Origin of the sequence: Candidatus Pantoea communis, assembly GCF_011752685.1 — a bacterium.
Classification (GTDB): domain Bacteria; phylum Pseudomonadota; class Gammaproteobacteria; order Enterobacterales; family Enterobacteriaceae; genus Pantoea; species Pantoea communis.
The window spans coordinates 115,343-173,013 of the sequence record NZ_VWXC01000001.1; the positions used below are offsets into that span (position 1 = coordinate 115,343).

At 54.8% G+C, this 57,671-nt stretch carries 47 protein-coding genes and 2 pseudogenes (2 of these 49 running past the window's edge); 31 read left to right on the forward strand and 18 right to left on the reverse strand.

Annotation, left to right across the window (positions count from 1 at the left end):
* The 14 genes from tssM to F3J37_RS00565 all read left to right on the forward strand — a co-directional run.
* A protein-coding gene (gene tssM, locus F3J37_RS00500; RefSeq protein ID WP_166931162.1) for a type VI secretion system membrane subunit TssM crosses the window boundary here: on the forward strand, positions 1–1,795 show its 3' end. It extends 1,799 nt beyond the left edge of the window; only the last 1,795 of its 3,594 coding nucleotides appear in the window; its start codon lies beyond the left edge, outside the window; it ends in the stop codon at positions 1,793–1,795.
* Positions 1,792–2,469, forward strand: a complete 678-nt coding sequence (gene tagF / locus F3J37_RS00505) for a type VI secretion system-associated protein TagF (protein WP_166931165.1) — start codon at positions 1,792–1,794, stop codon at positions 2,467–2,469. Before tssM ends, tagF begins: the two co-directional genes overlap by 4 nt.
* Before the next feature lie 11 nt (positions 2,470–2,480).
* The gene (gene tssA, locus F3J37_RS00510) at positions 2,481–3,500 is read left to right on the forward strand and encodes a type VI secretion system protein TssA (protein WP_166931168.1); all 1,020 of its coding nucleotides are present in this window, start codon (positions 2,481–2,483) and stop codon (positions 3,498–3,500) included.
* A gap of 26 nt (positions 3,501–3,526) precedes the next feature.
* Entirely contained in the window at positions 3,527–4,099 is a 573-nt protein-coding gene (tssB, locus tag F3J37_RS00515; protein WP_370662120.1) for a type VI secretion system contractile sheath small subunit, read from the forward strand.
* The gene (tssC, locus tag F3J37_RS00520) at positions 4,092–5,591 is read left to right on the forward strand and encodes a type VI secretion system contractile sheath large subunit (protein WP_034823616.1); all 1,500 of its coding nucleotides are present in this window, start codon (positions 4,092–4,094) and stop codon (positions 5,589–5,591) included. Before tssB ends, tssC begins: the two co-directional genes overlap by 8 nt.
* 64 nt (positions 5,592–5,655) lie before the next feature.
* Positions 5,656–6,138 (forward strand): Hcp family type VI secretion system effector, encoded by a 483-nt coding sequence (locus F3J37_RS00525; RefSeq protein ID WP_034823617.1) that lies wholly within the window; start codon positions 5,656–5,658, stop codon positions 6,136–6,138.
* Between the two features lie 69 nt (positions 6,139–6,207).
* Positions 6,208–7,947 carry a type VI secretion system-associated FHA domain protein TagH gene (gene tagH, locus F3J37_RS00530; RefSeq protein WP_166931171.1) on the forward strand — a complete coding sequence of 580 codons (1,740 nt, stop codon included), beginning with the start codon at positions 6,208–6,210 and terminating at the stop codon, positions 7,945–7,947.
* On the forward strand, positions 7,947–8,723 hold the full coding sequence (locus tag F3J37_RS00535) for a PP2C family protein-serine/threonine phosphatase (protein WP_034823631.1): 777 nt from the start codon (positions 7,947–7,949) through the stop codon (positions 8,721–8,723). Before tagH ends, F3J37_RS00535 begins: the two co-directional genes overlap by 1 nt.
* 10 nt (positions 8,724–8,733) lie before the next feature.
* Entirely contained in the window at positions 8,734–9,618 is an 885-nt protein-coding gene (locus F3J37_RS00540) for a hypothetical protein (RefSeq protein WP_166931174.1), read from the forward strand.
* Between the two features lie 64 nt (positions 9,619–9,682).
* Entirely contained in the window at positions 9,683–10,234 is a 552-nt protein-coding gene (gene tssE, locus F3J37_RS00545) for a type VI secretion system baseplate subunit TssE (protein ID WP_166931177.1), read from the forward strand.
* Positions 10,231–12,102, forward strand: coding sequence for a type VI secretion system baseplate subunit TssF (tssF, locus tag F3J37_RS00550; RefSeq protein ID WP_166931180.1), 1,872 nt, complete (start codon positions 10,231–10,233; stop codon positions 12,100–12,102). Before tssE ends, tssF begins: the two co-directional genes overlap by 4 nt.
* Positions 12,099–13,142: a type VI secretion system baseplate subunit TssG gene (gene tssG, locus F3J37_RS00555; protein ID WP_166931183.1), complete on the forward strand. Its 1,044-nt coding sequence runs from the start codon at positions 12,099–12,101 to the stop codon at positions 13,140–13,142. Before tssF ends, tssG begins: the two co-directional genes overlap by 4 nt.
* Positions 13,143–13,246: 104 nt before the next feature.
* Positions 13,247–15,871 carry a type VI secretion system ATPase TssH gene (gene tssH, locus F3J37_RS00560; RefSeq protein WP_166931186.1) on the forward strand — a complete coding sequence of 875 codons (2,625 nt, stop codon included), beginning with the start codon at positions 13,247–13,249 and terminating at the stop codon, positions 15,869–15,871.
* Positions 15,864–17,297 (forward strand): serine/threonine protein kinase, encoded by a 1,434-nt coding sequence (locus tag F3J37_RS00565; protein WP_166931189.1) that lies wholly within the window; start codon positions 15,864–15,866, stop codon positions 17,295–17,297. Before tssH ends, F3J37_RS00565 begins: the two co-directional genes overlap by 8 nt.
* A gap of 1 nt (position 17,298) precedes the next feature.
* On the opposite strand, the gene F3J37_RS00570 is transcribed toward F3J37_RS00565, so the two are convergent.
* The 4 genes and pseudogenes from F3J37_RS00570 to F3J37_RS00585 all read right to left on the reverse strand — a co-directional run.
* The gene (locus tag F3J37_RS00570) at positions 17,299–17,697 is read right to left on the reverse strand and encodes a hypothetical protein (protein ID WP_052127453.1); all 399 of its coding nucleotides are present in this window, start codon (positions 17,695–17,697) and stop codon (positions 17,299–17,301) included.
* A complete protein-coding gene (locus tag F3J37_RS00575; protein WP_166931192.1) occupies positions 17,694–18,497 on the reverse strand; it encodes a glycoside hydrolase family protein in 804 nt (267 codons plus the stop codon). Before F3J37_RS00575 ends, F3J37_RS00570 begins: the two co-directional genes overlap by 4 nt.
* Before the next feature lie 314 nt (positions 18,498–18,811).
* A pseudogene (locus tag F3J37_RS00580) lies at positions 18,812–19,438 on the reverse strand (YncE family protein); the annotation flags it as partial.
* Positions 19,434–20,036 (reverse strand): annotated as a pseudogene (locus tag F3J37_RS00585) (TonB-dependent receptor plug domain-containing protein); the annotation flags it as partial. The pseudogenes F3J37_RS00580 and F3J37_RS00585, both read right to left, overlap by 5 nt.
* A gap of 386 nt (positions 20,037–20,422) precedes the next feature.
* Here F3J37_RS00585 and F3J37_RS28075 point away from each other — a divergent pair.
* Entirely contained in the window at positions 20,423–20,938 is a 516-nt protein-coding gene (locus F3J37_RS28075; RefSeq protein ID WP_240154040.1) for a DUF6622 family protein, read from the forward strand.
* Positions 20,939–20,985: 47 nt separating this feature from the next.
* On the opposite strand, the gene F3J37_RS00595 is transcribed toward F3J37_RS28075, so the two are convergent.
* Entirely contained in the window at positions 20,986–21,627 is a 642-nt protein-coding gene (locus F3J37_RS00595; RefSeq protein WP_240154041.1) for a glutamate racemase, read from the reverse strand.
* 126 nt (positions 21,628–21,753) lie between these two features.
* On the opposite strand from F3J37_RS00595, the gene F3J37_RS00600 reads away from it, so the two are divergent.
* Together F3J37_RS00600 and F3J37_RS00605 are read left to right on the forward strand one after the other, a co-directional pair.
* Complete coding sequence (locus tag F3J37_RS00600; protein WP_058959944.1) at positions 21,754–22,386, forward strand: LysE family translocator; 633 nt, start codon at positions 21,754–21,756, stop codon at positions 22,384–22,386.
* Complete coding sequence (locus F3J37_RS00605; RefSeq protein ID WP_237448743.1) at positions 22,383–22,928, forward strand: P-loop NTPase family protein; 546 nt, start codon at positions 22,383–22,385, stop codon at positions 22,926–22,928. Before F3J37_RS00600 ends, F3J37_RS00605 begins: the two co-directional genes overlap by 4 nt.
* Positions 22,929–23,211: 283 nt before the next feature.
* Here the strand turns inward: F3J37_RS00605 and F3J37_RS00610 are convergent, their stop codons facing one another.
* Entirely contained in the window at positions 23,212–23,445 is a 234-nt protein-coding gene (locus F3J37_RS00610) for a hypothetical protein (protein ID WP_058959945.1), read from the reverse strand.
* Between the two features lie 60 nt (positions 23,446–23,505).
* A complete protein-coding gene (locus F3J37_RS00615) occupies positions 23,506–23,706 on the reverse strand; it encodes a hypothetical protein (RefSeq protein ID WP_058959946.1) in 201 nt (66 codons plus the stop codon).
* 286 nt (positions 23,707–23,992) lie between these two features.
* Between F3J37_RS00615 and katE the strand changes: the two genes are divergently transcribed.
* Complete coding sequence (gene katE / locus F3J37_RS00620; RefSeq protein ID WP_166931198.1) at positions 23,993–26,257, forward strand: catalase HPII; 2,265 nt, start codon at positions 23,993–23,995, stop codon at positions 26,255–26,257.
* Between the two features lie 55 nt (positions 26,258–26,312).
* On the opposite strand, the gene F3J37_RS00625 is transcribed toward katE, so the two are convergent.
* Together F3J37_RS00625 and F3J37_RS00630 are read right to left on the reverse strand one after the other, a co-directional pair.
* Positions 26,313–28,673: a membrane-bound PQQ-dependent dehydrogenase, glucose/quinate/shikimate family gene (locus F3J37_RS00625; protein WP_166931201.1), complete on the reverse strand. Its 2,361-nt coding sequence runs from the start codon at positions 28,671–28,673 to the stop codon at positions 26,313–26,315.
* Between the two features lie 408 nt (positions 28,674–29,081).
* Positions 29,082–30,311, reverse strand: coding sequence for a Fic family protein (locus F3J37_RS00630; RefSeq protein WP_240154042.1), 1,230 nt, complete (start codon positions 30,309–30,311; stop codon positions 29,082–29,084).
* A gap of 435 nt (positions 30,312–30,746) precedes the next feature.
* Between F3J37_RS00630 and F3J37_RS00635 the strand changes: the two genes are divergently transcribed.
* From F3J37_RS00635 to F3J37_RS00645, 3 genes are all read left to right on the forward strand, one after another.
* Positions 30,747–31,886 (forward strand): metallo-dependent hydrolase, encoded by a 1,140-nt coding sequence (locus F3J37_RS00635; RefSeq protein WP_166931207.1) that lies wholly within the window; start codon positions 30,747–30,749, stop codon positions 31,884–31,886.
* A 10-nt stretch (positions 31,887–31,896) separates the two neighbouring features.
* Complete coding sequence (locus tag F3J37_RS00640) at positions 31,897–33,132, forward strand: MFS transporter (RefSeq protein WP_166931210.1); 1,236 nt, start codon at positions 31,897–31,899, stop codon at positions 33,130–33,132.
* A gap of 173 nt (positions 33,133–33,305) precedes the next feature.
* Positions 33,306–34,625 carry an MFS transporter gene (locus tag F3J37_RS00645; protein WP_166931213.1) on the forward strand — a complete coding sequence of 440 codons (1,320 nt, stop codon included), beginning with the start codon at positions 33,306–33,308 and terminating at the stop codon, positions 34,623–34,625.
* Between the two features lie 2 nt (positions 34,626–34,627).
* Here the strand turns inward: F3J37_RS00645 and F3J37_RS00650 are convergent, their stop codons facing one another.
* A complete protein-coding gene (locus F3J37_RS00650) occupies positions 34,628–35,260 on the reverse strand; it encodes a DapH/DapD/GlmU-related protein (RefSeq protein WP_034827214.1) in 633 nt (210 codons plus the stop codon).
* A 132-nt stretch (positions 35,261–35,392) separates the two neighbouring features.
* Between F3J37_RS00650 and F3J37_RS00655 the strand changes: the two genes are divergently transcribed.
* On the forward strand, positions 35,393–36,295 hold the full coding sequence (locus F3J37_RS00655; RefSeq protein WP_160867268.1) for a ParB/Srx family N-terminal domain-containing protein: 903 nt from the start codon (positions 35,393–35,395) through the stop codon (positions 36,293–36,295).
* On the opposite strand, the gene F3J37_RS00660 is transcribed toward F3J37_RS00655, so the two are convergent.
* Positions 36,285–37,181 (reverse strand): LysR family transcriptional regulator, encoded by an 897-nt coding sequence (locus tag F3J37_RS00660; protein WP_034827218.1) that lies wholly within the window; start codon positions 37,179–37,181, stop codon positions 36,285–36,287. The genes F3J37_RS00655 and F3J37_RS00660 overlap by 11 nt on opposite strands.
* Positions 37,182–37,274: 93 nt before the next feature.
* Here F3J37_RS00660 and F3J37_RS00665 point away from each other — a divergent pair, with 93 nt between their 5' ends.
* Positions 37,275–38,498 carry an MFS transporter gene (locus tag F3J37_RS00665; RefSeq protein ID WP_160867267.1) on the forward strand — a complete coding sequence of 408 codons (1,224 nt, stop codon included), beginning with the start codon at positions 37,275–37,277 and terminating at the stop codon, positions 38,496–38,498.
* A 51-nt stretch (positions 38,499–38,549) separates the two neighbouring features.
* Here the strand turns inward: F3J37_RS00665 and F3J37_RS00670 are convergent, their stop codons facing one another.
* Positions 38,550–39,644 carry an oxidoreductase gene (locus F3J37_RS00670; RefSeq protein ID WP_166931216.1) on the reverse strand — a complete coding sequence of 365 codons (1,095 nt, stop codon included), beginning with the start codon at positions 39,642–39,644 and terminating at the stop codon, positions 38,550–38,552.
* Between the two features lie 105 nt (positions 39,645–39,749).
* Here F3J37_RS00670 and F3J37_RS00675 point away from each other — a divergent pair, with 105 nt between their 5' ends.
* Both F3J37_RS00675 and F3J37_RS00680 read left to right on the forward strand, forming a co-directional pair.
* Positions 39,750–40,658 (forward strand): LysR family transcriptional regulator, encoded by a 909-nt coding sequence (locus F3J37_RS00675; RefSeq protein WP_034827224.1) that lies wholly within the window; start codon positions 39,750–39,752, stop codon positions 40,656–40,658.
* Between the two features lie 43 nt (positions 40,659–40,701).
* Entirely contained in the window at positions 40,702–41,247 is a 546-nt protein-coding gene (locus F3J37_RS00680) for an NUDIX domain-containing protein (protein ID WP_166931219.1), read from the forward strand.
* 89 nt (positions 41,248–41,336) lie between these two features.
* Here F3J37_RS00680 and F3J37_RS00685 read toward each other — a convergent pair whose 3' ends face one another.
* A complete protein-coding gene (locus F3J37_RS00685) occupies positions 41,337–43,730 on the reverse strand; it encodes a glycoside hydrolase family 31 protein (protein ID WP_166931222.1) in 2,394 nt (797 codons plus the stop codon).
* A gap of 15 nt (positions 43,731–43,745) precedes the next feature.
* Positions 43,746–45,047 carry an MFS transporter gene (locus F3J37_RS00690; RefSeq protein ID WP_034827231.1) on the reverse strand — a complete coding sequence of 434 codons (1,302 nt, stop codon included), beginning with the start codon at positions 45,045–45,047 and terminating at the stop codon, positions 43,746–43,748.
* A gap of 375 nt (positions 45,048–45,422) precedes the next feature.
* Between F3J37_RS00690 and uxuA the strand changes: the two genes are divergently transcribed.
* The 4 genes from uxuA (at position 45,423) to uxuR (ending at position 50,406) form a co-directional block, all read left to right on the forward strand.
* Positions 45,423–46,601 carry a mannonate dehydratase gene (gene uxuA / locus F3J37_RS00695; protein ID WP_166931225.1) on the forward strand — a complete coding sequence of 393 codons (1,179 nt, stop codon included), beginning with the start codon at positions 45,423–45,425 and terminating at the stop codon, positions 46,599–46,601.
* 56 nt (positions 46,602–46,657) lie between these two features.
* Positions 46,658–48,139, forward strand: a complete 1,482-nt coding sequence (locus F3J37_RS00700) for a fructuronate reductase (protein WP_166931228.1) — start codon at positions 46,658–46,660, stop codon at positions 48,137–48,139.
* The gene (gene uxaC, locus F3J37_RS00705; protein WP_166931231.1) at positions 48,136–49,554 is read left to right on the forward strand and encodes a glucuronate isomerase; all 1,419 of its coding nucleotides are present in this window, start codon (positions 48,136–48,138) and stop codon (positions 49,552–49,554) included. Before F3J37_RS00700 ends, uxaC begins: the two co-directional genes overlap by 4 nt.
* A gap of 84 nt (positions 49,555–49,638) precedes the next feature.
* A complete protein-coding gene (gene uxuR, locus F3J37_RS00710) occupies positions 49,639–50,406 on the forward strand; it encodes a Uxu operon transcriptional regulator (RefSeq protein WP_166931234.1) in 768 nt (255 codons plus the stop codon).
* 33 nt (positions 50,407–50,439) lie between these two features.
* Here uxuR and F3J37_RS00715 read toward each other — a convergent pair whose 3' ends face one another.
* The 4 genes from F3J37_RS00715 to F3J37_RS00730 form a co-directional block, all read right to left on the reverse strand.
* Positions 50,440–51,627, reverse strand: coding sequence for an aminotransferase-like domain-containing protein (locus F3J37_RS00715; RefSeq protein WP_160867259.1), 1,188 nt, complete (start codon positions 51,625–51,627; stop codon positions 50,440–50,442).
* A 666-nt stretch (positions 51,628–52,293) separates the two neighbouring features.
* Positions 52,294–53,586 (reverse strand): PQQ-dependent sugar dehydrogenase, encoded by a 1,293-nt coding sequence (locus F3J37_RS00720; RefSeq protein ID WP_166931237.1) that lies wholly within the window; start codon positions 53,584–53,586, stop codon positions 52,294–52,296.
* Complete coding sequence (locus F3J37_RS00725; RefSeq protein WP_166931240.1) at positions 53,583–54,005, reverse strand: DUF2231 domain-containing protein; 423 nt, start codon at positions 54,003–54,005, stop codon at positions 53,583–53,585. Before F3J37_RS00725 ends, F3J37_RS00720 begins: the two co-directional genes overlap by 4 nt.
* 132 nt (positions 54,006–54,137) lie before the next feature.
* Positions 54,138–55,253, reverse strand: coding sequence for an ABC transporter substrate-binding protein (locus F3J37_RS00730; protein WP_166931243.1), 1,116 nt, complete (start codon positions 55,251–55,253; stop codon positions 54,138–54,140).
* A gap of 299 nt (positions 55,254–55,552) precedes the next feature.
* Between F3J37_RS00730 and F3J37_RS00735 the strand changes: the two genes are divergently transcribed.
* Together F3J37_RS00735 and F3J37_RS00740 are read left to right on the forward strand one after the other, a co-directional pair.
* Positions 55,553–56,734 (forward strand): mandelate racemase family protein, encoded by a 1,182-nt coding sequence (locus F3J37_RS00735; protein WP_205298833.1) that lies wholly within the window; start codon positions 55,553–55,555, stop codon positions 56,732–56,734.
* Between the two features lie 102 nt (positions 56,735–56,836).
* Positions 56,837–57,671: the 5' portion of an ABC transporter substrate-binding protein gene (locus F3J37_RS00740; protein ID WP_240154055.1), read on the forward strand. Its footprint extends 755 nt past the window's final position; 835 of the gene's 1,590 nt are visible here — the first part of the coding sequence; its start codon is at positions 56,837–56,839; the stop codon falls past the right edge of the window.

Genomic DNA, 57,671 nt, shown 5'->3' on the forward strand with positions numbered 1-57,671 from the left:
CTATCAGATGCTGTATCTGCCGCAGCATTACGACGGCAAGTTCCTTCATGCCTGGGTGATGCTCAACGTGCAGCGCACCCAGGGTGCCAACGCGCCCCAGGCCCAGCTGAAAGCGCTGGATTATCACCTCGGCCAACTGCTCGATGACAAGATCAACGCTTCACCGTTTGAGCGCGATGAGCCCCTGGTGGTGCGTCAGATCGAGATGATCAGCCGTTCCCCACTCTCCACGCGGGTTTACGGTCGCCTCAAACGTCTGCTGATGCCGCGTGTTAATCCGGGCGTCAGCGTGATCAACCTGAGTGGTGCGCAGACCGAGCTGGTGTTCAGCCGCAAAAGCGGACAACCGCTGACCGAAGCGATTCCCGGCTTCTTCACCCCTGCCGGTTACTGGGGACCGTTCAACAGCAACATCAAAAACGTGGCCGCCAGTTTGTTACAGGAAGATCGCTGGGTACTGACCCGCCGTGAAAGTGCTGATGAGCAAAACACCCTCGAAGAGACAGTGCGCCGACTTTATCTCGACGACTATATGCGTCAGTGGGATGCGCTGCTGCAGGATATTCAGCTACAGCCAATCAATAACCTCGGCGAACGCATCAATACCGCGCGCCTGCTGTCGGGACGGACTTCCCCCCTGCGCCAGCTGATCATTAACCTCAGCCGCAACCTGACGTTGACGCCACCGGAAGATGAAAAAGAGAAACAGGATAAGCCGTCGCTGCTGGAACGCAGCACTCACTATGTGAATAACAACGCCACCGCCACGCTGCAGGCGCTGTTCCGCGCGCGTAAAGCGGCGCAGAGCGGCAACATTGAAGCGCCGGAACAGCGGGTCATGGCGCACTACGCCAGCATTATTGAACAGGCGCAGGTGAGCGACCCGAAAGAGAGCAGTATCCCGTTTGATGCGCAGTTGAAAGATATCGACGACCTGTATAGCTATCTCACTGCGGTGCAGGATGCCAGCAACAGCGGCATGTCGCCTCCGGACAGCAGCATCATTTCACGGATGCAGGCCGATGCCGGACGTCAGCCAGAACCGTTCCGCACGCTGCTGCTGGAGCTGGCGGTCGGTGCCAGCAGCGACACGCAAAAGCGCACCATGAGCAATATGCAGAAGCGGGCGGGCGTGGAAGTCGGCAGCTTTTGCCGCAGCGCGATCGCCGGACGCTATCCGTTTAATCATAGCTCCGGCACCGATGTCACCCCCGACGATCTGGCACGGATGTTCGCGCCGGGAACCGGGCTAATGGACAGCTTCTTCCGCGACAATCTCGCCAGCAAGGTGGACACCACCCACAGCAACTGGCGCTACGCGCCCGGCGTCGATGGAAAAACGTTACCCGGTGGCACCACGCTGCTGCGCCCCTTCCAGCAGGCGCAGGCGATTCGTGAAGCCCTGTTTGCCAATGGGTCAAGCACGCCCTCCTATCGCCTGACCATTACACCCATCAGCATGGACAACAGCATTCTCAATCTGACGCTGGATGTTGACGGCCAAATCATCCGTTACAGCCACGGCCCGCAAACCCCTCAGGTGGTGAACTGGCCAGGCAACGGTAATACCCAACAAGTGCGAATGCAGATTGGTCTGACCGACGGCACCACCAATACTCTTAACACCAGCGGCCCCTGGGCGCTTAATCGCCTGTTCGACAAAGCCAGCCTGCATCCGGGCAGCAGCCAGAGTCAGCAGGCCACCTTCTCGCTCGGCGGTCATCAGATAGTGCTGGCGTATACCCCTAACAGCGTGCGCAACCCGCTGCAACTGCCAGGGTTTAGCTGCCCATGATGACCGTAAACGACGCTTCTTTTGGCTGGTACGGCAAATTACCCGGCAGCGGAGACTTTATGCGCCGCCGCCTGCCAACGCGGCTGGTTAACAGCTGGGCACAATGGTTTCAAAGCAGTCTGCCACGTCTGGCGCAGCAGCCAGCAACCGGACGCGCGCCGGTGTGGAATTTCATTGTCCCTGCCACGCTCGGTGTCCCCATGATTCAGATGGGCTGCTTGTTGCCCACCCGTGATCGCGTCGGTCGCCAGTACCCGCTTTGCGCCATGCAACTGTTTACCCCGGAACACTGGCACAACCTGCAGCTACACACGGCGGGAGCCTGGTATTACCAATTGGGTAAAACCCTGACGCTGGCAGTGCAAAATCGCTACAGCGGCGATCAGCTGGATGCCGCCCTCAATGCCCTGCCGCCGCAACTGGCGCGGCCGCCGCAGTCAGATGTGTTTGATGTGATTGGCTATCAGGACACGCCCTGCACTCTCAACTGGCCGCAGGTGGTGCACTACTTCGATCCGGCGCAATACAGCAGCTTTTGGTGGAGTAATCAGAGCGACGGCAGTGCGTTTTATAGCCATTCACACAGCGGCAATTTTACTACCCAACTTTTTCTGCGCCTGTTCAATCCACCCCACGCCAGCCGCGGTGAACCGCCGCTGTTTGGCCAGTTTTAACGGTGAATAAAATGAATGTCGATGCCCTTCTTGAACCGCTGCGTGACGATGCCCCCTGTGGCGATGACCTGGAATATGACGCGGCCTTTATGGCGCTGGAACAGGCGCGCAGCGGCAAAGCCGAGCAGCAGTTTGGCAACACTATCATCCCTGCTGAGCCGCCCGACTGGCAGCAGGTGGCACAGCAGGCAGAACAGTTACTGACCCGCACCCGCGATATCCGTTTGTTGCTGATCCTCAGTGAAGCCTGGACGCACACCAAAGGCCTGAGCGGATGTGCCGCAGGACTCACGCTGCTGAGTGAAGCGCTGACTCGCTACTGGCCGACGCTGCATCCGGCGCTGGAGTTTGATGGCGAGCCGGATCTGCTGATGCGCGTCAGTGCCCTGGCTGCGCTCGGGCCGCAGTCGGGTTTCAGCCGTGCGCTGCGCAACTGTTGGTTGATTAAAAGCAGCACCGGCGAGATCACCCTGCGTGATGCCATTGCCCTGCTGGACGGCAGCAAAGCCGAAGTCAGCGATTTTCCTGGCGGCGTGCCGCGCCTGCGTGAGTCATTACAGCAACCTGATCACGCCAGCGCTGCCGCTATTCGCTCCCTGGCGCAGCACTTCACCACATTGCGCCTCTGTCTAGAGCAGCATCTGGACACCGCCGATATGCCCGACCTGGCCGCCACAGAGAAGGCGCTGGCGCTGCTAATGCCATTATTGCCGACTCAAGCAGCATCGCCAGTGGAGGAGAACACGACGCCTGACACCGTGCAGGCAGTACCCGAGCATTCCACCCAATCGGCGCCCCTGTCCGCCGCGCTGAACTGGCAACAGGTGCCACTCAACTCCCGCGCGGATGCGGAACTGATGCTGGAAAAAGTGCGCCTCTACTTTCAGCAGCACGAACCGAGCCATCCGGCACCGATCATGCTGGAGCGCGTGCAGCGCCTGATTCAGCTCGATTTCCTCGACATTATTCGTGACCTGGCGCCCGACGCCGTCACCCAACTGCAGGGCCTGTTTGGCCGTGCGGGCGAATAAAACGCCTGATGTCAGGCACATAACTCATGGAGAACACTATGGCTAACTTCCCCACCATTAAACGCGCCCGCAGTGGACAGAAGTTCATCTCGCGCAACCGTGCGCCACGCGTGCAGATTGAGTATGACGTGGAGATCTACGGCTCAGACCGCAAGGTTCAGCTGCCTTTCGTGATGGGCGTGATGGCTGATTTAGTGGGGCAACCCGTCGAAGATCAGCCCGAGATCGCCGAGCGTAAGTTCCTTGAAGTGGATATCGATAACTTCGATGAGCGCATGAAAGCGTTGAAGCCCCATCTGGCGTATCACGTTGATAACACCCTGACCGGCGAAGGCAAAGTCGGTGTGGATCTGACCTTCAACAGCATGGACGACTTCCTGCCCGATGCCATTGTGCGCCGTGTTGAGCCGCTCAATGAGCTGCTGGAAGCGCGTACGCAACTCTCCAACCTGCTCTCTTACATGGATGGCAAAAACGGTGCTGAAGCGCTGATCGCCGAAGTGCTGCAAAACCCGACCTTAATGAAATCGTTGGCCACCGCGCCAAAGCCAGCCACCGCCTCAAATCAAGACAGCGAAACGGAGAAACACGATGAGTAATACCGCATCCCAAAGTGCACGCCTGCAAACGGAAACCGTCACGCAGAGCGACTTCAGTGCGCTGTTAAACAAAGAGTTTCGCCCGAATAACGACCAGGCGCGTGATGCCATCTCGCAGGCAGTGCAAACCCTGGCTGAACAGGCGTTAGAAAATAGCCTGCCGGTGTCCGACGACGCCTACCGCACGATTCAGGCACTGATCGCTGAGATCGACGCCAAATTGTCGCAGCAGGTCAACGCCATTATGCACCACGAGAGTTTTCAGCAGCTCGAAGGCGCCTGGCGCGGCCTGCACTATCTGGTGAACAACACCGAAACCGACGAGATGCTGAAAATCCGCGTGATGAGCATCAGCAAACGTGAGTTGAGCCGCACGCTGAAACGCTACAAAGGCGTGGGCTGGGATCAGAGCCCGCTGTTCAAGAAAATCTACGAAGAAGAGTACGGTCAGTTTGGTGGCGAGCCGTATGGCTGTCTGGTGGGCGATTACTATTTCGACCACAGTCCACCAGATGTTGAACTGCTGGGCGAACTTGCAAAAATTGGCGCCGCCGCGCACTGTCCGGTGATCACCGGTGCGGCACCGAGTGCATTGCAAATGGAGTCGTGGCAAGAGCTGGCGAACCCACGTGATATCACCAAAATCTTCTCCAACACCGAATACGCTGCCTGGCGCACGCTGCGTGAAAGTGAAGATACCCGCTATCTCGGCCTGGTGATGCCGCGCTTCCTGGCCCGTTTGCCGTACGGCGTGCGCACCAATCCAGTGGATAGCTTCGACTTTACTGAAGACACCGAAGGCGCCACCCACAAGAACTACACCTGGGCCAACGCGGCTTACGCAATGGCGGCCAATATTAACCGCTCATTCAAACAGTTTGGCTGGAGCACCTCGATTCGCGGCGTCGAGTCAGGTGGTTCGGTGGAGAACCTGCCGTGCCACGTGTTCCCGACCGATGACGGCGGCGTGGACATGAAGTGCCCGACCGAAATCGCCATCAGCGATCGTCGTGAAGCGGAACTGGCGAAGAACGGTTTCATTCCGCTGGTGCATCGCAAGAACTCCGATTTTGCCGCCTTTATCGGCGCGCAATCACTGCAAAAGCCCGAAGATTATTACGATGCCGATGCCGCCGCCAATGCGCAACTGGCGGCGCGCCTGCCGTATCTGTTCGCCTGCTGCCGCTTCGCCCATTACCTGAAGTGCATCGTGCGCGACAAGATCGGTTCCTTCCAGGAGCGTGCCGACATGGAGCGCTGGCTCAACTCGTGGATTATCCGCTACGTCGATGGCGATCCGGTTAACTCCACACAGGAAACCAAAGCCCGTAAGCCACTGGCCGATGCCCGCGTCACCGTGGAAGAGCAGGAGGACAATCCGGGCTACTACGCTGCCAAGTTCTTCCTGCGTCCGCATTACCAACTTGAAGGCCTGACGGTATCACTACGTCTGGTTTCTAAATTACCTTCGCTGAAACAACAGCAAGGGTAAAACCCTCTGGGCGCACGTTCCCGCCCATTTTTTGCTTGTTCATTACTAAAGGAGTTCGACCCGCATGACCATCGCAATGTATCTGAAGCCAGAAGGCGTTGAAGGTGAATCTAAAGATTCGGCGCACACCGGCTGGATCGACATTCTCTCTTTCAACTGGGGTGCCAACCAGCCAAACAACATGAGCGTGGGCGGCGGCGGCGGTGCAGGTAAAGTGAATTATCAGGATCTGCACGTGCATGCCCGTATCGACAAAGCCACGCCAACGCTGATGCTGTATTGCTCCAACGGTAAGCATATCCCTACCCTGGAGTTCCATGTCACCAAAGCCGGTGGCTCACAGATCATCTACAACAAAATCAACCTGACCGAAGTGCTGGTCACCAGCGTGCAGTTCACCGGTTCACGTGATGACGACACCGTGGGCATCGAGTACTCGTTCCAGGCTGCGCAGGTGGAAGAGATCTACACCCAGCAGTCCGAAGACGGTGCCGCCGGTGCCGATACCACCTTCGGCTGGAACATCAAAACCAACACCGCGTCTTAATCGTTTCAAGCTATTTGCACGGGCGTCCCGAACGGGGCGCCCACGCAGACAATTTTGCAGGTAAAGCCTATGCGATTCACCCTTGTTGAAAGTAAAAACGGCGTGCAGCCGCCGCTGACCAGCGTCGATTTCTATCCGCCAGGCGGCACCATTGGCCGCAGTGAAGACAATAACTTTATCCTGCCCGACGACAGCCGCACCATTTCACGGCTGCAACTGCTGGTGCACACCTCTGCTGAGGGTGAGTGCCGCATTACCAATCGCGGCAACGTGATCAACGTCGATTTTAACGGTATCCCGCTGGAACATGGCCGTCAGGTCGAATTGCAAAGCGGCGATTTACTGGGGATCGGCGATTACACGCTGGAAGTCAGCGATATCGCGGGGGAGACGCCCGCCCCACGCGTCACCGCATCTCAGGCCACGCAAGCCAAACCCTTAGTCCGTCATACCGAATCTGAAGTACCCGGTGAGATCTGGGAGAGTTTGTCGCGCGACTTCTCCGCGCCAAAAGTGGCCCCGGCCGCGCCTGAAGCGCATCATCCCCTGACCCAACCGGCGGCGAAAGCGCTGAATCCGATTGATCCGCTGGCACAGGAAGATCAGCACACCGAGCTATCACAACTGGGCATTCGCGAAAGCGATCCCGCACGGTTGTTTGCCGAGAATGATCTGTTTCAGCAGCCGACTATTTTGCAGGATGCCACCCCCACCACGCTGCGCGATCAACCGCAGGTGGCGCATCAGCAACCGCAAACTGAACTCGACCCGCTGGCGCTGTTTGGCAGCAGTGGCAGTGCTCATTCAGAAGAAAGCGATCCCTTTGGCCTGATGAATGGTCAGGCGCAGCCGTTAACCCCGCCTGACCTGTTTCAGCCGGAAGCCGCGCCAGCGATCGCTGCACAGCACACGCCACCCGCCGCTGCGGTGGCTGCACCCGCGCCATTAGCAGCGTTAACGCCATCAGCCCCCACTGCAACATCACCTTCAGTATCAGCATCACCTTTAGCATCAGCTTCAGCAGCACCCATACCCACATCACCCTTGTCAGAAGTCTCTCCACCTGAGCCCGCGCCAATACCGACACCGCGCGTGCAGCAGACCAGCCCGGAACACTCCAACGCCAGCCGCGCCAGCGGGCGAATGGGCATTGACCCGGTGAGCTACAAAACCGCCGCCCAGCGACGCGCCGCCAACACGCCGGGCGTTGATGCTGAGCTGTTGCAGGCCTTCCTTGACGGTGCTGACCTGGCAGACATTGATGCCAAACCGCATCTTGACCAGGAGCAGATGCACCTGCTCGGCCAACTGCTTAGCCTGTTTTCACAGGGCACCGTGGCACTGCTCTCTTCCCGCACCATGCTCAAGCGCGGCGTCAATGCCGAAATGACCATGATCCTCGAACAGGCTAACAACCCGTTTAAATTGCTGCCCTCCGGGAAAAGTGTGCTGGTGCAGATGTTCAGTAGCCAGATGCCGGGTTTTATGGAGCCGGAAAAGGCGGTGCGCGATGCGCTGGTTGATTTACAGGCGCACCAACTCGGCATGATTGCCGGTATCCGCGCCATCATCACCGCCATGCTGCAATCCTTTAATCCCGACAATTTGCAGCAGGAAGAGAGCGGCCGTCACCTGTTTGCCGCCTCGCGCAAAGCGGCACGTTGGGACAGCTTTGTGAAGCGCTACCAAACCATCGCCAGCGAAATTGACGACGATTTCCACACGCTGTTTGGTGAAGCCTTCCTGCATGCCTACGACGTAGAAGTGAATCATTACAAAGACCTGCAAACGCAAAAATCGGATAAATAATGAATATAACGTTCGCGTCCATCAGCCATCAGGGCAAACGCAGTAGCAATCAGGATCGACTGGCGAACGCATTGGGCGCACGTGCCGCCTGCTTCGTGATGTGTGACGGCATTGCGGGAGAGCACGGCGGCGACACCGCAGCGCGTCTGGCGTGCGACACCATCATCACCCAGTTCGACGGTGACCATCATCTTGATGCCCAGCGTATTCGCGGCTATATCGCCGCCGCCAATCACGCCATTAAACAGCAGCAGCGCAACCACGACACCCTGAAGAACATGGGCACCACGCTGGTGAGCCTGTTTATCGATCGGGATTACCAACTCGCCTATTGGGCACACGCGGGTGACAGCCGCTTGTACCATTTTCGTCGCGGCTATCTGCTGGAGATGACGCGCGATCACAGCCTGGCGCAGCGCATGCAGGACGCGGGCTACCCCACGGATGCGATCAATCACAACCTGCTCTATTTCGCGCTGGGGATGAAAGAGGAACGCGAAGCCAGCTACAGCGACGTTCTGGCGCTGGAAGATGGCGACGTGTTTCTGCTGTGTACGGATGGCTTCTGGCATGAGATGGACGTCAGCGATCTGGAGCAGACGCTGCGGATGGTGAGCAATCCGCAAGAGTGGCTGGCGCTGCTGCAGCGGATGAAGCCGGATGACAACGGTGACAACTTCAGCGCCATGGCGGTGTGGATGGGCGATCCGCAGGAGTCCACCTTGCTCAGTTCACTGGGCGATGCCCAGCGTATTTTGTTGTCGCAGCGTGATTAGGGAGGCCGCCGTGAAAACTGCTTCTGCAATGCTGCTGTCGCTGCTGCTGTTGCCGCTGGCGAGTGAAGCTAAAAGCGTGCGCATCGTCTGGTCCCCGACGCTGCGTCTCAGCGCCTGGCTGGATAACGTGGTGGATGGTCGGGTGAAAAGCTGGTGCGACGATAGCGTGGCCCTGCACTTTGAACCTCAGGGCGAATTAAAACCGGATGCGCTGGAAACCTTTGTGCCGCAGGTCGGCCAGTTGCTGAAACGCCAGTGTCGCGGCCTCGACACGCTGCACTGGACGCTGATTGACAGTAGCGGTAAAGCGGTGCGCGAAGGCGATGTCACGGCCAAAGAGAACTGGCGTATCCCGCCAAAACCCAAAGTCGTGACCGCGCAGGCGGATACCACGCCGTGGCAGCGCTTCCGCATCAATGACACCTGCCAGTTGCGCACCTACTGGCCCAACAGCGGCGATGTCCGTTTTACCTTTGATCAGCATCCGCAGTGTGACAAGGACGGTTGGATTAGCGGTGCCGGCTCGCTGCATCAGGACGCCACCACCACCGCACTTTGGTTCCTGCAGGGTTATCCGCTGATCGATCTGCCTGCCGGTGCGCACGATGCTCAGGTGGTGGCAGCGAATAATCAACGGCTGATCCTGGCCAGCGCTACCGACGCACAAAGCTGGTTACTGCTGCCGTGGGACCCTGCGCATCTGGCCTGGCGTTTTCACGGTGATGTGGTGGTGAAAACTCGCGAGGCGCAGCTGCATGATGACAACGTCAATGCCCAGTTGATGGCCGATGCGCTGCATCGCTGGCAGATCGATGTCAGTGCCAGCCAGCTCAACTGGCATCAGGTTGAGGCGCTGCATTTACAGCAGCGCGATCCCACGCAACCCGCCAGCTAAACCACGCACTGATGCTGATGAGCCGCTTCGCCCTTTATTCGCATCGAATTATCAAGGAGCCTGAATGAAACCCCATTCCGACAGTTTCAACGGCTGGCAGGCGCGAAAACAGCAGCGTGTCACCGCTCAGGATGAGATGCGCCCCAGCCTGCTTGATCGTCTCACCGACGATCATCCCGAGCAGCAGAACATTGAGTTGGGGCGCCAGTCAGTGAGTCATCAAACCCTGCGCACTCAGGTTCTGCGCGATCTGCAGTGGCTGTTTAACTGCATCAACAACGAAAGCCAGCACGATCTCAAGCCGTGGCCGGAAGCACGTATGTCCGTGATCAACTTCGGACTGACGCCGCTGGCCGGTAAGCGCATGTCAGAGATTGAGTGGGACGATGTGCGCACGGCGCTGCGACGCGCCATGCTGCAGTTTGAGCCGCGCATCATCCCGCATGATTTGCAGATTCGCTGCCTGACCGACGTTAACGCCCTCAACAATCACAACACCCTCTCCATCGAAATCAGCGGCAATTTGTGGTGCATTCCCTGGCCGCTGGCATTTGTGTTTCGCACTGAACTCGATCTCGAACACAGCCGTTTTGACCTGAAGGACGCGGACCCATGAATCCACAACTGCTTGATTACTACAACCGCGAGTTAAACTACCTGCGCGAAATGGGCGCCGAGTTCGCCGATCGTTATCCCAAAGTGGCCGGACGTTTGGGCATGCAAGGTATTGAGGTCTCAGATCCCTATATTGAACGCCTGATGGAAGGTTTTGCCTTTCTCACCTCGCGCGTGCAGCTGAAAATGGACGCGGAGTTTCCACGCTTCACCGAGCAGTTGCTGGAGATGATCTACCCCAATTATCTGGCGCCCACGCCTTCCATGGCGATCGTCGAGTTTCAGCCGGATCACATGAAAGGCAAGATCAGCAGCGGCTTCTCCATTCCACGCGGCTCGCTGATTGAGAATCAGGCGATGAAAAGCAAAGGCGTCAGCTGCAAATACCGCACCGCGCATGATGTCACGCTGCTGCCACTGCAACTGCGTGAAGTCTCGCTCGGTGGCATCCCAGCTAATCTGCCCGTTTCCGCTGCTCAACTCTCTCAACGTGGTGCGGTGCGCGCGCTGCGTATCCGGTTGCAAACCACGGGCAACATCCCGCTGCATCAGCTGGAGATGGAAGATGTGCGCTTCCATCTTAGCGGTGCCGATCTGCCTGCCACTGAGCTGATGGAACTGCTGATGGCGCACTGTGTCGGCGTGCTGTATCGCAGCCTGGACAACGCTCAACACCTGCTACTGGAACCGGAAGCCCTGCATCAGCAAGGATTCGCTGCCGAAGAGGCACTGCTGCCCGATGACCTGCGCAACTTCACTGGCTATCGCTTATTACAGGAGTACTTCGCGTTTCCGGCGCGTTTCCTGTTTTTCCGCACCAGCGGGTTGCAGCCGTTAGTGAAACAGCTGCGCGGTGCCACCGAAATGGAAATCGTGCTGCTGTTAGATAAAGCCGACGACGATCTGGAAAGCGTGGTGGATGTATCCCATCTGGCGCTGCACTGCACGCCAGCGATCAACCTGTTTCCACGGGTTGCTGAACGTATCCAGCTTACCGAGGGCCGCAATGACTACCACCTGGTGGTCGATAACACCAACCCGCTCGAATATGAAGTGTACAGCGTCAATCGCCTGTACGGCAGCGGCCAGTCGTTGCATGAAGAACAGGTATTCCGCCCGTTCTGGCACAGCTTTGGCAGCGATCACGGCAATTACGGGGCCTACTTTTCGCAACGGCGCGAAGCACGCACGCTGTCGGATCAGGCCAAAATTTACGGTACGCGCACCGGTTACGCCGGTTCAGAGCTGTTCGTTACCCTGGTGGATGAGCAGCAATCCCCCTGGTCCGAAGCGGTGCAGTATGTGATGGCCGATGTGCTGTGCACCAATCGCGACTTACCGCTGTTGCTCAAACAGCAAGGTATGGATCAGTTCACCCTGCCCACCTCAGCGCCAGTGCTGGGTATTCATCTGCGCAAAGGACCGAGCGCGCCACGGCCCGCGCTGGCCGCTGGGGCCACCGCATGGCGCCTGATCAGTCAACTGCAGCTTAATTACCTCAGCTTGATGGAAAACGACGGCGATCAAGGTGCGGCCTCACTGCGGCAACTGCTGTCGCTGTATGCCGATACCGCAGAAGCCGCCACTTCGCGCCAGATTGAAGGCGTGCGCCATTGTGAAATGCGCCCGGTGTTTCGCCGCGTACCCGAACCGGGGCCGATTGTCTTCGCCCGGGGGATTGCCATTACCCTGACCATCGATGAACAAGCGTTTGGCGGTGCCAGTCCGTGGCTGCTCGGCAGCCTATTAGCCACGCTGTTCCGCCGCATGGTCGCCATCAACACTTTTACCGAGCTAACGATGAACAGCAGCCAGCGCGGAGAAATAGGTTACTGGCCGCCGCAAATGGGCAAGAGGTCACTGCTATGACCACGCTACATAAAGGCTGGCGTATTGCCTGCCGCCTGCCGGATGATTTCTGGCAGCAACGCCGCGCGGCCCCTTTCCAGCATGATTTGTTTCAACTGCTGCGTCGTCTTGATGCGCAAGCGGGCAGCGCGTGGCAACTGGGACGCGCACCGCTGCCACGTAATGAACCGCTGCGTCTGGGACAATCGCCATCACTGGCCTTCGCCCCGGCGACCTTAGCGGGCATTCGCCAGCGTAGCAGCGATGATCTGCACGAGGTGGATATCTGGAGTTTTGGTCTGTTTGGACCCAATGGTCCTTTGCCACTGCACCTCACGGAATATGCCCATGAACGCGTTACCCATTTCGGCGACCGCAGCATGGTGGCCTTCTGTAATCTGTTCCATCACCGCCTTATCCTGCTGTTTTACCGCGCCTGGGCGGATGCGCAGCCCGCCATTGCCCTCGATCGTCCGGACCGTCATCAGTTTAATCACTATCTCTCCTGCTTAACCGGCGTCGGCCAACCGGCGTTGCAGCAGGATCGCGGCAGTCTCAATGAGCATGCGCGCTATGCCCTGGCTGGACACTTCACCCGGCAGACTCACGACGGCGAGGGGTTAACCCGCAGCCTGAGCTGGTATCTGCAGGTGCCTGTCGCAATCAAACACAACATTCCGCAGTGGATGCGCATTGGCGAACGCGAACAGGCCCAGCTGCGCGCGGGCAAGCATGCGCCGCGCCTCGGTGAAACCGCGTTTCTTGGCGGCGCAGTGCGCGACATTCAACACAAGTTTCGCCTGCGCCTGGGCCCGCTGCGCCTCAAGGATTATCAGCAACTGCTGCCGCGCGCGCGCCATGCCCTGCAGGTGGTGGATTGGGTACGCCACTACCTGGGTAATGAATACAACTGGGAAGTGCAGCTGGAACTGCACAGAGACGATGTGGCAGGCGTGGCCCTCGGGGGCGAACAGCCGCTCGGCTATACCAGCTGGCTCGGCGAGCAGCCTGATGCACGCCACCGTGATGATTTGATTTACCAGCCAGATGCCCGGCACTGATGAGCCGTGCGTTTGATCGCACGCCAGTCACCTATTTCGCCCAAACCTGTTGGGCCGCTATGTATGGCGTCCCGGGAAAAATTTCGCGTAGATAAGGGAACACCATGTCAGATATTCGTCGCAATGTTCTGTTTAGCAAATTGAATCGCACTCTATTCACCTCACTGGAAAGTGCCACCGCGTTTTGCAAATTACGTGGGAATCCGTATGTCGAACTGGTGCATTGGCTGCATCAACTCTGGCAGCAGCCTAACAGCGACTTACAGCAGATTGCGCGACGTTTTGAACTGGATGACGCGCAACTCAGCAGTGATTTGGTCAGCGCTCTGGATCGCCTGCCGCGCGGAGCCAGTGCCGTGGCCGATCTCGCGGAACATATCGATAACGCCGTGGAACGTGCCTGGATCTACTGCTCGCTCAGCGTGGGAGAGACTCAGATTCGCGGCGGGCATTTGTTGCTCGCCTTGTTGAAAACGGTGGCATTACGTCATGTTGTGATGGCGATCTCCGGCGAATTTGGCCGCATCAGCGCCGATCGTTTGCTGGAATCCTTTAGCGATTACGTTCAGTCCAGCGATGAACAGCAGCAGAACACAAGTGACAACGTCACACAATCTGCATCGGTTAATACCAGCGGCGAAAATGTGCTGGCGAAATATGGCCGCGATCTCACCGCTGAAGCGCGCGCCGGGAACATCGATCCGGTGGTCGGCCGCGATGAAGAGATTCGTCGGATGATCGATATTCTATTGCGTCGTCGCCAGAACAATCCGCTGCTGACCGGTGAAGCTGGCGTGGGTAAAACCGCGCTGGCAGAAGGTCTGGCGCAGTGTATCGCCAGCGGCAGCGTGCCCCCGCCGCTCCAGCAGGTGCAACTGTGGCTGCTGGATATCGGCTTGCTCCAGGCCGGCGCCTCAGTGAAAGGTGAATTTGAAGCGCGCCTGCAGGCGGTGATCAACCAGGTGCAGTCCAGCCCACAGCCGATTGTGTTGTTTATCGATGAAATCCACACGCTGGTGGGCGCTGGCGGCCAGCAAGGCACGGGCGATGCCGCCAACTTGTTGAAACCGGCGTTAGCGCGCGGACAGCTGCGTACCGTGGGCGCCACCACCTGGGCGGAGTACAAAAAGTACATCGAAAAAGATCCGGCGCTGACCCGACGCTTCCAGCCGGTACAGGTGGCCGAGCCAGATGAGCAAACTGCGATTTTGATGCTGCGCCACCTGGCCCAGCCCCTGTCGCAACATCATCAGGTACTGTTGCTGGATGAAGCGTTACAGAGCGCCGTACGCCTTTCACAACGCTACATCCCGGCCCGCCAGCTGCCCGACAAAGCCATTGCCCTGCTGGATACCGCTTGCGCCCGCGTGGCGGTGAGCTTGCACCATCAACCGCCAGAGTTAGCATTTTGCCGCCAGCAGCTGGCAGCACTGCAACTTGAAATTGACATCGCCGAACGTGAAGCCCGCCTCGGCTTCGACTCAGCCCCTGCGCGAATCGCCAAAGCACAACAGCAGCAAGTGATCTTGCAAGATGAAGAGCAGCAGTTGGATCTGCGCTGGCAACAGGCGCTGGCTCTGACCCAGCAGCTGAGTGCGCTGCGTGCAGAGCTGCTGGTCGATCAGGATGCCGAACGCAGCGCGCGCTACCAGGCGCTACAGCAGCAGCTGGACGACCTGCAAGGCGATACGCCACTGACCTTCCCGGCTGTCGACAGCAGCGTGGTGGCCAGTGTGGTCGCCGACTGGACCGGTATCCCACTTGGCCGCATGCTGCAAAGTGAACGCGATGCGGTGCTCAATCTTGCCGATACGCTGGCACAGCGGGTCATCGGTCAGCAATCGGCGCTCAACGCCATCGCGCAGCGCATCCAGACATCGCGCGCCGGACTCGACGATCCCGGCAAACCCATTGGCGTATTTATGCTGTGTGGCCCATCAGGCACCGGTAAGACCGAGACAGCACTGGCGCTGGCCGAGACCTTGTACGGCGGCGAACAGAATCTGATCACCATCAACATGAGTGAATTCCAGGAAGCGCACAGCGTCTCCACGCTCAAAGGCGCACCGCCGGGCTATGTCGGTTATGGCGAAGGCGGTGTGCTCACTGAAGCGGTACGTCGTCGCCCCTACAGCGTGGTGTTGCTGGATGAAATCGAAAAAGCGCACCCAGACGTGCACGAAATCTTCTTCCAGGTATTCGATAAAGGCTGGATGGAGGATGGCGAAGGTCGACGCATCGATTTCCGCAACACGGTGATCATTCTGACCTCGAACATCGGCAGTGATGAGCTGGCGCACGCCTGCTCTCAGACTGAAGTACAGCCGGACACGGAGACAATGAACCGCCTGCTACGCGCGCCGCTGCGCGAAGTCTTCCCCGCCGCACTGCTGGGCCGTCTGGCGGTGATTCCGTACGTGCCGCTCAGCGATGCCATGCTGATCCGCATTATCGATCTGCGGCTGGCAAAAATTCAACAGCGCTTACTCGATCGCCACGCCATCACCGCCGAGTTTGCCCCGGCCGTGGCACAACAAATTATGCAGCGCTGCACCGAAGGGGAATCCGGTGGACGCATGGTGGACGCCGTACTATCGCAGACACTGTTGCCACAAATCAGCTGTCAGTTGCTGAGTGAAGCTGCCGCAACGACGCCGCGTCGGCTGCGGGTGGATTATCAACAGGCGGCGTTCCAGCTGGAATTCAGTGTGGAGGCAGAACATGAGTGAAGCCAGCAACAAAACTGCATCTCAGGCGCTGCCCATCGGTTATCGCTTTAACGAGTATGAAATCCAGCAGGTGATTGGTGAAGGCGGCTTCGGCATTGTCTATCGCGCCTGGGATAGCGAGTTGGATCGCACTGTGGCCATTAAAGAGTTTATGCCTGCTTCGATTGCGCTGCGTGATGAGAATCATCATCTGCTGTTGCGCAGTGAGCGCTTTATGCGCCTCTATCAAGCGGGTTTAAACAGCTTTATGCAGGAAGCCAAAACCCTCGGGCGCTTTAACCATCCACATCTGTTGCACGTGCTGCGCTTCTGGCAAGCCAATGATACCGCCTATATGGTGACGCAGTTCTATCAGGGTGAAACGCTGAAAAGTCGCTACCTGCGTGATTTTACCCCCTGCAGTGAAGAGGCGATGCGCGACATGCTGCCGCCACTGCTGAGCGCGTTGAAAACCCTGCATGATCACGACTATCTGCATCGCGACATCGCACCGGACAATATTTTGCTGCAACAGGATGGCGCGCCGGTGCTGCTGGATTTCGGTTCAGCGTGCAAAACCATCGGACATCTGACGGATAAAACCGAGATCATGCTGAAGCCGGGTTATGCGCCGATTGAACAGTACAGCGAAGGACGCGATGGCGATCAGGGCCCGTGGACCGATATCTATGCACTGGGCGCGGTGCTGCATACGCTGATTTGCGGCGAGGCACCGCCGGTAAGCGTGGTGCGTTCGCTGAGTGATAGTTATCAGCCACTGGCTGAACGGGAGCTGAGCGGCTACTCCCGCGGCTTGCTGCACACCATCGACCAGATGCTGGCCTGCGAACCCGCGCAACGCCCGCAGTCAATTGTCGCCCTGCGCGATCTGTTGGTGGAAAACGACCGCGAGGTGCAGTGTGATGCGCCAGAACCGGAACTGACCACTGCGCGCGAAGAAACCTTGTTGCCTGCAGTGGTGGTGCCGGAGATAGCCATGTCTGAACCGGCTGTCGTGACGCCACGCACACGGCGTCCGCTGTGGATTGGCGGCGGGATAGCCGCGGCGGGATTAGTAACCCTGCTTGCGGTGCACGGATTGAAGAACAATAGCCCTCCGCACGTAGCGGTCGCCCCAACAAAACCCGCGGTGGAAGTGGCAGAACAAAAAGTGACGCCGTCACCTAAACCCGCTGTCGCGTCTGTCCCTGTTACGCCCGCGCAGATTTATTTGCGCGCAGCGGATGCCACCCAGCTGACTCAGGTGGAAATCAACGGTAAAGCGCAAAGCACGCTAGATCAGGATGGCATGAAAAGGTTGAGTTTAGTTCCGGGGGACTATCAGTTGCAGGTGACGCTTAAGCAAGGCGGTCACTGGCAGCATACATTGCATATTGATGAAGGGAGCGGCACCTGGCTGGTGAATGTGCCGACTCCCGCAGGCTGATTTATTCGACCACGTTGCCGTTTTCGGAGAACAGCACTTTGTCCCCTTTGGACTGGTGCTGTGAAACCTGTAGCGTCCAGACGTGGTTGTCATCGTTACCCGCGCCTGCCGCCGGAGACAACACGTAACTGTAATCACCGTTGCGGAAGATGTAGCCACGGAAATCGTGCGACGGGCCAATATTCAGCGTCGATCCCTTCAGCGTCAATTGATGGTGATTCTTTTTATTGATCGAGTGATAAACAATGCCATCGCACTCCACATCGCCCTCAACGCATTTGCTGGTATCCAGAAACACCTGATAGCTTTTGCTATCAAAAAACGGTTTTTTGGCAGCAGGCGTCTGTGCCATCGCGTGGAGTGAAAAACAGACCAGTGATAAGGCAAGTAACTTTTTCATAATTTGATATAAATTCCTTTGTGATATACGTTCAATTCACTTTTCCTGCGATTCACCAATCCCTTCATACGCACGCCGCGCGAATAAACAAACTGCATCCACGCGCGATCCAAATCCTCTGGCGATTCGCCATTAATCACTTTTAATGCCGTCGAGTAATATAAGCCTTTATGGTTCAGGTTATCACGTGTGCCAATATTAAACGCCAGCATGACTAATGCATCAAACTCATTTTGAGTCAGCGCGACTTTGGCATACTGTCGCACCGCATCAACAAACTTTTTTAAATCCTGGGAGAATAACGTTTCAGCAGCCGACTCTGAGATGCCATCTTTAAACTGGTCGAATTCGCTCTGACGACTGATCCAATGTCCGTAACCGATGGTCGCGCCCGCCGTCCAGCTACTGATGGTGTGAGAACTGTGATCGTCATACGGTAACGTGTGCAGCTGTTCATACTGCATCATCAGTTTAAGTACCTGATAACTCGGGTACATGGTCATTGGGTTCTTGCGTGTGCCATTCGGGTTACTGCCGGTGGAACCGTGGGCGCGCGGCAAGCCACTACGCTGACCGGAAGACAACTGACTGAAGGTTTTTTTACCGGGTGACACCAGGCCATCGGGATGATGATAAAAATGTTTTTGGTAGGTGATAATTGCTTTAGTGGTGTTATTCCCGCAAATGCCATCGATTTGTAATTGCGGAAAACCATTTTTATTTAATAATGTTTGCACCAGTTTGACATCTTGCGGTCGATTGGTTCCGCGCAGCCCAACACTTTCCTGTATCGTTTCCATTATTCGCCTCAAAAATTCTTTTCATGTGAGTAATTTTATTGACGCCTGAAGCACGTAGCGGATAATTATGCCGCATTTTTAACCGCAATAATGGGCTGGAAAGTTCGGATTGTTCTTAAAGTCTTAAATGACAATTACATGACAAAGCTATGCAGTGATAAATATCAGCATCAGAAAAGAAATTGTTCTTTTATATTATTTCTCAGGAGAATTCAGGACCAACCTGGGGTAGCGGCGGATTGATGACGCCTGTGCCTGCACCCGGCTATTGCAGGGCCACGCCATCAATCGCACCGTGACTTCACATCGCGCTGTTACTCGCTGATACGCACCACACTCTCCAATGTTCCTGCTTTGTTCGCTGCACCGTCATTTTTCACCGTGACGAACAGGCCGTGATTAGCCTCGTCGAGTGCCAGGCTATTGGGGTGCGGAGGCAACGCCAGGGTGTTAATTCGTTGCAGCGATCGGGCATCAAATACCGTCACCGTCCCCGCGCCATTTTCGACTCTGACACCGTTGCGGTTGGTGACATAAATGCGCTGCTGCTGCGCATCCAGCAGTAAGCCAATCGGCACCTGATCGGTATCCACCTTCGCCAGAACCTTGCCGCTGTCTGCATCCAGAGCAAACAGCTGATGTCCACTGCTGCGTCGGGTGTAGGTCTGTCCCAGATAGTTATTTCGCGGCTTGTCACGATCGATCCCCTGATCAACGCCAAGCAGGCGATTCCCCTGCGGGTCGTAGACCAGATTAAGCAGTTGATCGGCTTCTATTTCCTGCGTATGGGTGATCTCAAGCGTGTCCGCGTTCAGCGTCATCAGTTGCCCCTGCATATTGGAGACAAACACCCGACGCCCCACTTCATCAATGGCGATACCGGTGGCGTAAAAGCCAAAACCTGGAATGACTTTTTCAAGCTGCTGCTTGCGGGTATCCACCCTTTATAGCACTTTCCCATTCGAAGCTGGGATCTTTGGTGGTCATCACAATCGCACCGGCGATGGCATTGCGACCCTGAATGAAACTTTGCGGCCCACGAAACACTTCCACGCGATCTAAATCCCACAGCGATTGGGGTCCATAGGCCTGTTCGTTGTAGGTGAGCGCACGGCCGTCCAGCGATAACCCTAAACGCGGGCGAGTTCCGCTAAGGAATGCCCCTGCACCCGTCGATGGGCCGGAGCCATCCACCCCGCGCACCGTTGGCAGATCATTGCCGATCCCGACATCAACGGTATTCGCGGTCATCCGCATTAAGTCTGAAACGGTTTCAGCACCGGGCAGTGAATCAATCCTGCGGCTATCAAAAACTTCAACGCTCGATCCGGTATCAAAAATCGATCGTTCCGTTTTCTCTCCGGTCACCACCAGCTCTTGTTCATCCTGATAGTTACGTTCGCGGCTGCTGGCAACTTCCTCCGAGTCCTTTTCTGCGGCGACGGCGGAACCCGACATGCCAATACACAGGCCGATAGCGATACTGATGACTTTACGACGCGCATAATAGCCGTGGTGTGTGGTAATAGACTGACGCATTTCGCGTGTCTCCTTCATCCCAAAGGTTTAAAAAAACATTCATGTTTATTGACACAACCCACATTTTATTGAGTGCCATCAGTCTTTATTCTTCTGACTAACGGCAATAGCAAAGCCACCTCTTTTGCAGAGGTTGTTATAAGAAGATGTTCGTGAAGCGTAAAAAAGTGTTGCCAACCATAATCACTAATATCAGGCGATGCAAACAAATATTACACATTCATGAAAGCGCAGTGTTATTAGCGGATCTATTAACCTGTCGGATTCAGCGGTTAAATATGCGATAAATATCTGCACTAAAATAATCTCACAGTGATATGATTTTAAATCACAAGCGGATTATTAATGTTTTTTGTTAACCTTGTTCAGGTTGCTGGAGATGAAAAATGGGACTGATTGAACTGTTGAGACATACGCCAACATGGGTGTGGATATTACTCGCCTATCTGATTTTTCGCGGCATTAAGGCATTACAGACTCGTGAAGTCGCGGTGCAAAAACTGTTCTACATTCCAGTTTTGTTTTTAGTTTGGGGCTTTTATGGCGTATTTCGGGAAACCACCTGGGTTGCTTATACGCTGTTTTCCATGATTATCGGTTTACTGATTGGGGGTATCATCGGTGCCATGTTGTCTCACGCGACAGGCAAACCCATCTCCAGTGAAAATCACGGCACGATTATTCGCCCAGGTTCGGCGTTGCCATTAATATTTATGTTATTAGCCTTTGCCGCCAAATATACGCTTTCCGCTTCTGTGGCTTTGCACCCTGAATTAATCGCTTCCCTGTCATTTAATCTGATTCACGGTGCAATCAGCGGCGTTACTGCGGGGATATTCTGGGGGAGCATGCTGGTTTATTTCATTCCCTGGTATCGCCAGCGTAAGAGATTATCCCTATAGCGGGCAAAAGAGGGAGGACGCCACCCGCGGACGTCCCCTTAGCGACATTAACGCTTAGCCATTACCGCGGCTAATGCCAGTTGCGGAATCGTCAACGGGCGCTCGCTCTCCGAAATGCTATTCGCCGCCGCCGCCATCGAGACCTGCGCCAGTGCTACGTGTTGTGCGCCCTGCTCGCGTCCCTGTTTTACCGCGTCAGCGATGAGCGCGTGGTAGCGTTGATGCTCACCCGCTTTAAATGCGGCCCAGGCGTGAGGAATCAGAGCGACCTGTGGCTGTTTCTCCGCTGGCAGCGTGGGTGGACAGAACAACAGGCGTGTGGCGGCTAACGTTGACTCAGCCGCGCAGAGCACCAGCGCAGGCCCTGCCATTTGATGCAGGTGATCTGCCAGCATTCGGTCTGCGCGATAGACCGGGCAGCCCGTGTTTTTCGGCTGGAAGGTGTAGGCCACTGGCCCTAGCGTTGAACAGGTAATGACTATCGCATCAAACCACGGTCCCATACTGTGCAACAGCTGAGCCAAACGTTGCTGTTGCTCCTGCGTCATACCGCCACTTTGCTCGGCTTCAGCCAGCAGGTGCGGCATCACAATATGGCTCAGTGTGTGGGGAGGTAATTCAAGGGAGTTTGCCGCGTGATCGAACAGCGCGATATTACTGGCGGCGGTATGCAGGCAAGCGATGGTCATGGTCATCCTTATTGTTGTGCTATTTATAGGTCCGCTGAGTCCTGGCGGCGTGATTGCAGTGGTAGATTATTGCTTCACCGTCTAATAATATTCAAAATTATTTAACATTCCTTAGCCGTTACCCTCATGAACCTGCACCTGCTGGCCTTTATCATTGCGATCTTACCGGTGGCCTTGTCGCCAGGGGCGAGTTTCACCCTCGCGATGAATAACACGCTGGTGGCAGGCACGCGTGGGCTGGCGGCGATCATTCTCGGCACGGCACTGGGTATTTATACCCATGCGCTGCTGATTGGCCTGGGGATCAGCGCCCTGCTGGTGCGTTCCCCCATTATTTTTAATCTGTTAAGCGTGGCGGGTGCTGCTTATCTGCTGTGGCTCGGCGTACAGTTGTTGCGTCGAGGTCGACATATTTCCCAACCCGTCGCCTCTTACCGTAGCGCCCGCATGGGGATTAAAGATGCCTGGCTAGCCAATGTGCTTAATCCAAAAGCGGTGATGTTGTATCTCACCGTGGTATCGCAATTCGCCGGGCGCGATCATGCCTTGTTGCATTATCTGCTGCTGGCCTCCATACACGTTGCCATCATGGCCCTGTGGCTGGTGATCATCTGTTTTACGCTGCTGACTTCAGCGCGAGTAATCAATATCCGTAAGCTGTCCATCGCTATCAACATTGGTGGCGGGCTGATACTGGTGTTTTTTGCTATCAGCAATTTGGTTCAGCTTTTTATGACATTAAAAGGATTTTCATCATGATGGCATTAAGCGACTTCGGCCCACGCATCTGCATTTTGGGGCCTTCAAACAGCGGTAAATCGACGCTGGCTCAGGCCATCGCCAGCAAGACAGCGCGGCCGCTCATCCACCTGGATCAGCTTTATCACCTCCCCAACACGCACTGGCAAGCCCGTGCTGAAGCAGATTTCCGGCAACTGCATCTCGACGCTATCGCAGGGGAAAGCTGGGTCATGGACGGCAATTATGTGCGCACGCTACCGGACCGCTTAACGCGTGCCAGCGGTATCATTCTGCTTGACCTGCCACCGACTCAAAGTTTCTTTCGTTATCTGCGTCGTACGCTGTTTGATGCCCAGCGCATTGGCGGTGTTGTCCCCTCACATCAGCGCGAGAAGTTGACCTGGGAAATGACGCGTTATCTGCTTATCACCTCTCGGCGCCATCGCCCGCGTAACCAACGCATGTATGCGGAATGGACCTTGCCCAAGCTGTTGCTTAGCTCCCCTTATGAGGTTAACCAACTCTGCCGAGAATGGGGCTTGCTCACGGACAAAATCTAATCCACGCGTCAAGCCTTGGTGGCAATAATTTAATCATGGATTTGATTGAATTCAGAAGATAACCGGCATCCTGACAACGTTAATATTTACCGCTTCGCATGCAATCCCTTCAGGGCCGGCTATGATAAATAAGTCTTTATTACGCCCTGTGATAAGACCTGCTCTCATTGGAAATGTTTGGTACAGGATTGTACAAGCCCGGTTGCCACCACTCCCGGGCTTTATTTTTGTAGCGATGAGAATTCTTTGGTGAAATGTGAAGTCGAGGACGTGAAGAACATCATTATTTATTGCTGACATCAAACACGTTACTGTTAATTTTTACTCGCTCTCCTAACGACCAGCCTTTTTTTCCCAGGATACGGTCTGGCGTGCCGTCAGGCACATTGAAATAATACGCCCCTGATGGCGTACCTGAAGAGCTATTCTCTTGAAAAATATCGTCTGAGTGTAGACCCATCTCCTTGACTTCGTCTTCCGTCAGACCCAATTCATTTGCAAGTGAAGAATAATCCATTGCTTATCCCCTTAATGCTATAAAAATCAATGATTACGCACTTTTAATGCGCGACTCACGCTACTTATCCTTGAAAGGATCGTGCTTGTGATCCTGGCTATCATCACGCGTGCGAGGGATCTCGCCATGTTCATCAGGATTATCTGTAGCGGGATGATCATCCTCTTCGTACGCATTGCCGGCATTGGGCGCGGCCTCCGGAAGGCCTTTTTTGACATCGCCTTCTTTCTTTCGCTGTTCGTTTGTATTATGTGCTTTCATAATTAACTCCTTAGGAAGGAATGTTTTAGGTTAGGCTATATTTTAAAAGTTCGCTTTCATGACTTAGCGCTTTAATTATTTAATCGCATGTATCCGGACATCAATAATTTCCCGCTTGGCTTTTATCACTGTGTAAAAACACTGACAACGTTCTGACCTGCACTTGCCCGAGATTGAACCATTTATACGGCTTCGTTTATTTTCGTTCGAACAAATAACCACCTGCTAATGTTTTTTCTTCTCCTATATTTAATGGGGTCATTAAATCAGTCACAGGAGAATAGCAATGTCGAGCGAAACCGATAAGAAAAAGCTGACTCAGCGAGCCCCGACGAAAGGGCCAGAATCATCACAACCTGGATTAGGGTCGCTGGCACCCAAAGACGGTTCACACCAACCTCCCGCTGAACCAACTCCACCCGGAAAGCAGCCTACGGCACCGGGCAGCCTTAAAGCTCCTGATACACAGAGCACCAAGCTTGAGCAACTTGCTGCGCATCGTAAAAACGGCACCGAGCAGCCTCTAACGACGAATCAGGGCACGCGGATTGCGAACGATCAAAACTCATTGCGCGCGGGCACGCGTGGCCCTACCTTGCTTGAAGATTTCATCATGCGTGAAAAAATCACGCACTTTGACCATGAACGCATCCCTGAGCGCATCGTTCACGCCCGAGGATCCGCTGCACATGGCTACTTCCAGCCATACCACTCGTTAAAAGCGCTGACTAAAGCGCACTTCCTTTCTGATCCGGAACGAGTCACGCCGGTGTTTGTCCGTTTTTCCACCGTCCAGGGCGGTGCCGGATCGGCTGACACCGTGCGCGATATTCGCGGGTTTGCCACTAAGTTTTATACCGACGAAGGGGTTTTTGATTTAGTGGGTAACAATACCCCGGTATTTTTCATTCAGGATGCTCATAAGTTTCCGGATTTTGTGCACGCCGTTAAGCCTGAGCCGCACAATGAAATCCCTCAGGGTCAAAGTGCACATGACACCTTCTGGGATTACGTTTCCCTGCAGCCTGAGACCTTGCATAACGTTATCTGGGCGATGTCCGACCGCGGGATTCCTCGCAGCTACCGCACCATGGAAGGCTTTGGTATCCATACTTTCCGACTGATCAATGCGGAAGGTAAAGCGACCTTTGTGCGCTTCCACTGGAAGCCTGTCGCAGGTAAAGCCTCTTTGCTCTGGGACGAGTCGCAGAAACTGACCGGACGCGACCCTGATTTCCACCGACGCGATTTGTGGGAAGCCATTGAAGCTGGAGACTTCCCGGAATATGAATTAGGCCTACAACTGATCCCCGAAGAGGACGAGTTTAAGTTCGATTTCGATATCCTGGATGCCACCAAATTGATTCCGGAAGAGCTGGTGCCAGTAGAAATCGTTGGCAAGATGGTATTAAACCGCAATCCCGATAACTTCTTTGCTGAAACGGAACAGGTTGCTTTCCATCCAGGACATATTGTTCCGGGGCTGGATTTTTCAAACGATCCCCTGCTGCAAGGCAGATTGTTCTCCTATACCGATACGCAGATTAGCCGCCTGGGTGGCCCTAATTTCCATGAGATCCCTATTAATCGTCCGGTTTGCCCTTACCATAATTTCCAACGGCAGGGCATGCACCGTCAGGACATTGATACTAATCCAGCGAATTATGAACCCAATTCGATTAATGATAATTGGCCACGTGAAACACCGCCTGCAGCGGAAGGTGGCGGCTTTGACAGTTATCAGGAGCGCATGGAGGGGCATAAAGTGCGCGAGCGTAGCCCGTCCTTTGGCGAATATTACTCTCAGCCGAGATTATTCTGGTTAAGCCAAACGCCTGTCGAGCAACAGCACATCATTGATGCCTATTCATTTGAGTTAAGCAAAGTCGCCCGACCGTACATTCGTGAGCGAGTGGTCGATCATCTGTTGAATATTGATATTGCCTTAGCGCAAGGGGTTGCTGATAACCTCGGGATTGCCTTGACGGCTGATCAATTGAAGACGCCGCCAGCACCCAATGTTAATGGCCTGCAGAAAGACAGTAGTCTGAGTTTGTATGCTGTTCCCGACGGTGATATCAAAGGCCGCCAGGTTGCCCTGCTGTTGAACGATGGCGTGAAATCAGCAGATGTACTGGCTGTATTACAGTCACTTAAAGCGGCTGGCGTACATACAAAATTATTGGCGGCTCACATGGGACAGGTTCGTGCCGACGATGGTTCAGTCTTACCCATTGATGCGACCTTTGCTGGGCTCCCTTCACTGACCTTTGACGCGGTGTTTGTACCCGATGGCAACATTGATGCGCTGTTGCTGAGTGGTGACAGTCGTTATTTCTTGCTGGAGGCTTATAAACATCTGAAGGTGATCGGCCTGAGCGGTGAAGCACGCCGCTTTAAAGCCCAGTTTGCGCTGCAGGAGAGCGAAAAAGAAGAGGGAATTATTGAAGGTGACAGTTCAGATGATGCTTTGCTGAGTGCTTTTATAGATGCAATGAAAGCACACCGTGTCTGGTCACGTAGCCAGAAAGCCCTTTCCGTTCCTGCCTGATGTTACGCATCGTCCAGAGGAATATTCCTCTGGACGACTTGGCTGTTATTTCACATTACTTCAAACGGAACGCCACTACGCTGTCACCCGCCTGGGTGCCCAGCGAACCGTGACCGCCCGCCGCAATCACCACGTACTGCTTACCGTCTTTACCCATAAAGGTCGACGGTGTGGCTTGTGCGCCCGCGCTCAGCTCGGTCTGCCACAGCAGTTCACCGGTGGTGCTGTCGTAAGCGCGGAAGAAGTTATCCGCGGTTGCGCCATGGAACACCAGGTCACCCGCTGTCAGCAATGGACCACCGTGTGCCACCATGCCCATCGGGAAACCGATTGGGAAGCGGCCCGGCAGGAAGCTGGTTTTCAGGTTTTTGGTGACACCCACACGGCGCAACCACTCGGTTTTCCCGGTTTTGAGGTCTACGCCCACCATACGACCCCACGGCGGTGCGATACACGGAATGCCGAGGCCAGAGGCCAGCTGCTGAATGTGAATCGCGTAGTCACCCTGGAAGTTTTCATTCCAGTATGGCTGACCATCTTTGGTGAACAGACGCTGCGTTTCGGTCTGCGGCGTACGCTTGATCAGGTTGTACTTGTAGGCCAGACGCACTGGCGCGGCAATCAACATCTGACGCTGCGGATCAACCGCCACTGAACCCCAGTTGAACACGCCAATGTTACCCGGGAAGATCAGCGAACCGGCTTCAGTGGCTGGCGTCCATGGGTTGCCATCATAACGCAGCGAACGGAAGTCCATGCGGCATGACATCTGGTCAAACGGCGTGATGCCCCACATTGATTTCTCAGTCAGCGGGTCTGGAATGAAGTTCAGGCTCGAAACCGGCTGCGTCGCGGCAAACTTCTCACCCGGCACACCGCCTTCAGTGGAAACCTTCACCTGATTAACCGGATACACGGGCTGACCGGTCAGGCGATTCAAGACAAACAGGTTGCCGGTTTTAGTTGGGAGGATCACCACAGGCTGTTTCTGGCCCTGATAATCGATATCCAGCAATGACGGCTGTGATGGGTTATCGCGGTCCCACAGATCGTGGTTCGAACTCTGATAACGCCATTTGAACGCACCGGTTTGCAGATCCAGCGCCACTAACGCATCGCGGAACTTCTCGGTGTTGCTGTTGGCATCACGTTCGATACCCACTTCATCCGGTGACGCGTTACCAAACGGCACATACACCAGACCATTTTTCAGGTCAGCACTCAGCGTACCCCAGGCGACTGGCGTATCCTGCGGATAATTCTGTCCCGCAGCAATTGGCGCCGTATTTTCTGGGTTCGATGGATCAAAGTTCCACACCAGACGACCGGTTACGGCGTCATAAGCACGAATCACACCCGACGGGTTACCGCTGTTAAAGCCGTTGTCCATTACTGAACCACCGACAATCACCAGCTTGCCGGCCACCAGCGGCGCGGCAGTTTGCATCAACGCATGTGGACGCACTTCGCCCATGTTGGCATGCAGATCCACCACGCCGTTGGTGCCGAAATCAGCACAAGGTTTGCCGGTATCGGCATCCAGTGCAATCAGCTGTGCATCGGTGGTGGCGTTGAAGATACGCTTACGGCAGATGGCTGGCGCTGCAGCAGAATCCTGCGCAGCAACCGGGCTTTGCTCGTAATAGCTCACGCCACGGCAGGTCTGGTGCTGCTGCAGGTAAGAACGATCTTTCTTCGGCGTGTACTTCCACTTCACTGCACCGGTTTCGGGGTCAAGTGCGTGCACTTCGTTATGCGGCGTACAGAAATACAGCATGCCGTTGGCTTTAACCGGCGTCGCTTCGAAGGTGTATTCGCTGGCATCCGCATCCTGACGCAGGTCGCCAGTGTGGTAAGTCCAGGCCACCTCGAGGTTTTGCACGTTTTCTTTGGTGATTTGATTCAGAGAAGAGAAACGCTGGCCATTAGTGGTCCCGCCGTACGCGGTCCAGTCGTTAGCGGCACCCTGCTCGCTGGTTTGTTCACGCGCATTGCTAATCGTGCCCGCCTGCGGTAACGGATCGTAGAAGCACAGACCGATCACCACCACAATCATCACGATCACCGTGCCACCCAGGAAGGTGTGGAAGCGGCGTTCGCCCTGATACAGCGGTTTCACCACCCACGGCATCGCCAGCCACAGGCCAATCACGCCGAACAGGTCGCCGCGTGGGATCCACTGCCATTTATCAAAGCCCACTTCCCAGATAATCCAGGCCAGGGTAATCCACATCAGAACCGCATACAGCGCCAGCGCACTACGTTGGTTTCTGAACAGTAAAATGGCGGTGATCAGTAAGCCCACCGCCATCAATGCATAGAACGCGCTGCCGCCCAGCATCAGCAACTTTCCACCCATATAGAGCAGCGCTAATGCCAGAATCGCCAGCACGATACTGGTTAATTTGTTAACCATGCCAATCCCTCAACGTTTTTCATCAAATACCACCCAAAATAAACCTACATAAACTCAACAGAATTTTAACGTACGTTATCGAACAGTAAAAACCCGTTGCTGAGTGTGTCGTTAGCTCCGCTTATGAATGTAGCCGGGCTAATGACTGATGAATCCAGCCGAGCTCAATATGTGACTGAAATCACGTTTCACTTATCGTCGTGAGAATTAATCATTAGTGAGGATAAATCGCATTTTTTGATAACAGGAACGGGGGGTTTTTTATCTTGACCGATGTACGGGGTCATCGCGCAACTTTACCGTAGTGGATGTGTTGGGTACGTCAGGCGCAATTATCGCTCACGAAGGGTTTGAATCGGATCGCAAGCAATCGCAAAAAATGTCACTTTTGCGATTGCTTGCGATTACTCAGCGTTTTTTAAGCCACTCTTTCAATTTCCATAAGGAGACCGGCGCCTGATACACCGTGCCCTTTCCCTCCTTTATCGGTCTTAACAATCCAAGATCGGCCAGATTTTTCAGCCGACTGCGTGCGGTATTATCGGCGACACCCAGTCTTAATTTCACCCCTGCTGCGCTCAATAGCGAACCCGGCGCATGTAGCGCAATCGCCATGATGTCCAGCTCACCTTTCGCCAACGACATATTTTCGTCTACCCAATGCACCAGACGCGCCCGTTCCTGACGCAGCGTAGTGATTTGCTCTGTGAAGGCATTCACCGCACGCATCACAATTTCACACTGGAATTGGACAAAATAGGTTAGATCGAGCTCATCCGTTTCGCTGTAAAGGTATGACATACCGTATTTAATGGAGGCCGCCTTGAGGAGTTTGCTGATCGAAATGTAACGGAAGGCGTGATAGCCCCGACGAATTAAATGATGATAGAACAAGCCCCGTGCGGTGCGGCCATTGCCATCATTGAAGGGATGAATATAACCGATGGCAAAGTGCAGAACACAGGCCACCAGCAATGGGTGTGTTCCCTGCTGTTCCAGGAATTCGACTTCAGCGCACAACGCATCCAGCATGCCATTCAATGCGGAGTGATCGGGCGGCTGATGGATGATTTCGCCATCACGACCTGCCACAAAAACATCATTGTTGCCGCGTACCTCACCGGGCCGATATTTTTCGTCATTGATGCCTGCACACGCGATGTAATGCATGTGCAGGATATCGGCACGCGTTAGCGGTCCATCGCCCATGGCGGCAATATGCTGCATCAGCCGCCAATTGCCCATGATCATGCTCTCATCTTCGTTGCGCGGTTCCCGCCCCACCGCCAGTAGTTCCATCGCCACACGCGAGGTCGTTGCTGCGCCTTCGAGTTGACTGGAGGAGATCGCTTCTTCCATGATCAATTGGGACATCAGATAGGAGGCCGCGTCCTCATCAGTGGGCTCACCATTGCGCGCAAAGGTCATGCGATCCACCAGGGAAATAGCCGCGTTGATTTTGGCGGTAAAGTTGCAACTGACGTCTTGTGACGCAATGACAAAATGTTGAGCCGTACTGCGCCGTTTAAATTTTAACGCGCTCCACACCGCCAACCGTTCATCCGCATCCCGGATTCGACGACTAAGTTCGTCAAAATGCAGATAGCGCAAATCCCACTCAGCATATCGGCTCAGCATCTCAGCACTTTCAGCGCTCGTCTGGGTATCAAGCAGTTGTTTGGGCGGGCGGCGTAATCTCATCGCAAGAAATCTCAAAAAAGACGTATTTTGAGTTTACTTGAGATATAAGCATGAGGCAAACGTAAATAATCAACGGTTAATTAATTGATTTTATTAATTAATTAACATCAAACCAAAATAAAACCCAACGTAAATAGTGATGCGTTAAAGATGTCTAATTCGTAATTTTTCATGTCTGAATAGCTTATTCCAGCGGCGATCACAGATTCAGGATAAGTGTGAGACAGATTAAAGTGGTTTGTCTTTTTTGCCAGAAAAGCGTGTGGCTTTAATGAAAATTCCATGCAAATGACCGAGGCGCAACGCCACTTTTGTCGTCAGACTTGAATGTCAGGAAAAGTAAATAACCCCCCGATAAGAGGTTGCCCTGCGATGTCTGAAAGTCACATCTTAATCAAAAATGCTGTCGTTATTGATCCCGCCAGGAATGTCCAGGAGCGCCAGGATATTCATATCCTCAATGATTTGATTGCCTCTCCCAATACGCCCGTTAGCGCCCGTAACGAGATCGTTGATGCTAAGGATTGCTACCTGTTGCCTGGACTGATTGATTATCATGCGCATGTCTTTTATGGCGGAACGCACAGTAGCGTCCCGCCCGATCTCGCCTCATTACCTTTCGGCGTGACCACCATTGTTGATGCCGGCTCCGCAGGCTCTGCGAATGTTGAAAGTTTTTTACGTGACCAGATTCCCCGCAGCCTGGTGCGTATCAAAGCGTTTGTGACGGCTTATCCCGGCGGACAACTTTGGCAAGAGGAAAACCATAACCCGGACTATTTTGATTTCCCCCGTCTGCAGCAACTGTTCCGCCGTTATCCCGAAACGCTGCTGGGGCTGAAGCTGAAACAGGAGCGTGCAGTCGTGGGCGAGCTGGGTTCCCAGCCCTTTCTTCGCGCGGTAGAGATGGCCACGCAGCTCGACTGTCGTGTGGCTGTTCACATGACCGATCCGGTGCATACCACCGAACAACTGCTGGAAATATTCCGCAGCGGAGACGTCTTCGCGCATTGCTTCCACGGCAAGGGTGACACCCTGCTCGACGACAATGGCCGGGTCAAAGCTGCGGCTCGACAAGCTCGCGCAAGAGGCGTGATCTTTGATTGCGCACACGGACGCAATAATTTCTCTCAACGCGTCGCACAGCTGGCCGTCGCCGATGACTTCTTACCCGACATCATTAGCAGCGACCTCTCCGCTCTGACGCTCAATCGCCCGCCGGTGTTTGGCCTCCCCTGGGTGATGTCTAAATTCCTTGCCATGGGCATGTCACTGTTTGATGTGGTGGAACGCTGTACTGCACGCCCGGCCGCATTGCTGGGCATGTCTCAACAAATAGGCACTCTGCAGCCTGGCAGTTGTGCCGATGTGGCACTGTTCCGACTCGAAAAACGCGATGTCACCTTCACCGATGTCCATCAGCATACCCTGACGGGTAGCCAGTTGCTGGTGCCTCAACTCACTCTGAAATCCGGCATGCCACTGTGGCGCGCCAATTTTGGCCTTCACTGAGGTATTCCTTATGCGATCTCCCTGGCTTCGTATCGGCGGTACGCTGATGTTAGGTATGTTTATCTCCTACATCGACCGCACTAACCTTTCCGTCACATTAAAAGAGGTGGCGAGTGATCTTGGCTTCAGTGGCGCGGATTTTGCCACCACCTCAAGCCTGGTATTAACCGCCTTCCTGATTGGCTATATTGTGGCCAACATTTCGGGTGGCATTTTCACCACCCGCTACGATCCAAAAACCATCGCTATCGGCATGATGGCGCTGTGGTCTGTCGCGACACTGGCTACCGGCTTTGCCAGTACCGTCATGCTGTTAGTTGCCTGCCGATTTGTTCTGGGTGTGGCGGAAGGCATCTATTGGCCACAACAATCCCGTTTTGTACGCTTATGGTTTACTCCTTCGGAACTGACGCGCGCTAACAGCCTGATTCACTATTACGGGCAGTTTCTGGCGCTGGGCCTTGGCTTTATCATTTTAACGCCACTGCATGACCTGATGGGTTGGCGCAATCTGTTCTTCCTGTGTGGGGGCATTGGTTTACTGATCATGGTGCCATTGTATGCACGCGTATTATTAAACACGCGCGATGCCCCGGTTCAACAGGAAAAGGTCGCCCCACGTCAGTCGCGCCTCACACGTGCAGATTTCGGCGGACTGTCATTTGTATTGCTGATCGTGACCTATCTCACACAGGGCATGTTGTTCTGGGGGATTACGTTATGGATTCCAATGGCGGTAAGTTCTCTTGGCTTCAGCGGCTGGAGTGCAGCCATCGCGAGTTCGCTGCCTTATCTTCTCGCCGTGGTGCTGGCCATACCGATGTCCTGGCTCAGCGATAAAACCGGCAAACGTATTCTTATCGCTTCGCTTGGGTTGCTAATCCCCGGCGCCATGTTACTGGTGCTGCCACTGGTACAGAGCGGCGTGATAAAAATGACGCTGATAACGCTCGCTATGGGTTATTACGCCAGCAGTTTCACGCCAAACATCTGGTCGATTATCCAGTCCAGCGTGCGTCCTCACGCGGTAGGCGCGGCAGCCGGGATCATTAATGGCTTGGGTGCGGGAGGTGGTGGCACACTGGCGGGCTTTATGGTTGCGATTTTGTATGCCCGAACCGGAAGCTATACCTCAGGATTCGCCCTGCTCGGTGCACTGGTGATTGTTGGCGGCCTTTCATTGTTGGCATTTGGCTGGTGGCGTAATCGCCACCCGATGGGTCAGGTACAATCCGCCGCACTATAAAAGAACGCTTATGTGATCATGCTGGTGCAGACAGACATACAATGGGCGTCCTGATGGTCGCCCTTGCTACAGAAAGGCCTTACCTTGTATATCCGCGCTAATTGTTAGCAGCCTTACCATTCTGGCATCAGCTTTGCTTAATGATTCCTGTGTTCTTTTTCAGGAGTCGCGCTATGCAAGCATCCTCTACTCGCTACACTATTTTTTCACTGCTGTTTCTCATCGCGCTGATCAACTACGTCGACCGTGGCGCACTCTCGTTTGCTGCTAACGCTATCTCTCAGGAGTTTCACTTCACCAAAGTTCAACTGGGTGCGGTATTGGGCTATTTCGGTTTTGGCTACCTGTTCGGCTCACTGTGTGGCGGTTTTCTCGCTGATAGATTGGGCACCAAAAAAGTGTGGTTGATGGCGGGGATTCTTTGGTCCTTGCTGGAAATTGCCACCGCATGGGCCGGTGAAGTCGGCATGGCGCTGTTTGGTGGTTCAGCCATTATGGGGTTTGCAGCACTGCGCATCCTGTTTGGCTTCTCCGAAGGCCCGGCCTATGCGCTGATGAACAAAACCATCGCCCACTGGGCCCCGGATAATGAACGTGGTTTTGCATTGAGTATCGGCTTGCTCAGTACCCAGGTGGGTTCACTGCTGACCGCACCCATTGCCGTGGGCTTGCTGCTGTTAACCGACGACTGGCGCATGATGTTTATCCTGCTCGGTGCCTTCTCACTGCTGGCGATGTTGCTGTTTGCACGCAACTTTACCGACACACCGCTGCTGCACCCACGCGCCAATGCGGCCGAACGTCAGCTGATCATCAATGGACAAAAGCCTGAAAGCCAACATGAGGGTGCACTGCCGTGGTGGCGTTTCTTTACCAGTCGCACGCTGGTGTGCAACGCACTTGGCTATTTCAGTTTTCTCTATATCACCTTTACGCTGGTCACCTGGCTGCCTAAATATCTGCAAGATAACTTCCACTACGATCTACATTCGTTATGGTACGTGGCGATGATTCCGTGGAGCGGTGCCTGTTTCACTGTGTTGCTTGGCGGGCGTATAGCCGATCGTTTGCTGGCACGCTTTAACAACCTTCGTCTGGCAAGGAACGTCTTCGCAGCCGTCACGCTGTGCGCGACCGCCTGCTGTTTTATGGCGATTCCGTGGGTCAGTTCAGCGGCAGGGATCATCGCTCTGATGACGCTAGGTAACGCGCTCAATGCGCTGGTGAATAACGTGTATTGGTCGGTGGTGATTGATGTGACGCCAAAAGCTTCGGTAGGTGCTTACAGTGGCATGACGCTGGCGATAGCCAACCTTGCCTCCATCATCTCCCCGATGCTGTGCGGCTGGCTGGCGGAATATTACGGTTATAACGCCATGTTCACCGTTACCGCCTGCATTGCGTTTGGCAGCATGCTGGCGATGACGCTATTACAACCCGAGAAACGCCTGCAGGCTGATGCACCCACAGTGGCAGCACAGCAGGCGATGTAATTTTACACCGCGTGCCGCTGGCAGAACGCAGCAATGTCTGGCGATTGAAAATCCGCCAGATGCGTCATCAGCTTCTCCAGCGGCCAGTTCCACCACGCAATCGCCTGCAACTGCGCCGCGATTTCTGGCGTGAAGCGGCCACGAATGGGTTTCGCAGGGACGCCGCCCACAATGGTGTAAGGGGCCACATCTTTAGTCACAACCGCGCCAGCCGCCAATACTGCACCATCACCAACAGTCACGCCCGGCAGCACAATGACGCCATGACCAATCCACACATCATTACCGATGATCACGCGGTCCTCGCGGCGATCGGCAAAGAAGCCTGCGTCACGCTGCGCCTGCGGGTCATAATATTCCGGGCAGTAGGTAAAACGATGCTGGGACGCACGATCCATCGGATGATTTGGCGCACCAATACGCACCTGATTGGCAATCGCGGTAAAGCGACCAATCTGCGCATCAGCGACACAACAGTGCTCGCCGAGGTAAGAAAAATCGCCCAACTCGCTATATTCAAGATAACTTTCGGCGAGGATCTCACATTGCTGACCAATGTGGGTTTCGCGCATACGCACGCTAGGATCGATGACGGTGTGTTGCAGTTTAGCCGGTTGGACAGCGGCAAGGGCCATAGCAAGCTCCAATGTGGTCAGAGGTCTGGATAACGGGTTGTAATAGGTCAAGCGCGAAGCACAACACTAAAGCGGCAAGATGACAGAAATGCTATCGTAGCGGCTTCGTTTGAGGCCATTTAAGGAAAGGGAATGAGAACACCGTGGTCACTGTTAGCTCTATTGTGGTCTTCTGGCCAGGCGTCAGCGGCACTGCCCGCTGATATCAAAGCAGGTGATATCGTGCAGGTGCAGTTATCACAATTGCATCCCACGCAAGCCGCGATTGGTTATCGCCAGTTGGATTACAAACTGCACCGTTACCAGGCCGATCCCAAAAAGCTGTTCGATGATTTTTGTGAAAGCATGGGGCAGAAAGGCGTAGACAAGTTCAACAGCAAATCACGCATCTCCGATCCTGACAGCTTCACCTGTAAAGCCCCGGTGGGTGCACAGCCAGGACCGATGAAAACTGCCGTCATCGCTCCGGATAATGCGCTCTATCTCACTGATGGGCATCACACCTTCAGTAATTTCGCTGATGTTGGTGGTTTGAAAACGCTGGTACAGGTGCGCATCACCAATGATTTCCGCAGTCTGAAAACGATGAATGCGTTCTGGCAGCAAATGGAAGCCGCCCATCTGGTCTGGCTGGATACGCCTAAAGGCAAAATCACCCCGCATGATCTGCCGAAAGAGTTGGGCCGCAAACACATGCAGGATGATGAATATCGTTCGCTGGTCTATTTCGTGCGCGATATCGGCTTTGAGAAAGAGGACAATCCGCCGCCGTTCCTTGAATTCTATTGGGGTAAATGGCTTGAGACTGAACTGCCGCTGAAATCATTCGATCTGCACGATCGCAAAGGCTATGGCGCAGCGGTCACCGCCATTGCTGAAAAAATCACCGACGTACCTAAAGACACGGTGATTGCCCAGAGCGATGCCGGACCGCTCACCGCTGAAAAGTTGGGGGCGATGAAAAAGGTCAACGAGAAGAAACTCGATAAGATGATTTCTGCGGATGGCAAACTTGGCTGGGCGTTTAAACAATAACGCCACTGCCTCTGACTAAACCCAGAAAATTGTGCGCCGTTGCCGTCAATGCATGCTCATGCCAGGCCACCGCTAATCCGGTAGTCGGTACCGGCGCTTTTATCTGTTTAAAAACCACGCCTGATAAGCTGAATTGGCGCATCGATTCCGGCACCAGCGATACCCCTAACCCCGCTGCCACGACCGATAATATCGAAACGATATGCGGCGCGGGTTGCCCTTCTACCGGGGTGAAGCCCTGCTGGCGGCAGGCTTGCAGCACCGATTCACGCAAGCTGGTACCGCTCTCCTTCGGTGTCAAAATAAAGTGCTCGTCGCGCAACGACGGCAACGCAATTTTACCGCGTAAGCGCGCCTGCGGATGATTAAGCGGCAATGCAGCCACCAGCGGTTCCTGCAATAAGAGCTGAACCGTCACGTTATCCGGTATCGCGTTTTCCTGCCGTAGTAGCGCGATATCCAGTTGCTGATTGGCAAGCGCCTGAAGCAACACAATGGAGTTGGCCTCCATCACGTTCAGCATCACGTCGGGATAGGCCTGTCGGAAGGCGCGGATAAAACCCGGCACCAGCGGATTCATCCCCACGGTGCCCGTAAACCCTAAGCGCAACGAACCTGATTCACCTTGTGCCGCGCGGCGTGCAGCATCCACCGCCCCAGAAGCGATACCCGGCAGAGGCTGAACGGATTGCAAAAATGCACGTCCGGCCTCCGTCAGTTCCACGCCCTGTGCAGTGCGGTTGAACAACGCATAGCCAATCTCCGTTTCTAAATCTTTGATCTGCATACTAAGCGGCGGTTGACCGATGCCGAGCTTAGCCGCTGCGCGCGTAAAATTACGCTCGCTGGCAACAGCAAGGAAGTAGCGTATGTGGCGTAACTCCATCTGTTTTATAGATACCTTTATGCAGCGCTATATATTGGACAGATGATAGGCGGCGCGGTAGCGTTGTGCAATCTTCGTTACCCTGGAATCACCATGAGCCGCTCGTTAGAAAATGTCCTGCCTGTCTCATCCCCTGCAACGTCCAGCATCGCGCGTGGGAGCAGTGAGTATCGCCGCGCGGGTATTGCTTTTTTCATGCTCGGACTCGCCAGCTTTTCACTGATCTACTGTGTACAGCCACTGCTGCCTGCCTTTACCCATGCTTTTGGCATCACGCCCGCGCAAAGTTCACTGGCGCTTTCACTCACCACCGGCTTGCTGGCGGTGTCAATTTTGCTGGCAGGGGCATTTTCTCAGGCGGTCGGACGTCGTGGATTGATGTTCACGTCGATGGCACTGGCATCGGTCTGCAATTTCATCGCCGCCGTGCTACCCAATTGGCATCTGCTTCTGGTCGCTCGCGCGGTGGAAGGCGTGGTGCTGGGCGGTGTCCCCGCGGTGGCGATGGCCTGGCTGGCAGAGGAGATCGACAAAAAAGATCTCGGTAAAACCATGGGATTGTATGTCGGCGGCACGGCGTTTGGCGCGATGGTGGGCCGCGTTGGCATGGGGTTGCTGACTGAATTCACCTCATGGCGCATCGCTATGGGTGTGCTGGGCGTGCTCGGTTTGGCAGCAGCGATGGCGTTTGTGCTGCTTTTACCTGAATCGCGTCATTTCGAACGCAAACCCGGCCTCAATCTTCACTTCCACTTCAAAGCCTGGTTCAGTCATCTCGGCAATAAGGGGCTGATTCGCCTGTATGCCACCGGTTTCTTCCTCACCAGTGTATTTGTCACGCTGTTTAACTACGCCACCTTCCGCCTCTCTGACGCGCCGTTTAACTTTAGCCAGACACAGGTCAGCCTGATTTTCTGCGCCTATGCGATTGGTATTGTCTCTTCCTCACTGTCGGGCAGCCTGGCCGATCGGTTTGGTCGTAAGCCGTTGCTAATTGCCGGTTTTCTGTTGTTGCTGGCCGGTATTTTGCTGACGGTGCCGGATAACCTGTTGTGTCTGATTGGCGGCATTATCCTGATCACCAGCGGTTTCTTTGTGGCGCACGCTGCGGCGAGCGGTTCCGTCGGCCCGCTAGCCGGTAACAATCGCGGCCATGCTTCGTCGCTATATCTGTTGTTCTATTACATGGGTTCCAGCATTACGGGCTCGTTCGGCGGCTGGTTCTGGCTGCACGGTGGCTGGAATGCGGTAGTGGGCTTAACGGTGGTGATCGCGCTGGCAGGGTTGGCGTTAAGTGGATTGTCGCGGCAGGCGTAGCGTGTCAGGCGACTTATAATCGTCGCCTGACACGTTCAACTATGGACACGGCTAAGCCAGTTCGCAGTTTTTCACATCAGCAGAAGGGGCCAGAAGGTTGTTATCAAACTCACGCAAGGCTGCTGCATCACGGACACGCATCGGCCAGTCGGGATTGGCCAATGCACTTTTGCCCAACGCCACATAATCCGCCCCCTGCTCCAGCGCCTGAGAGGCGGCACGGCTGTTTGACAGCGAACCATTCGCCACAATAGTCAGGCTTGGTGCCGCCTCTCGCGCTATCTGTACCAGCGAAAGCGCATTGTCCGCAAAAGCGGGTTGCAGTGCGTCGTATTCGGTGAGATGCAGGTAATCAATACCCGACTCAGCCAATAACCGAAACACTTGTTTTGCGCCCGCTTCCCCTTCTTGCCACTTATGATGGAAATCATTCACTTTGCCTTGTGAAATACGCACACCTAAAGTGACATCGTGGCCTATACGCTGGCGTACCGCGCGGATCACCGCCAGGGTCAGTGACAGGCGGGCAGCGATATCACCGCCCCAGCGGTCATGACGCTGATTGGTGTAATCCGTAAAGAATTGATCGAGCAGATAGCCATTGGCGCCGTGAATTTCAATGCCATCAAATCCCGCTACGCCAATGGCGCGCGCAGCGGTCTCGGCAAAACTGTCAATCGCCTGCTGAATCTGATCTTCGCTCATTTCAACTGGCAACGCATAGTCGCCATGACCATGGTAAAAGCCCAGCTGTTCTCCACGCGGTTGCACGACGGAGGGAGCCAGGGTATCGCGTCGGTAAATATTGCCCTGGGATATCGCGCCGGCATGCATCAGCTGCGCAATGATCTTGCCACCATGCTGATGCACACCATCAGTAATGGCACGCCAGCCTGCGACCTGGCGGCTATTAACCAGCCCCGCTTGAAACGCATACGTCTGCGACCAGGCTTCGTCGATATACAGCCCTTCGGTGATGATGGTGCCAAAACCCCCCCGCGCGAAACGTTCGTAATAGTGCTTCATGCGATCGCCCGGTACGCCATCTACCGTGGCGGAGATGCGCGTCATGGGTGCCACCATGATGCGATTTTTCAGCGCGAGTCGATTTAATGTCCCGCTCTGAAATAAGTGTTTATCGGCCATTTGCTACATCGTGTTCCCTGATTATCGTCAGAGCGCATTATAGTGTGTCGCTTTCGCGGCAAAAATGACCGAAGATGATACGTCTGTATAACGGAAATCGTTACAATGAACTCCAAAGATATTGAGGTTTTCCTCATGGTGTCGCAAACGCGCAGCCTGACGCAGGCGGCACGGCGGCTGAATACTACGCCGATGACGGTGTCGCGTCGGCTGGCCTCGCTGGAGGACGATCTCGGCGTGCGGCTGATGCACCGCACGACTCGCGCCATCGCGCTCACCGTCGAGGGAGAAGAGTTTCTGCCCTATGCGAAATCGCTGGCGGAAACCGAACAGAGTGCACGCAATCTGTTTTCACCACACCAGCAAGGTGCGACTGGCCAGTTACGAATTACGGCGCCTTCTGGCTTTGGTCGTCGTACTATTATTCCGCTGTTGCCTGCCTTGATGGAGGCCAACCCGGAACTGCGCATTGAGTTTCAGCTGAGCGATGACGTCACCGACCTGGTAGGGTTGGGCTACGATGTCGCTATCCGCATTGCACCGCTGCGTGACTCCCGTTTAGTGGCTCACCGTCTGGCTAACAACCCGCGTATGCTGTGTGCTTCACCCGATTATCTTCAACGCTTCGGCACGCCTCAGACATTAAACGACTTACATCATCACAACTGCCTGCGACTCTCAGGCGTGGTGCAGTGGAGCTTCATCATTGATGGGCATATTTCGAGCTTAAGCGTGGAAGGCCGTTTCAGTGGCAGTAACGTGGAGGGGGTGCGCACTCTGTGCGTGGCGGGAAGCGGCATTGCTCAGTTATCTGAGTGGGACATCCGTGAAGAGCTCGCTTCAGGCGAGTTAATCGCCATTGAATTACAGGATGCTCAACCGCAGATGCTCGGTGTCTGGGCATTGTTCCCCACGACTCGCCAGTTGCCAGCACGGGTGACGGTATTTCTTCATGCTTTAAAACAAGCGATGGAAAAAACAGATAAGTTACCTGTCACGGCACCCCGTTTATAGGCTTAAATCGTTGACTCACTGATTCACTTCATGGAGGCCCCTTTTGAAACCAGAAATTCAAACCCTCGCATCAACGGAAATCTATCGCAACCGCTGGATGACGTTAAAGGAAGACAAAATTCAGCGTGCCGATGGCAGCGAAGGTCTCTATTCGGTGATCGAAAAAAACGATTTTGTCGTCATCCTTCCGGTGGAGCTGGACAGCATCTTTGTGGTGGAACAGTATCGTTATCCGATAAGTGAGCGCACCATTGAGTTGCCGCAAGGCAGCTGGGAGCTGGACCCTGGCGCTACACCGGAAGCACTGGCGGCGGGCGAACTGCAGGAAGAGACGGGATTGATTGCCGATCGTTGGCAGTACGTGGGCTATCAAAAACTGGCGCAGGGATACTCCGCGCAGGGTTATCACATCTATCTTGCCAGCGAATTACGCTATGAAGGGCAGAATCTGGATGCCGAGGAAGTCGGACTCACTGCACGCAAAATGAAAATCAGCGAGTTTCTGCAGCTAGTGCTGGAAGGTAAAGTGACCGATGCCACTTCGGTGACCGCGTTTTTACTGGCGCGGGCCAAAGGGTTGCTTGATTAAGCAGGGTAAGCACAGGGCCACATTGATGTCAGGTCGCTGCGCGTTTGAAGAGTGCGCATTGCTGCGCACTCCTCCCTGAACAATGACGCTTAGTGACTCGCTATCTCCGCCAGCACTGCTTGCGCATCTGCCGCAGCAACCGCGACACCATCAATGTAAAGCTGGCGCCGTTCTCCGGCTGGCAAAGCAATTTGCAGCGTTTTCCATGCTGGCTGATAATCGCCTTTGCGTGTGAAGCTCAGGTGGATTGCCTCGGCATCGCTGCGCATTTCCCAGCTTAACCACAGCGCATTACCCTGCTGATAACCCCAGGACTCACCGTCATCTTCAAATACCAGGCCTTTGCTCTCGCCTTTACCCTGTAATGGATAAAGTTGCAGCGTGCGACGGTCATCTGCTTGTGCATCAACATGACGCAGACGCTGGCTCAGTGGCAAGGCCGCACCGGCGCGAACCAGCATCGGCTGGGTTTCCAGTGGTGCTGGCAATGTAATCCACTGGCCGCCGCTGTACCACTGCTGGGTCGCAAAGTCATACCAGCCAGTTTGGTTATCTGGAAGCCACAGAGTGCGTTCACGCTGACCGGCTTCCACCACGCTGGCCACCAGCAAATCGCGACCCAGCATAAACTCATCGCACTCGGCGAAGGTCTGTTTATCCTGCTCATGGTCGAGGAAGGTTGGGCGCAGCATCGGTTCATCATCGGCATGCGCTTGCCACAAAAGGGTATACAGATACGGCAGCAGGCGATAGCGCAGTTCGACCGCAGCACGAATCGCAGGCGTGACCGACGGATACATCCACGGCTCATTCACCGTGTGATCGTCATTCCACGAGTGAATGGTGAAACGCGGGTGCATCACGCCGTTTTGCACCCAACGCACAAACAGTTCAGCGTCCGGCTTATCACCTGAGAAACCGCCGACATCGTGCCCGACGTTATACAGACCCGACAAGCTCATCCCCAGGCCCATGCGAATGTTGTAGCGCAGTGATGTCCAGTTAGTACGGTTATCACCGCTCCAGGTTTGCACATAGCGTTGCATGCCGGCGCAGCCAGAACGCGAGATCAGGAAAGGACGTTTCTCTGGCGCGAAACGCTGCTGCGCTTCCATCGACGCACGCATCATCAACAACGGCATCACCGGGCGAATATGCTTGATGGCGATGGGCGTACCAAAGCCGTGGCAACGCGCTTCGCCGTCCCACACTTCATATTCGTTGTTGTCATTCCAGGTCGAATCGATGCCCTTCGCCAGCAGCTGTTGGGTGACGTTCTCCTGCCACCATGCCACCGCCTGGGGATGGGTGAAGTCAAGGTGTGAACCTTCGTCGTCCCAGAACACTGAACGCTCTGGCGCTTCTTCTTCTGAATCGCGAATAAACAAGCCCTGCGCCGCGACTTCTTCGTAGCGCGGATGGTCCTGCAACAGGCAAGGTTTGATGTTGGCAGCCAGACGCAAACCGGCATCGTGGAACGCCTGGCTCATCACTTCCGGCTGTGGCACTTTGTCGTAGTTCCAGTTGAACACGTATCGCTTGTTATTGATCGAGGTGTAACCCGATGACAATTGGAAAGAGTCGCACGGAATATCATGCTGTTCGCACAGGCGAATGAAGTTCATCAGCTGGTTTTGTGCATCCGGTGCATCGGTGTAGTGCATGGTTGAGCCGCTGTAACCGAGGCTCCATTTTGGGCCAAACAGCGTTTTACCGGTCAGACGCACAAAGGATTTAGTGACATCCAGTACTTTGCTGCCAACAAACAGGTAATAATCAATATCCCCGCTTTCCGCCTGCCAGCGGCGATAAGGCTGATGGTAGTTATCCAACTCGTTGCCGAGATCAAACCAGCTGCTGCTGAGGTTATCGTAGTAAAGACCGAAACTCACATCGCTGCGGCGCGTAATGGTAAAGGGGACATGTTTGTACAGCGGATCGGTTGAAGAGGCGTTGTAACCCATCGCATCAAGGTTACGCATCTCATAACGTTTGCCATTGCGTTGAAGGTCACCGGTTTTCTCGCCAAGACCGTAATAGGCATCGTCATTCATACGACGCTGGTAGTGCGCCACGCCATCGCCGTGCGCGTTAATCAGGTAGGCACTGGTTGGGCGGTCGCAGGTCAGCAGTTGCCAGGCGCCAGCGCTATTACGATGTTGCCACTCCAGCGCCAGTGGCTGATGGACAATCACGCGCAGCACATCGGTGGAAACCACCAGCGTGTCGCCCTCTTCTTCCAGCGTGAACCCTGGCAGGGTAAAGCCCGCCAGGCTGTCACGTGGACGCCCTTCCCACGGCACATCGCTTTCTGGCGCTATGCTCCATGTGCGGTCCAGTGCATAGCCGCTCTGACGTTTAATCGAAACACGGAACATGCCGGATTCCAGCACGAATAGGTTCAGCTGGTACTTCCCATCGACGGTTAACGCAACATGGTGTTGATCAGAATGCGTGAGTGACCAATTCTTTAAGGTTTTCATTGTTACCTACTTTAATCAGGCGCGCTGGGCGCGACGTTCAGCAATAAATGCAATCAGGAAGACCGCGCCAATCAGGTCGAAGAAGCCCATGGCGACAAATAACGGGTTAAAGCCAATCTTGTCGGCGGTGACACCAATTACCAGCGAGAACAGGAAGCTGGAGATCCACGCGAAGGAACCGCGCATGCCGTTGACGGTGGCCATCTGGCCTTTATCAAACTTCTCCACCACCAGCGCGCTGAGCATGCAGGAGATGATCTGGTGACCGAAACCGCCAATCGAGATCAGTGCAATCGCCACGTAGGGATCTTTGGTCATCGCCACCAATGCGAGGGAAAGCATCAGGAAAGCGCCGGTGACCGAACTGGCAACCACGGAGTTGACCAGTCTAAAACCAAACAGGCGGGTATAGAGGCGCGTCAGATAGCCACTGGCGACGCTGCCGAGATCCGCCGCGAGGAATGGCATCCAGGCGAACATGGCGATCTGTTTGAGATCCATGCCGAGATCTTTCGCCAGGTAGAGCGGCACCCAAAAACTCAGCACGCCCCACGCCGGTTCGGCCATAAAGGCGGGAATGGCGATACCGTAAAAACGTTTATTCTTTGAGACACTTTTCAGGGCTTTAAAGAACGGTAATTTGACGGCAGGCGGTTCATTATCCTGACGAATAAATTCCAGTTCCGATGCAGACAGATTGGGATGAATTTCCGGATCGCGATACAGCAACCACCAGAGCACCACCCACGCCAGTGCCAGGCAACCCGTGAACAGGAAAGCGCCCTGCCAGCCGAAAGAAGCGTGCGCGAAGTAGATGATGGGCGGCGCCAGCATAGCGCCAATTGAGAAGCCCACGCCGGCCCAACCCGCTGCAACCGGACGCTCTTTTTTCGGGAACCATTCGCCTATCACTTTGGCGTTGGCTGGCGTGGCTGCGGCTTCCGCTCCGCCCATGACAAAACGCAGAATGGCAAGATGTACCCAGCTCGCCGCGCCGGCATGGAACAGACAGGCGACCGCCCAGACCGAGGCACAAATCAGGAAGCCGACTTTAAGGCCGATGACATCAATCAGCCAGCCGCAAATTGGTTGAAAGAAGGTGTACGCCAGCTGAAACGCACCGACGATCCATGAATATTGTTCAGTGGTGATGCCCAGGCTGGTTTTCAGCTCAGGTGCCAGAATGCCTAATGAGTTACGGGTGATGTAGTTTACGGTGACGCCCGCTAAGAACAACACCAATACCCACCAGCGCAAATTGCGGAAGGTGCGTTTGCTGCCAGCGGCAGCGATCCCTGGATTCAAACTGCGGTTCATCTGGTTCTCCAATCTTTATTAACATCATGAGCTTACAAATCCTGTGGTGAATGCGCGGGCCAGCGATAAACCGGAAATATCGCTGGCTGCCGCCCAGGAATTGCTGCTTGTTGTTGAGGAGCGACTTCAGTGAGTCATCTCTAACCATCCGCCAGGAGTGAACCACAGATGCGGAACCTGGTCGCCACTCAGATGCCGCATTTGTGATCTGGTTAACCAAAATGGCTTGCGAGGTTGACATCAGACGTTAAAGAGCCGAATTTTAGGCTCTGAGAGCGCAATCCACGCCATAAGCGGTGCGCTAACCGATAAATAGGTCAACCAATATAAGAATTGTCCTGGGTTTCATTTTCAGGACCTAAAAGAGGTAACAACATGAAGCAGACCTGGCGCTGGTATGGCCCAAATGATCCCGTTTCTCTTGCCGATGCACGACAGGCTGGCGCGACCGGCATCGTCACCGCCCTGCACCACATCCCTAACGGCGAAGTGTGGTCGGTGGACGAAATTATGCAGCGTAAAGCCATCGTGGAAGCCGCTGGGCTGGTGTGGTCAGTGGTGGAAAGCGTGCCGATTCACGAAGAGATCAAAACCGGCAGCGGTGAGTGTCAGAAGTGGATCCGTCATTACCAGCAGTCTCTGCGAAATCTGGCGCAGTGCGGTATTAAAACCGTCTGCTACAACTTCATGCCGATTCTCGACTGGACGCGCACAGACCTTGAATATCTGTTACCCGATGGCGCGAAAGCGCTGCGTTTCGATCAGGTCGAATTTGCCGTATTTGAGCTGCACATTTTGCAACGTCCCGGTGCGGAGAAGGATTACAGCGCCACGGAAATAGCGCAGGCAGCTGAGCGTTTCGCCAACATGAGCGAAGCACATAAAACCCGCCTGACGCGCAATATCATCGCTGGTTTACCGGGTGCAGAAGAGGGTTACACGCTGGACCAGTTCCGTGCTCAATTAGCCCGTTATGACGGCATCGGCAAAGCTGAGTTACGTGAAAACTTCGCCACCTTCCTGCGCGCCATTATTCCGGTAGCAGAAGAAGCCGGCATTCGTATGGCAGTGCATCCGGATGATCCCCCGCGTCCGATTCTGGGTTTACCGCGCATTGTCTCCTATGCAGAAGACATGCAGTGGATGATCGATACCGTACCCAGTCCGGCGAATGGCTTCACCATGTGCACCGGCTCTTACGGCGTGTTGGCAGATAACGATCTCGCCGGCATGGTGAAACGTTTTGGCCCACGCATTTACTTCGCACACCTGCGGTCAACCAAACGCGAAGAGAACCCGAACACCTTCCACGAGGCAGCGCATTTAGGCGGCGATGTTGACATGTTCGCCGTCATTAAGGCGATTGCTGAAGAAGAACATCGTCGTAAAGCGGCCGGTCAGGAGGATTTGATTCCGATGCGCCCGGATCATGGTCACCAGATGCTCGACGACTTGAGAAAGAAAACCAACCCCGGCTATTCGGCGATTGGTCGTCTGAAAGGGTTGGCGGAAATTCGCGGTGTGGAGCTGGCGATTCATCGCGCTTATTTCTGATGGCATTCGTTGCTGCCGGGTGCCATTGATGGCGCACCCGGCTAGATGGAGTTTACATGGAACCTAACCTCGCCAATGGCGAACTGAACGTGACCCGCCCCGCCTGGAACCATCAGCGGCTGGTGCCGCGTATTGTGCATATCGGCTGTGGCGCCTTTCATCGCGCGCATCAGGCGTTGTATCTGCATCACCTGCTTGAAATCAGTGACACTGACTGGGGCATCTGTGAGGTCAACCTGATGTCGGCGAACGGCAAACTGTTGGTCGAACAACTGCGCCAGCAAAATCTGCTCTACAGCGTGACGGAAAAAGGTGCCGGGCAGAACGACGTTCACCTCGTTGCGGCCATCAAAGAAGCCTTGCATCCTGCACTGGATGGACACGATGGCATTATCGAAGCGCTGGCTCGTCCGGAAACCGCTATCGCTTCATTGACGGTGACGGAAAAAGGCTATTGCACTCAGGGTGCCAACGGTGAATTGGATGCGGATAATGCACTTATTCAACACGATGTTGCGCACCCTGGCACGCCGAAATCCGCCATTGGTTTTATTGTCGAAGCATTACGTGTGCGTCGTGAGCGTGGTTTAGGGCCGTTTACTGTGCTCTCCTGCGACAACCTGCGTGATAACGGCCATGTCGCGCGCGCCGCTGTGGTAGGCCTGGCGCGGTTGCGCGATGCGGCACTGGCGCATTGGATTGATGAGAACGTTACCTTCCCCAGCAGCATGGTTGACTGCATCGTTCCCGCAGTGACCGACGAAACACATCATGAGATTCGCGACTTGCTGGGCGTTGCCGATCCCTGCGGCGTGGCCTGTGAGCCATTTCGCCAATGGGTGATCGAAGATAACTTTGTCAACGGCCGTCCTGACTGGGATCGCGTGGGCGCGCAGTTTGTGGCAGACGTTGCCCCTTTTGAAATGATGAAACTGCGCATGCTCAACGGCAGCCACTCATTTCTTGCCTACCTCGGGTATTTGGGTGGCTGTGAAACCATCGCTGACACCATGCAACTCCCGACCTATCGCCAGGCGGCATTGGCACTGATGATGCAAGAGCAGGCACCTACGCTGTCGATGCCTGAGGGTATCGACTTACAAGCCTATGCCAGCCAGTTGATCGAGCGTTTTAGCAACCCTTCCCTGCGCCACCGGACGCAGCAGATTGCGATGGATGGCAGTCAGAAGCTGCCACAGCGCTGGCTCGATTCCGTGTGCTATCACCTGAAGCACGGCAGTGACTATCGCCACTTGATGCTGGGAATTGCCGGCTGGATGCGTTACGTCGTCGGACAAAACGAACGAGGTGAAGCATTTAATGTGGTTGACCCATTAATTACCACGCTAAAAGACATCAACCAACACACGCCAGAAGGTGATGCGCGCGTTAGCGCCCTGCTTGCCGTGAGAACCATTTTTGGAGACGATTTGCCCACCAATCCGGGCTTCGTCAGCCATCTTCAACAGGTGTACGCGCAACTTTGCCAGCATGGTGCCCGCGCCGCCGTTGCATCCCTGAATCAGGAGCCGAAATGAAGCACTTTATGGATGACGATTTCCTGCTGCAAAGCGACGTTGCGCGTCGTTTGTACCATGACTATGCGGCTGACATGCCGATTTATGACTACCACTGCCACCTCAATCCGCAAGAGATCGCCGAGGATCGTCAGTTCGCCAACCTCGGACAAATTTGGCTGGAAGGTGACCATTACAAATGGCGCGCCTTGCGTGCTGCGGGCGTGGATGAATCGCTGATCACCGGTAAATCTACGAGCGATTACGATAAATACCTCGCGTGGGCCCACACCGTGCCCAAAACGCTGGGCAATCCGCTCTACCACTGGACGCACCTGGAGCTGCGTCGCCCGTTCGGCATCACCAATACGTTATTTGGGCCGGACACTGCCCAACGCGTGTGGGATGAGTGTGCTGAGAAGCTGGCGACGCCTGCGTTTTCTGCGCGCGGCATTATGCGTCAGATGAAGGTGCGCATGGTGGGTACCACAGATGATCCAATTGATTCCCTGCAATATCACCGCCAGATTGCCGAAGATAGCAGCATTGATATCGATGTTGCGCCGAGCTGGCGTCCGGACAAGGTGTTTAAGATTGAGCTGGATGGCTTTATTGACTATCTGGGTCGCCTGGAATCGGCAGCGGATGTGGCGATCACCAGCTTTGACGCACTGCGCACCGCCCTGCGTCGTCGTTTAGATCACTTCTCCGCCCACGGCTGCCGTGCATCAGATCACGGTATCGAAGTGCTGCGCTTTGCCCCGGTTCCGGATGATCGTGTATTGGATTCCATTCTGTCCAAACGCCGCAACGGCGATACGCTAAGCGAGCTGGAAATCGCGCAGTTTAGCAGCGCGGTGCTGGTGTGGCTCGGCGCTGAATACGCGAAACGTGATTGGGTGATGCAACTGCATATCGGCGCGATCCGCAACAACAGCACCCGGCTGTTCCGCCTGCTGGGTGCCGACAGCGGGTTTGACTCGATTGGCGATAACAACATCGCTTTGCCGCTCTCTCGCCTGCTTGATGCGATGGATATCAACGATCAACTGCCTAAAACCATTCTCTATTGCCTCAATCCACGCGACAACGAAGTGCTGGCGACGATGGCAGGTAACTTCCAGGGTGCGGGCATCGCCGGTAAAGTGCAGTTTGGTTCCGGCTGGTGGTTCAACGATCAGCGCGATGGCATGCTGCGCCAGTTGGAGCAACTGTCGCAAATCGGTTTGCTCAGCCAGTTTGTCGGGATGCTGACCGATTCACGCAGCTTCCTCTCTTACACACGTCACGAATACTTCCGCCGTATTCTGTGCAACCTGCTCGGTCAATGGGTGCAGGATGGCATTGTGCCGCACGATGAAGCCGTACTTGGCAGCATGCTGCAAGATATTTGCTTTAATAACGCACAGCGCTACTTTGCCCTCAATCCACGTTGAAAATTGCGCCCTGTGCTATAGTGCAGGGCGCAATTGATGGCAGCGTCAGTGGTCGTCAACTTTTTAATTAGCAGAAAAGAGCTCATGAAAACACAAGCATCAGCACAGCGCCCTTATCAGGAAGTGGGGGAAATGTTGCGTAACATGATTATGCAAAAGCAGTATTCCGTGGGCGAACGCTTGCCGCCTGAGCGTGAACTGGCTGCGCTGCTGGATGTTACGCGTACGCTGGTGCGTGAGGCTCTGATTATGCTGGAGCTGGAAGGTTTGATTGAGGTGCGCCGGGGTGCCGGGATCTACGTGGTAAACGACAGTCCTGCACCGCGCGCGACGACACAAGCCGCCTGTAACGATGCCGGCCCGTTTGAGATGCTGCAGGCGCGTCAATTGCTGGAGAGTAATATCGCGGAGTTTGCCGCGTTGCAGGCCACACGTGAAGACATCATCAAGATGCGTCAGGCACTGGAACTGGAAGAGAGAGAACTGGCATCCGGCGCCGTGAATGAGAGCGAGAACGGCGATCGTAACTTCCATCTGGCGATTGCCGAAGCGACCCATAACAGTATGTTGGTCGAGTTGTTCAAACAATCCTGGCAGTGGCGTGAAGACAATGTGATGTGGAGTCAGTTACATCGTCATCTGGTGAACACTCATTACCGTAAGCAGTGGCTCGACGATCACAAGAAGATCCTCGCCACATTGATCAAGAAAGATGCACGCGCCGCCAAGCAAGCCATGTGGCAGCATCTGGAAAATGTGAAACAGCGACTGCTGGAATTTTCAGATGTCGATGACATCGATTTTGATGGTTATCTGTTTGAATCCTGGCCGCTGGACAGTGCCAACGGCTAGAACAAGCCCTTGTTACCAAGGGCTTTCAGGCGATTACTGCGGTAATGAAGCTTTCAAACGCTGTGCTGCTACGGCCAGATTGGTTTCCGATACTGAGGCATACGAAATACGCAGCGTTGAAGTATCTGGATTATCACAGTAGAAAAACTCACCCGGGACATACACCACACCCTTGCTCAGCGTGGTTTTCAGCCATTCGGTAGTGTTGAAAGCTTCCCTGAACGTTGCCCACAGGAACATGCCACCCAGCGGGCGATAGAAGTGCAGCTTATCCCCCAACTCCGTCTCCAGCGCTGCACACAATGCATCGCACTTCTGCTTATAGGCCGCGCGGATCAAGCGAATCTGCTCCGGCAAGCGACCGGTTTCCAGATAATGACGCGTCAGGGATTGTGACAAGGCACTGGTGTGCAGATCCGTTGCCTGCTTCAGGTTCACCACTGATGACTTCAACCAGCCCGGCATGGTGATCCAGCCAACGCGTGCGCCCGGTGCCAGGATTTTGGAGAAGGTCGAGGTATAAATCACATTCTCGCTGGCCCCCATCGCTTGCGCATGGGATTTTAATGGGCGGAATGTCTGATTGGTGAAGTTGATCTCGCTGTAGGGATCGTCTTCAAAAATCAGGAAATCATACTGCTTCGCCAGCGCGACTAACTGCTGACGACGCGCATCAGATAAGGTGACGCCGCTTGGATTGCCAAAGGTCGGAACGATATACACGGCTTTGATTGGTGTCTGTTTGACTAGCTCTTCCAGCTCATCAACAATCATGCCTTCGCCGTCAGTGCCAACAGATTTGAACTGCGCTTCAGCCAACTGGAAAACCTGCAATGCGGCGAGATAAGTTGGACGCTCCACCACCACCACATCACCGGGGTTGATTAACGCGCGGGCGAGAATATCCAGTGACTGCTGGGAGCCAGAAGTGATCACCACGTCGTCTGGCGTGCAATCAATACCGCGGTCGGCTGAAATGCGGCAGATCGCTTCACGTAATAGCGGATCCCCTTCACTCAAGCCATATTGAAATGCGTTGTGACCATCTTGCGACAAGGCGCGATCCATGGCGATCTGCAGGCCTTCGGTATCAAACAGATCGGGATTCGGGATGCCACCACCCAGAGAAATCACCCCTTCCATTTTGCTGTGTTTCAATAAATCACGAATGGCAGATGAATGAATGCGTTGAACGCTTTTGGACAATTTTTGCGACGACATAAAACCTTTACCTGATTATTTTTTTCTAAGACTAAATTCATAACATAAGTTAGCTAAGCTGATAATCACATTTTCACTGTCTGGCAAAGAGAATTTAGTGCCGGAAGGTAACTACCGATATTGAGAAAAAATCACCTGTTGAAACTAACGAAAAAAGGCGGAGGGGTGAGCTCCGCCTTGCTTCAAGTTCCGGTCAATGTGCCTGACCGGTCAGTTGCAAAAGGGCAACGATGATTTGCAGGATCACCCGGACCAGGTCCAGGAGTAACCGAACAAGTTCCATCACTTTCCTTCTCCTCTGACAGGAGCGCGCTTTTCAGCCTTCGGAGCTTTGACTCCACCCGCCGATGGCCTGAGCACAGCTGTGAGGAGTGCTGAGCGCCACTCATTGTGGAAGCCACAGGCCAGCACCACCTGAAACCTGCCGGGATTTGACAATCCGCGCCCCTGGGAGTCATCAGAAAACAATGAGACTACGCTCGCCACTCAACACCTGTATAACCATACAGTACTTTTGCGAAACTTGAAATATTCTCCCGCACATTTTATGATTTGCTTTGTGAGGAGTGCTGAGCACCCCGTTCGCAACGCGGTTACCAGCCGGTTAGCGAACATAAAAAAAGGATTTGGCTAAATGGCCAAATCCTTTTTTATTGCCTGCAGAAATCAGTTGGCGGAGCTAACACGCCAAATGGCATTACCCGCATCATCCGCGATCAGCACACCGCCCTGCTGATCTGACGCCAGTCCGACCGGTAAGCCCCGTACCTGTTTTTGGTCATCGGTGAGGAATCCGCTCACCACCGGCTGTGGCTGACCAACCGGTTTCCCGTTTTCGAATTTCACCCACACCACCTGATAGCCATTCAACGGCGTACGGTTCCAGCTGCCGTGCTCACTAACAAACGCCCCACCACGATACTGCGGCATGTTATCAGCGCCATAGAACAGCAAGCCGAGCGGTGCCACGTGTGAACTGAGCGCGTAATCTGGCTTGATGGCTTTTTCTACTAAGTCAGGCCGCTGAGGCTGCGCCCGCACATCGACATGTTGGCCGTAATAGCTGTATGGCCAGCCGTAAAAGCCTTTGTCCTGCACCGAAGTCATATAATCCGGCACCAGGTCCGAGCCAATCTCGTCGCGTTCATTAACGATCGCCCACAGCTTGCCCGTTTGCGGTTCCCATTGCAGACCGGTGGGGTTGCGCAGCCCACTGGCATAGATACGGCTGGCACCGCTCGCCGCATCGACTTCGAGTACCGCCGCTCGACGATATTCGGCACCAATGCCATTTTCCGTAATGTTGCTGTTTGACCCTACCCCGACATACAGCCTGCTGCCGTCGGGGCTGGCCAGCAGTGACTTAGTCCAGTGATGGTTAATCGGCCCGCCGGGCAGTTCAGTCACCACCACCGGCGGCGTACGAATCTCAGTTTGTCCGTTTTCATACGTGAATTTCACCAGGCTATCGGCGTTGGCAACATACAACGTATTGCCCACCAGCTGCATGCCAAACGGCGCGGTCAGGTTATCGATAAATCTATGCTGCTCCCACTTGCCGTTCACATTACGCAACAGCGTAATGCGATTGCCACCGGCCCCGCCTTTGCCTGAAGCATTTTTCACGAGGCCGGTAATGAGATCTTTCGGCGCGGTTGTGGGTTTCGGTGTGCCGTTGGATTCGGCCACCAGCACATCATTGTTCGGCAGCACCAGCACCTGACGTGGATGCTGTAAGTTATCAGCGATCTTTTCAATCTTCAGCCCCTCCGCCACTTTTGGCATTTCACCGGCTTTCCAGGGGATACCCTCCGGCACCTGCATCGGCGGTACAAAGAAGTTTTGCGCCTGGGGGAGTTCAGGATTGGGGCCAATCTGTTTTTGCGGATCGATAAGTGCGCCATCATCACAAGCGCTGAGAAGCATGGCGAGGGTCACTGCACTCAGAATCTGTTTCATGCGCGACCTCCTGCTGTAATGCGTCCACGCAGCGCTAACTGCACGTTGGCGAGCAACAGCAGTGCCACCACCAGAGTCGACAACGTTACCCCAAGCGGCACCACGGCATACGCATCACGACTATGAATAAAAGCATTTGCGATAGCCACGACGATGGCCAGTAGTGACAGCCAGAAATGGGTCTTTTCACTGGGATAAGGTCCGCGGAATAAGTAAACAAGACTGATTAATCTTGGCAGGATGGCGAGCACCAGACCGATAGCAATCAACCAACTGGCTGATTTGGTCCACATGATGACGAAGGTTTGCAGATAGATAATATCGAACAGCCAGGCTGCAACAAAAAAGCCCAGCGGTAGCGGTTCCAGCAGAGCGTAAAGCCCCACCGCAAACGCTGAACGTCCCGAGGTATACAACATTTCACTCTCCCTATTACGTTTATTATTCAGGCGATGGCTGCGTTTCGCTTCCCCGAAATCGCAGCCAACCGCCTGTAAAATATTAGTAAAGATGAAGAGTAATGCGCGCGATTACCGCAAAAAGCCTAAAGGTTATGACTTATCCGCAGGCAGTGTCACCCAGTAACCCGGCTGATAAGGCAATGGCAGAAACTTTTCATGGAACTCACGGAAGGTGGCGTCAGGATCGAGATCTTTGAACAGATCCGGATGCAGCCACTTGGCCATCGCCTGAATCGCGACAAACTGATATGGGCTATCGTAGAACTGATGCCAGATGGCGTGTGCATTGCCGTTGTGGGCAACTGGCAGGGTTTTAAACGCATCGCGCATCATCAGCAACTTCAGACGTGCCGTGGCTTCTTTGGTGTCTGCGCCAGGGCCAACGCCCACCCATTTGCCCACGGTGTTGTAGTTCTTCCAGTTGGCACCGGTCACTACCACCACATCCGGACGGCTGGCAATGATTTGCTCTGGGTTCAGGGTACCGAAGGTGCCAGGGATCAGATCTTTAGCGATATTGCTCCCGCCGGAGATTTCGACCATCTGACCAAAGTTCTCATTACCAAACGACATGCAGCATTCATCGGTGTAGCCACCTGCACGATCAATCATCACTTTTGGACGTGTGCCGGTGAAGTTTTTCAGGCGATCGGTCACCTTTTCGATCTGCGCGCGGCGGAAAGCCACAATCTCTTCAGCACGCTGCGGGTTATTGACCAGTTCGCCCATGATGCGGATGCTTTTCTCGGCGTGCTCCATCGGCTTCTCGCGGAAGTCGATAAACACCACCGGAACGCCAACCGCCTGCAACTTCTCAATCAACTTGCCTTCATCCGTGGCGGCTTTTGATTCGAGGTTCATCAGCACCAGGTCCGGCTTTAACGTCAGCGCCTGCTCAACGTTGAAGGTGCCGTCTTTCGCCCCACCAAAGGTCGGCAGCTTTTTGATCTCAGGATATTTTTTCTCGTACGCCATGTAGCCGTCGTAGTCGGCTTTATGGAAATCATCACGCCAGCCCACTACGCGATGGAAAGGCGCGGCGGTATCGAATGCCGCCAGCAGATACATCTGACGCCCTTCACCCAAAATAATGCGTTTCGATTCCTCTTTAACTTCAACCTGACGTCCTGCAATGTCAGTGATGATTTTTGCCGAAGCGGAATCCGCCACAGCCAGTAACCCCAGCGCTAACAGCCATTTTTTCATTATGTCTACCCATACAAATGATAATGATTATTATTAAAATTTCGCGGCGTCACTATTACCTGGCAGACGCGAAATGAAAAGCCCCTGAGACACATTTTTTTACATCCCCTTGCCGTTTTTCTTACTGTGTAGCCGCTCACAAAACGACCTTCTTTCGTGAAAGTGCTCACAGCACCCCATGCAACTGCCCAGGTAATGACCTTCTCTTCCCGCACTTCACCTAATGCGTAAACAAATTGTGAACGCTAAATTACGAATTGAAACGCTGTTTTATTTTTAATTTAATGCTCGCCCTGAGCATGGAAATCCTGTCTGGAGGTCTTACCGTGAAGATCAGCGCCATTGATGTCACTCTCTTTACCTACCCTACGCGCCGCGTATCAGATAGCGCGGGCCACTCGCACCCTGGTGCAGAAACCGATGCGCAAATGGCGCTGCTCACGCTGACCAGCGAAGACGGCGATTGCGGATATGCTTTCGCACCAGCCGAAGTCATACGGCCGCATGTGGTCAACGCCTTCTTCCGTAAGGTGCTGATCGGGCAAAACGCCTTTGATCGTGAACGCTTGTGGCAGGATTTGGTGCACTGGCAGCGTGGCAGCGCGCACCAACTCACTGAGCGCGCACTCTCCACTGTCGAACAAGCCATGTGGGATCTGATTGGCCGCAAGCTTAAACAACCGGTCCATAAGCTGCTGGGCGGTTACCGTGAAAAAATTCCCGCCTACGGCAGCACCATGTGTGGCGACGAACTGGAAGGCGGCCTCTCAACGCCGGATGAGTATGCGCAGTTTGCTGAAAAGCTGGTGGCGCGTGGTTATAAGGCGATCAAGTTACATACCTGGATGCCGCCGGTCTCCTTTGCACCCAGCACCACGATGGACATCAAGGCCTGCGCGGCGGTGCGTGAAGCGGTGGGCCCGGATATCGCCCTGATGCTGGATGGCTACCACTGGTACAGCCGCAGTGAGGCGCTTACCATCGGCAAAGCGCTGGAAAAGCTTAACTTCGCCTGGTTTGAAGAGCCGATGGAAGAGGAGAGCATGGCCTCTTACGCCTGGCTGGCGGAGAACCTAAGCATTGACGTACTCGGCCCGGAAAGCCTCGGCGGCAAACACCACAGTCGTGCCGACTGGGTACGTGCAGGTGCCTGTGACATCCTGCGTGCCGGAGCCAACGGCGTCGGTGGCATCTCTGCCACCCTGAAAGTGGCCAGCCTGGCAGAAGCCTTCGGCATGGATTGTGAAGTGCACGGCAATGGCGCGGCCAGCATTGCGGTGGTGGGTGCGATTCGTAACTGCCGCTGGTATGAACGCGGACTGCTGCACCCGTTCCTCGATTACGAGCAACCGCCCGCCTATCTCAACAACCTGGTCGATCCGATGGATGATCAAGGCTTTGTGCATCTACCTACCCGGCCTGGACTCGGGGAGGACATCAATTTCAGCTGGATTGAAACGCATACGGTTAATCGCTGGTAAGCGTCGAACACAAGCAGTACGGCAAACAACTATAAACCTCTGACCTGCTGGACTTTGCTTATGAACATATCTCGTTATTGCAGAGCATGGTGCGCCGCGCTAATGCTGCTCACGGGTAGCCCGTCGCTGCTGGCCGCCACGCCAGACGACCAGTTGATTGTGGGCATGAACATGAACAACCTATTGACGCTGGACCCCGCCGCGATGACCGGCAATGAAGTGGTGGGCATTGTGGTCAATCTCTATGATGGGCTCGTCGAGTTGGATCCACGCCAGCTCACCCATGTACGCCCTGCTCTGGCGGAGCGCTGGGAGATCAGCGCCGATCATCGCCAACTCACTTTCCATCTGCGCGACGGCGTGCATTTCCATTCCGGTAACCCACTCACCAGCGAAGACGTGATTTGGTCGATGCGCAGGGTGTTGCATCTCAATCTGGCTCAGGCGTCAGTGTGGAAATCCTATGGCTTCAGTAAAGACAATGTGGATCAGATGATCACTGCACCGGATGCCCGCACGGTGGTGATCCAGCTGCCTAAGCCTAACGATCCGCAACTGGTGCTCTATTCTTTGGCCGCACTCGGTAGCATGGTGGTACTGGACAGCAAAACTGTGCAGGCACATGCGGTCAATAAGGACTGGGGCAACCGCTGGTTAACCACGCACGAAGCCGGTTCAGGCCCGTTTCGTCTCGATGTTTGGCAGGCCAAGGATGTATTGCGCATGAGCAGGGATGACAATTACTGGCGTGGTGCTGCCAGATTAACCCGCGTGGTGTTTCGGCATTTGCAGGAGTCACAAACCTTGCGCTTGATGATGGAGAAAGGCGATATCGACATTGCCAGTAACATGGCAATCCCCGATGTGCAGGCGCTGCGCCACGATCCGGACCTCACCATTGATGCGGTGCAGAAAGGCACCCTTTATTACCTGGCGA

Bases quoted from the DNA above. Each gene is read 5' to 3' on its own strand.
- tssA (WP_166931168.1), top strand. From the start codon at position 2,481: ATGAATGTCGATGCCCTTCTTGAACCGCTGCGTGACGATGCCCCCTGT.
- F3J37_RS00570 (WP_052127453.1), bottom strand. From the start codon at position 17,697: ATGAAAAAGTTACTTGCCTTATCACTGGTCTGTTTTTCACTCCACGCG.
- tssF (WP_166931180.1), top strand. From the start codon at position 10,231: ATGAATCCACAACTGCTTGATTACTACAACCGCGAGTTAAACTACCTG.
- F3J37_RS00630 (WP_240154042.1), bottom strand. From the start codon at position 30,311: ATGCTGAGCCGATATGCTGAGTGGGATTTGCGCTATCTGCATTTTGAC.
- tssB (WP_370662120.1), top strand. From the start codon at position 3,527: ATGGAGAACACTATGGCTAACTTCCCCACCATTAAACGCGCCCGCAGT.
- F3J37_RS00665 (WP_160867267.1), top strand. From the start codon at position 37,275: ATGAGCCGCTCGTTAGAAAATGTCCTGCCTGTCTCATCCCCTGCAACG.
- F3J37_RS00575 (WP_166931192.1), bottom strand. From the start codon at position 18,497: ATGGAAACGATACAGGAAAGTGTTGGGCTGCGCGGAACCAATCGACCG.
- F3J37_RS00725 (WP_166931240.1), bottom strand. From the start codon at position 54,005: ATGTTGTATACCTCGGGACGTTCAGCGTTTGCGGTGGGGCTTTACGCT.
- F3J37_RS00650 (WP_034827214.1), bottom strand. From the start codon at position 35,260: ATGGCCCTTGCCGCTGTCCAACCGGCTAAACTGCAACACACCGTCATC.
- F3J37_RS28075 (WP_240154040.1), top strand. From the start codon at position 20,423: ATGGGACTGATTGAACTGTTGAGACATACGCCAACATGGGTGTGGATA.
- F3J37_RS00685 (WP_166931222.1), bottom strand. From the start codon at position 43,730: ATGAAAACCTTAAAGAATTGGTCACTCACGCATTCTGATCAACACCAT.
- F3J37_RS00565 (WP_166931189.1), top strand. From the start codon at position 15,864: ATGAGTGAAGCCAGCAACAAAACTGCATCTCAGGCGCTGCCCATCGGT.
- F3J37_RS00735 (WP_205298833.1), top strand. From the start codon at position 55,553: ATGGAAATCCTGTCTGGAGGTCTTACCGTGAAGATCAGCGCCATTGAT.
- F3J37_RS00525 (WP_034823617.1), top strand. From the start codon at position 5,656: ATGACCATCGCAATGTATCTGAAGCCAGAAGGCGTTGAAGGTGAATCT.
- F3J37_RS00625 (WP_166931201.1), bottom strand. From the start codon at position 28,673: ATGGTTAACAAATTAACCAGTATCGTGCTGGCGATTCTGGCATTAGCG.
- uxaC (WP_166931231.1), top strand. From the start codon at position 48,136: ATGAAGCACTTTATGGATGACGATTTCCTGCTGCAAAGCGACGTTGCG.
- uxuR (WP_166931234.1), top strand. From the start codon at position 49,639: ATGAAAACACAAGCATCAGCACAGCGCCCTTATCAGGAAGTGGGGGAA.
- F3J37_RS00635 (WP_166931207.1), top strand. From the start codon at position 30,747: ATGTCTGAAAGTCACATCTTAATCAAAAATGCTGTCGTTATTGATCCC.
- F3J37_RS00660 (WP_034827218.1), bottom strand. From the start codon at position 37,181: ATGGAGTTACGCCACATACGCTACTTCCTTGCTGTTGCCAGCGAGCGT.
- F3J37_RS00720 (WP_166931237.1), bottom strand. From the start codon at position 53,586: ATGAAACAGATTCTGAGTGCAGTGACCCTCGCCATGCTTCTCAGCGCT.
- F3J37_RS00700 (WP_166931228.1), top strand. From the start codon at position 46,658: ATGGAACCTAACCTCGCCAATGGCGAACTGAACGTGACCCGCCCCGCC.
- F3J37_RS00610 (WP_058959945.1), bottom strand. From the start codon at position 23,445: ATGGATTATTCTTCACTTGCAAATGAATTGGGTCTGACGGAAGACGAA.
- F3J37_RS00670 (WP_166931216.1), bottom strand. From the start codon at position 39,644: ATGGCCGATAAACACTTATTTCAGAGCGGGACATTAAATCGACTCGCG.
- F3J37_RS00645 (WP_166931213.1), top strand. From the start codon at position 33,306: ATGCAAGCATCCTCTACTCGCTACACTATTTTTTCACTGCTGTTTCTC.
- F3J37_RS00535 (WP_034823631.1), top strand. From the start codon at position 7,947: ATGAATATAACGTTCGCGTCCATCAGCCATCAGGGCAAACGCAGTAGC.
- F3J37_RS00690 (WP_034827231.1), bottom strand. From the start codon at position 45,047: ATGAACCGCAGTTTGAATCCAGGGATCGCTGCCGCTGGCAGCAAACGC.
- F3J37_RS00730 (WP_166931243.1), bottom strand. From the start codon at position 55,253: ATGAAAAAATGGCTGTTAGCGCTGGGGTTACTGGCTGTGGCGGATTCC.
- katE (WP_166931198.1), top strand. From the start codon at position 23,993: ATGTCGAGCGAAACCGATAAGAAAAAGCTGACTCAGCGAGCCCCGACG.
- F3J37_RS00655 (WP_160867268.1), top strand. From the start codon at position 35,393: ATGAGAACACCGTGGTCACTGTTAGCTCTATTGTGGTCTTCTGGCCAG.
- uxuA (WP_166931225.1), top strand. From the start codon at position 45,423: ATGAAGCAGACCTGGCGCTGGTATGGCCCAAATGATCCCGTTTCTCTT.
- tssC (WP_034823616.1), top strand. From the start codon at position 4,092: ATGAGTAATACCGCATCCCAAAGTGCACGCCTGCAAACGGAAACCGTC.
- F3J37_RS00605 (WP_237448743.1), top strand. From the start codon at position 22,383: ATGATGGCATTAAGCGACTTCGGCCCACGCATCTGCATTTTGGGGCCT.
- F3J37_RS00615 (WP_058959946.1), bottom strand. From the start codon at position 23,706: ATGAAAGCACATAATACAAACGAACAGCGAAAGAAAGAAGGCGATGTC.
- F3J37_RS00595 (WP_240154041.1), bottom strand. From the start codon at position 21,627: ATGACCATCGCTTGCCTGCATACCGCCGCCAGTAATATCGCGCTGTTC.
- tssE (WP_166931177.1), top strand. From the start codon at position 9,683: ATGAAACCCCATTCCGACAGTTTCAACGGCTGGCAGGCGCGAAAACAG.
- tagF (WP_166931165.1), top strand. From the start codon at position 1,792: ATGATGACCGTAAACGACGCTTCTTTTGGCTGGTACGGCAAATTACCC.
- F3J37_RS00600 (WP_058959944.1), top strand. From the start codon at position 21,754: ATGAACCTGCACCTGCTGGCCTTTATCATTGCGATCTTACCGGTGGCC.
- F3J37_RS00675 (WP_034827224.1), top strand. From the start codon at position 39,750: ATGAACTCCAAAGATATTGAGGTTTTCCTCATGGTGTCGCAAACGCGC.
- tagH (WP_166931171.1), top strand. From the start codon at position 6,208: ATGCGATTCACCCTTGTTGAAAGTAAAAACGGCGTGCAGCCGCCGCTG.
- F3J37_RS00715 (WP_160867259.1), bottom strand. From the start codon at position 51,627: ATGTCGTCGCAAAAATTGTCCAAAAGCGTTCAACGCATTCATTCATCT.
- F3J37_RS00640 (WP_166931210.1), top strand. From the start codon at position 31,897: ATGCGATCTCCCTGGCTTCGTATCGGCGGTACGCTGATGTTAGGTATG.
- tssG (WP_166931183.1), top strand. From the start codon at position 12,099: ATGACCACGCTACATAAAGGCTGGCGTATTGCCTGCCGCCTGCCGGAT.
- tssH (WP_166931186.1), top strand. From the start codon at position 13,247: ATGTCAGATATTCGTCGCAATGTTCTGTTTAGCAAATTGAATCGCACT.